Annotated in this window: 53 protein-coding genes and 2 tRNA genes (1 of these 55 running past the window's edge); 34 read left to right on the top strand and 21 right to left on the bottom strand. The window is 61.8% G+C overall.

Annotated elements, in window-relative coordinates; all coding sequences use genetic code 11:
• Together HMPREF3104_RS04280 and HMPREF3104_RS04275 are read left to right on the top strand one after the other, a co-directional pair.
• A protein-coding gene (locus tag HMPREF3104_RS04280; RefSeq protein WP_070494533.1) for a MetQ/NlpA family ABC transporter substrate-binding protein crosses the window boundary here: on the top strand, positions 1 to 455 show its 3' portion. It extends 409 nt beyond the left edge of the window; only the last 455 of its 864 coding nucleotides appear in the window; the start codon falls outside the window, past its left edge; the stop codon is at positions 453 to 455.
• A gap of 148 nt (positions 456 to 603) precedes the next feature.
• Positions 604 to 3447, top strand: coding sequence for an ATP-dependent Clp protease ATP-binding subunit (locus HMPREF3104_RS04275; protein WP_083278925.1), 2844 nt, complete (start codon positions 604 to 606; stop codon positions 3445 to 3447).
• 42 nt (positions 3448 to 3489) lie between these two features.
• Here the strand turns inward: HMPREF3104_RS04275 and HMPREF3104_RS04270 are convergent, their stop codons facing one another.
• Complete coding sequence (locus tag HMPREF3104_RS04270; RefSeq protein ID WP_070494532.1) at positions 3490 to 4965, bottom strand: alpha/beta fold hydrolase; 1476 nt, start codon at positions 4963 to 4965, stop codon at positions 3490 to 3492.
• A 23-nt stretch (positions 4966 to 4988) separates the two neighbouring features.
• Here HMPREF3104_RS04270 and HMPREF3104_RS12265 point away from each other — a divergent pair, with 23 nt between their 5' ends.
• Entirely contained in the window at positions 4989 to 5159 is a 171-nt protein-coding gene (locus HMPREF3104_RS12265; RefSeq protein WP_141738122.1) for a DUF4236 domain-containing protein, read from the top strand.
• Here HMPREF3104_RS12265 and HMPREF3104_RS04265 read toward each other — a convergent pair.
• Positions 5138 to 5983, bottom strand: a complete 846-nt coding sequence (locus tag HMPREF3104_RS04265) for an HhH-GPD family protein (RefSeq protein WP_070494531.1) — start codon at positions 5981 to 5983, stop codon at positions 5138 to 5140. The genes HMPREF3104_RS12265 and HMPREF3104_RS04265 overlap by 22 nt on opposite strands.
• 22 nt (positions 5984 to 6005) lie before the next feature.
• Between HMPREF3104_RS04265 and HMPREF3104_RS04260 the strand changes: the two genes are divergently transcribed.
• Together HMPREF3104_RS04260 and HMPREF3104_RS04255 are read left to right on the top strand one after the other, a co-directional pair.
• The gene (locus HMPREF3104_RS04260) at positions 6006 to 6608 is read left to right on the top strand and encodes a carbonic anhydrase (RefSeq protein WP_052206152.1); all 603 of its coding nucleotides are present in this window, start codon (positions 6006 to 6008) and stop codon (positions 6606 to 6608) included.
• A gap of 9 nt (positions 6609 to 6617) precedes the next feature.
• The gene (locus tag HMPREF3104_RS04255) at positions 6618 to 7334 is read left to right on the top strand and encodes a hypothetical protein (protein ID WP_070494530.1); all 717 of its coding nucleotides are present in this window, start codon (positions 6618 to 6620) and stop codon (positions 7332 to 7334) included.
• A gap of 24 nt (positions 7335 to 7358) precedes the next feature.
• Here HMPREF3104_RS04255 and disA read toward each other — a convergent pair whose 3' ends face one another.
• Genes disA through HMPREF3104_RS04240 form a run of 3 tightly spaced genes read right to left on the bottom strand, consistent with a single transcriptional unit; the run spans position 7359 to position 10326 of the window.
• Entirely contained in the window at positions 7359 to 8396 is a 1038-nt protein-coding gene (gene disA, locus HMPREF3104_RS04250) for a DNA integrity scanning diadenylate cyclase DisA (RefSeq protein ID WP_168156355.1), read from the bottom strand.
• A complete protein-coding gene (gene radA / locus HMPREF3104_RS04245) occupies positions 8393 to 9778 on the bottom strand; it encodes a DNA repair protein RadA (RefSeq protein ID WP_052206157.1) in 1386 nt (461 codons plus the stop codon). The genes disA and radA overlap by 4 nt, the downstream gene beginning before the upstream one ends.
• Positions 9779 to 9804: 26 nt before the next feature.
• A complete protein-coding gene (locus HMPREF3104_RS04240; protein WP_246816350.1) occupies positions 9805 to 10326 on the bottom strand; it encodes a hypothetical protein in 522 nt (173 codons plus the stop codon).
• A gap of 153 nt (positions 10327 to 10479) precedes the next feature.
• Between HMPREF3104_RS04240 and HMPREF3104_RS04235 the strand changes: the two genes are divergently transcribed.
• The 6 genes from HMPREF3104_RS04235 to rlmB all read left to right on the top strand — a co-directional run bounded on the left by HMPREF3104_RS04235 (position 10480) and on the right by rlmB (position 15782).
• Positions 10480 to 11064, top strand: a complete 585-nt coding sequence (locus HMPREF3104_RS04235) for a CarD family transcriptional regulator (protein ID WP_070494527.1) — start codon at positions 10480 to 10482, stop codon at positions 11062 to 11064.
• Entirely contained in the window at positions 11054 to 11749 is a 696-nt protein-coding gene (gene ispD / locus HMPREF3104_RS04230) for a 2-C-methyl-D-erythritol 4-phosphate cytidylyltransferase (RefSeq protein WP_070494526.1), read from the top strand. Before HMPREF3104_RS04235 ends, ispD begins: the two co-directional genes overlap by 11 nt.
• Positions 11750 to 11863: 114 nt before the next feature.
• Positions 11864 to 12970, top strand: coding sequence for an HNH endonuclease signature motif containing protein (locus tag HMPREF3104_RS04225; protein WP_070494525.1), 1107 nt, complete (start codon positions 11864 to 11866; stop codon positions 12968 to 12970).
• An 11-nt stretch (positions 12971 to 12981) separates the two neighbouring features.
• Entirely contained in the window at positions 12982 to 13482 is a 501-nt protein-coding gene (gene ispF / locus HMPREF3104_RS04220; RefSeq protein WP_070494524.1) for a 2-C-methyl-D-erythritol 2,4-cyclodiphosphate synthase, read from the top strand.
• A gap of 5 nt (positions 13483 to 13487) precedes the next feature.
• Entirely contained in the window at positions 13488 to 14840 is a 1353-nt protein-coding gene (gene cysS / locus HMPREF3104_RS04215) for a cysteine--tRNA ligase (RefSeq protein ID WP_070494523.1), read from the top strand.
• Complete coding sequence (gene rlmB, locus HMPREF3104_RS04210) at positions 14841 to 15782, top strand: 23S rRNA (guanosine(2251)-2'-O)-methyltransferase RlmB (protein ID WP_070494522.1); 942 nt, start codon at positions 14841 to 14843, stop codon at positions 15780 to 15782.
• Here the strand turns inward: rlmB and HMPREF3104_RS04205 are convergent.
• Positions 15745 to 16530 carry a CE1 family esterase gene (locus HMPREF3104_RS04205; protein ID WP_083278927.1) on the bottom strand — a complete coding sequence of 262 codons (786 nt, stop codon included), beginning with the start codon at positions 16528 to 16530 and terminating at the stop codon, positions 15745 to 15747. The two genes, rlmB and HMPREF3104_RS04205, sit on opposite strands and share 38 nt — an antisense overlap.
• Positions 16531 to 16552: 22 nt before the next feature.
• On the opposite strand from HMPREF3104_RS04205, the gene HMPREF3104_RS04200 reads away from it, so the two are divergent.
• Positions 16553 to 17560, top strand: coding sequence for a LacI family DNA-binding transcriptional regulator (locus HMPREF3104_RS04200; protein WP_246816349.1), 1008 nt, complete (start codon positions 16553 to 16555; stop codon positions 17558 to 17560).
• Positions 17561 to 17595: 35 nt separating this feature from the next.
• Here HMPREF3104_RS04200 and HMPREF3104_RS04195 read toward each other — a convergent pair whose 3' ends face one another.
• Genes HMPREF3104_RS04195 through HMPREF3104_RS04185 form a run of 3 tightly spaced genes read right to left on the bottom strand, consistent with a single transcriptional unit; the run spans position 17596 to position 19894 of the window.
• Positions 17596 to 18030: an META domain-containing protein gene (locus HMPREF3104_RS04195; protein ID WP_052206176.1), complete on the bottom strand. Its 435-nt coding sequence runs from the start codon at positions 18028 to 18030 to the stop codon at positions 17596 to 17598.
• 2 nt (positions 18031 to 18032) lie between these two features.
• The gene (locus HMPREF3104_RS04190) at positions 18033 to 18440 is read right to left on the bottom strand and encodes a hypothetical protein (RefSeq protein ID WP_052206178.1); all 408 of its coding nucleotides are present in this window, start codon (positions 18438 to 18440) and stop codon (positions 18033 to 18035) included.
• Entirely contained in the window at positions 18440 to 19894 is a 1455-nt protein-coding gene (locus HMPREF3104_RS04185) for a threonine/serine exporter ThrE (RefSeq protein ID WP_101735051.1), read from the bottom strand. Before HMPREF3104_RS04185 ends, HMPREF3104_RS04190 begins: the two co-directional genes overlap by 1 nt.
• A 68-nt stretch (positions 19895 to 19962) precedes the next feature.
• On the opposite strand from HMPREF3104_RS04185, the gene HMPREF3104_RS04180 reads away from it, so the two are divergent.
• From HMPREF3104_RS04180 to HMPREF3104_RS04170, 3 genes are all read left to right on the top strand, one after another.
• A tRNA-Thr gene (locus HMPREF3104_RS04180) sits at positions 19963 to 20038 on the top strand.
• Positions 20039 to 20261: 223 nt separating this feature from the next.
• The gene (locus HMPREF3104_RS04175) at positions 20262 to 20966 is read left to right on the top strand and encodes a response regulator transcription factor (protein WP_070494549.1); all 705 of its coding nucleotides are present in this window, start codon (positions 20262 to 20264) and stop codon (positions 20964 to 20966) included.
• Positions 20967 to 20984: 18 nt separating this feature from the next.
• Positions 20985 to 22370, top strand: coding sequence for a sensor histidine kinase (locus HMPREF3104_RS04170; RefSeq protein WP_070494520.1), 1386 nt, complete (start codon positions 20985 to 20987; stop codon positions 22368 to 22370).
• Between the two features lie 6 nt (positions 22371 to 22376).
• On the opposite strand, the gene HMPREF3104_RS04165 is transcribed toward HMPREF3104_RS04170, so the two are convergent.
• On the bottom strand, positions 22377 to 22787 hold the full coding sequence (locus HMPREF3104_RS04165; protein ID WP_070494519.1) for an HIT family protein: 411 nt from the start codon (positions 22785 to 22787) through the stop codon (positions 22377 to 22379).
• Between the two features lie 31 nt (positions 22788 to 22818).
• Here HMPREF3104_RS04165 and purD point away from each other — a divergent pair, with 31 nt between their 5' ends.
• Both purD and purB read left to right on the top strand, forming a co-directional pair.
• A complete protein-coding gene (gene purD / locus HMPREF3104_RS04160) occupies positions 22819 to 24081 on the top strand; it encodes a phosphoribosylamine--glycine ligase (protein ID WP_070494518.1) in 1263 nt (420 codons plus the stop codon).
• Positions 24078 to 25511 carry an adenylosuccinate lyase gene (purB, locus tag HMPREF3104_RS04155; RefSeq protein ID WP_256388257.1) on the top strand — a complete coding sequence of 478 codons (1434 nt, stop codon included), beginning with the start codon at positions 24078 to 24080 and terminating at the stop codon, positions 25509 to 25511. Before purD ends, purB begins: the two co-directional genes overlap by 4 nt.
• A gap of 19 nt (positions 25512 to 25530) precedes the next feature.
• Here purB and HMPREF3104_RS04150 read toward each other — a convergent pair whose 3' ends face one another.
• A complete protein-coding gene (locus HMPREF3104_RS04150) occupies positions 25531 to 26055 on the bottom strand; it encodes a hypothetical protein (protein WP_141738120.1) in 525 nt (174 codons plus the stop codon).
• 52 nt (positions 26056 to 26107) lie between these two features.
• Between HMPREF3104_RS04150 and HMPREF3104_RS04145 the strand changes: the two genes are divergently transcribed.
• From HMPREF3104_RS04145 to HMPREF3104_RS04135, 3 genes are read left to right on the top strand one after another with little or no spacing between them, the layout of a single operon-like run.
• On the top strand, positions 26108 to 26998 hold the full coding sequence (locus tag HMPREF3104_RS04145) for a phosphoribosylaminoimidazolesuccinocarboxamide synthase (protein ID WP_070494517.1): 891 nt from the start codon (positions 26108 to 26110) through the stop codon (positions 26996 to 26998).
• Positions 26999 to 29122, top strand: coding sequence for a S9 family peptidase (locus HMPREF3104_RS04140; protein WP_070494516.1), 2124 nt, complete (start codon positions 26999 to 27001; stop codon positions 29120 to 29122).
• A gap of 55 nt (positions 29123 to 29177) precedes the next feature.
• Positions 29178 to 29852, top strand: a complete 675-nt coding sequence (locus tag HMPREF3104_RS04135) for a DUF2334 domain-containing protein (protein ID WP_070494515.1) — start codon at positions 29178 to 29180, stop codon at positions 29850 to 29852.
• On the opposite strand, the gene HMPREF3104_RS04130 is transcribed toward HMPREF3104_RS04135, so the two are convergent.
• From HMPREF3104_RS04130 to HMPREF3104_RS04115, 4 genes are all read right to left on the bottom strand, one after another.
• A complete protein-coding gene (locus HMPREF3104_RS04130; RefSeq protein WP_070494514.1) occupies positions 29849 to 30670 on the bottom strand; it encodes a metal ABC transporter permease in 822 nt (273 codons plus the stop codon). The two genes, HMPREF3104_RS04135 and HMPREF3104_RS04130, sit on opposite strands and share 4 nt — an antisense overlap.
• Entirely contained in the window at positions 30667 to 31344 is a 678-nt protein-coding gene (locus HMPREF3104_RS04125; protein WP_070494513.1) for a metal ABC transporter ATP-binding protein, read from the bottom strand. The genes HMPREF3104_RS04130 and HMPREF3104_RS04125 overlap by 4 nt, the downstream gene beginning before the upstream one ends.
• Before the next feature lie 11 nt (positions 31345 to 31355).
• Positions 31356 to 32342, bottom strand: a complete 987-nt coding sequence (locus HMPREF3104_RS04120; RefSeq protein ID WP_070494512.1) for a metal ABC transporter solute-binding protein, Zn/Mn family — start codon at positions 32340 to 32342, stop codon at positions 31356 to 31358.
• Positions 32343 to 32637: 295 nt separating this feature from the next.
• A complete protein-coding gene (locus tag HMPREF3104_RS04115) occupies positions 32638 to 36459 on the bottom strand; it encodes an ExeM/NucH family extracellular endonuclease (RefSeq protein WP_070494511.1) in 3822 nt (1273 codons plus the stop codon).
• A 265-nt stretch (positions 36460 to 36724) separates the two neighbouring features.
• On the opposite strand from HMPREF3104_RS04115, the gene purS reads away from it, so the two are divergent.
• From purS to purL, 3 genes are read left to right on the top strand one after another with little or no spacing between them, the layout of a single operon-like run.
• Complete coding sequence (gene purS / locus HMPREF3104_RS04110; RefSeq protein ID WP_052206204.1) at positions 36725 to 36955, top strand: phosphoribosylformylglycinamidine synthase subunit PurS; 231 nt, start codon at positions 36725 to 36727, stop codon at positions 36953 to 36955.
• Entirely contained in the window at positions 36952 to 37632 is a 681-nt protein-coding gene (purQ, locus tag HMPREF3104_RS04105) for a phosphoribosylformylglycinamidine synthase subunit PurQ (RefSeq protein WP_052206206.1), read from the top strand. Before purS ends, purQ begins: the two co-directional genes overlap by 4 nt.
• 6 nt (positions 37633 to 37638) lie before the next feature.
• Entirely contained in the window at positions 37639 to 39912 is a 2274-nt protein-coding gene (purL, locus tag HMPREF3104_RS04100; RefSeq protein WP_070494510.1) for a phosphoribosylformylglycinamidine synthase subunit PurL, read from the top strand.
• Between the two features lie 9 nt (positions 39913 to 39921).
• Here purL and HMPREF3104_RS04095 read toward each other — a convergent pair whose 3' ends face one another.
• The gene (locus tag HMPREF3104_RS04095; RefSeq protein ID WP_052206209.1) at positions 39922 to 40941 is read right to left on the bottom strand and encodes an acyl-CoA thioesterase; all 1020 of its coding nucleotides are present in this window, start codon (positions 40939 to 40941) and stop codon (positions 39922 to 39924) included.
• Between the two features lie 52 nt (positions 40942 to 40993).
• Here HMPREF3104_RS04095 and HMPREF3104_RS04090 point away from each other — a divergent pair, with 52 nt between their 5' ends.
• From HMPREF3104_RS04090 to purM, 3 genes are read left to right on the top strand one after another with little or no spacing between them, the layout of a single operon-like run.
• Positions 40994 to 41389, top strand: coding sequence for a sterol carrier family protein (locus tag HMPREF3104_RS04090; RefSeq protein ID WP_052206210.1), 396 nt, complete (start codon positions 40994 to 40996; stop codon positions 41387 to 41389).
• A gap of 18 nt (positions 41390 to 41407) precedes the next feature.
• Positions 41408 to 42874, top strand: a complete 1467-nt coding sequence (gene purF / locus HMPREF3104_RS04085; protein WP_236587337.1) for an amidophosphoribosyltransferase — start codon at positions 41408 to 41410, stop codon at positions 42872 to 42874.
• Positions 42875 to 43936 carry a phosphoribosylformylglycinamidine cyclo-ligase gene (gene purM, locus HMPREF3104_RS04080; protein WP_052206214.1) on the top strand — a complete coding sequence of 354 codons (1062 nt, stop codon included), beginning with the start codon at positions 42875 to 42877 and terminating at the stop codon, positions 43934 to 43936.
• Positions 43937 to 44083: 147 nt separating this feature from the next.
• On the opposite strand, the gene HMPREF3104_RS04075 is transcribed toward purM, so the two are convergent.
• Positions 44084 to 44329 (bottom strand): DUF3073 domain-containing protein, encoded by a 246-nt coding sequence (locus tag HMPREF3104_RS04075; RefSeq protein WP_052206216.1) that lies wholly within the window; start codon positions 44327 to 44329, stop codon positions 44084 to 44086.
• A gap of 91 nt (positions 44330 to 44420) precedes the next feature.
• A complete protein-coding gene (locus HMPREF3104_RS04070; protein ID WP_070494508.1) occupies positions 44421 to 45461 on the bottom strand; it encodes a CAF17-like 4Fe-4S cluster assembly/insertion protein YgfZ in 1041 nt (346 codons plus the stop codon).
• A gap of 40 nt (positions 45462 to 45501) precedes the next feature.
• Between HMPREF3104_RS04070 and HMPREF3104_RS04065 the strand changes: the two genes are divergently transcribed.
• Positions 45502 to 46398, top strand: a complete 897-nt coding sequence (locus HMPREF3104_RS04065; RefSeq protein WP_070494507.1) for an aminodeoxychorismate lyase — start codon at positions 45502 to 45504, stop codon at positions 46396 to 46398.
• Between the two features lie 2 nt (positions 46399 to 46400).
• On the opposite strand, the gene HMPREF3104_RS04060 is transcribed toward HMPREF3104_RS04065, so the two are convergent.
• Positions 46401 to 47042: a heme-binding beta-barrel domain-containing protein gene (locus tag HMPREF3104_RS04060; protein WP_052206220.1), complete on the bottom strand. Its 642-nt coding sequence runs from the start codon at positions 47040 to 47042 to the stop codon at positions 46401 to 46403.
• 23 nt (positions 47043 to 47065) lie between these two features.
• On the opposite strand from HMPREF3104_RS04060, the gene mshD reads away from it, so the two are divergent.
• The 5 genes from mshD to pstB all read left to right on the top strand — a co-directional run bounded on the left by mshD (position 47066) and on the right by pstB (position 52237).
• Positions 47066 to 47884, top strand: a complete 819-nt coding sequence (mshD, locus tag HMPREF3104_RS04055) for a mycothiol synthase (RefSeq protein WP_070494506.1) — start codon at positions 47066 to 47068, stop codon at positions 47882 to 47884.
• 189 nt (positions 47885 to 48073) lie between these two features.
• Positions 48074 to 49222 (top strand): phosphate ABC transporter substrate-binding protein PstS, encoded by a 1149-nt coding sequence (pstS, locus tag HMPREF3104_RS04050; RefSeq protein WP_070494505.1) that lies wholly within the window; start codon positions 48074 to 48076, stop codon positions 49220 to 49222.
• Between the two features lie 179 nt (positions 49223 to 49401).
• Complete coding sequence (pstC, locus tag HMPREF3104_RS04045; protein ID WP_070494504.1) at positions 49402 to 50466, top strand: phosphate ABC transporter permease subunit PstC; 1065 nt, start codon at positions 49402 to 49404, stop codon at positions 50464 to 50466.
• 18 nt (positions 50467 to 50484) lie between these two features.
• Positions 50485 to 51426 carry a phosphate ABC transporter permease PstA gene (gene pstA, locus HMPREF3104_RS04040; RefSeq protein ID WP_052206228.1) on the top strand — a complete coding sequence of 314 codons (942 nt, stop codon included), beginning with the start codon at positions 50485 to 50487 and terminating at the stop codon, positions 51424 to 51426.
• Between the two features lie 37 nt (positions 51427 to 51463).
• Positions 51464 to 52237: a phosphate ABC transporter ATP-binding protein PstB gene (pstB, locus tag HMPREF3104_RS04035; RefSeq protein ID WP_052206230.1), complete on the top strand. Its 774-nt coding sequence runs from the start codon at positions 51464 to 51466 to the stop codon at positions 52235 to 52237.
• A 56-nt stretch (positions 52238 to 52293) separates the two neighbouring features.
• Here the strand turns inward: pstB and HMPREF3104_RS04030 are convergent, their stop codons facing one another.
• Both HMPREF3104_RS04030 and dusB read right to left on the bottom strand, forming a co-directional pair.
• The gene (locus tag HMPREF3104_RS04030) at positions 52294 to 52965 is read right to left on the bottom strand and encodes a phosphate signaling complex PhoU family protein (RefSeq protein ID WP_083278922.1); all 672 of its coding nucleotides are present in this window, start codon (positions 52963 to 52965) and stop codon (positions 52294 to 52296) included.
• Positions 52955 to 54094 (bottom strand): tRNA dihydrouridine synthase DusB, encoded by a 1140-nt coding sequence (gene dusB, locus HMPREF3104_RS04025; protein WP_141738119.1) that lies wholly within the window; start codon positions 54092 to 54094, stop codon positions 52955 to 52957. Before dusB ends, HMPREF3104_RS04030 begins: the two co-directional genes overlap by 11 nt.
• A gap of 166 nt (positions 54095 to 54260) precedes the next feature.
• On the opposite strand from dusB, the gene HMPREF3104_RS04020 reads away from it, so the two are divergent.
• Positions 54261 to 55763 carry an acetyl-CoA hydrolase/transferase family protein gene (locus tag HMPREF3104_RS04020; RefSeq protein WP_070494502.1) on the top strand — a complete coding sequence of 501 codons (1503 nt, stop codon included), beginning with the start codon at positions 54261 to 54263 and terminating at the stop codon, positions 55761 to 55763.
• An 86-nt stretch (positions 55764 to 55849) separates the two neighbouring features.
• Positions 55850 to 55922: transfer RNA gene (locus HMPREF3104_RS04015), tRNA-Lys, on the top strand.
• The last annotated feature ends 117 nt before the right edge of the window (positions 55923 to 56039 follow it).

Raw genomic sequence — 56039 nt, 5'->3', positions numbered from 1 at the left:
AGATCCCGGACGGTGCGGACATTGTGGTGCCGTCGAGTCCGTCCAACCTCGCCCGGGGCTTGCTGCTGTTGGAGAAGAACGGGCTGATTACGTTGGATGCGGATTTGGATCCGGAGGCGGTGACGTCGATAAGCCTGCTGTCCATAAAGGACAACCCGCGCAACCTGAACATCGTGCCGGTGGAGGACCTGATGGTGCTGCAGTCGATTCGTGACACCAACGTCTACGGCGTCATCGCAGCGTCCTCACTTGCCTTGGAGTCCGGCTATGACCCGGTGGATGACGCGGTGCTTTCAGAGTCCCCGGAGAACAACCCGTACGTCAACGTGTTTGTGGCCAGCCAGGAGTCCGCGGATGATCCGCGCGTGAAGGCCGTGGCCGAGGCGTTGCAGTCTAAAGAAACTGCTGACTGGATCCGCGAGAAGTACGGCAACGCTGTGCTGCCGGTGAACTAGGAACATGGGTGTTCGCTACGGGCGAACATTGCCATCTACCTGCGTAAATGCCCCACACTGCCCGAAATGCAGGGAAGAAGTGTGGGGCTTAGCCGTTATGGTGTGAGAACGACTATTTAGGGAATCTGTTTTAAGAAGGGGTCGCCACATGTTTGAGCGGTTTACTGATCGCGCTCGTCGCGTCATCGTTCTTGCCCAAGAGGAGGCGCGCGCGCTGAATCACAATTACATGGGCACCGAACACATCCTGCTTGGCCTGATTAAAGAGGGCGAGGGTGTTGCCGCCAAGGCTTTAGAGTCCATGGGCATCAATCTTGATGACGTACGCAATGAAGTCATCGAGATCATCGGCCACGGCACCCAGCCGGTTACTGGCCACATCCCATTTACCCCGCGTGCCAAGAAGGTCCTGGAGCTCTCCCTGCGTGAGGGCCTGCAGATGGGGCACAAGTACATCGGCACCGAGTTCCTGCTGCTGGGCCTGATCCGTGAGGGCGAAGGTGTAGCAGCGCAGGTGCTGATTAAGCTGGGCGCGGACCTGCCGCGTGTGCGCCAGCAGGTTATCCAGCTTTTGAGCGGCTACGAGGGCGGCGAGGCCCAGAACCCGGAGGCCCCGACGTCGGCGCCCGGTTCCCCGGCTGCTGCCGGCCCGGGCCCGCGCGGGCAGGGCGAGCGCTCCAACTCGCTGGTGCTTGACCAGTTTGGCCGCAACCTCACCGCAGCTGCCAAGGAAGGCAAGCTGGACCCGGTGGTGGGCCGTGACAAGGAAATTGAGCGCATCATGCAGGTGCTCTCCCGCCGTACGAAGAACAACCCGGTGCTGATCGGTGAGCCGGGTGTGGGTAAGACCGCCGTTGTGGAGGGCTTGGCGCTCGACATTGCTAACGGCAAGGTCCCGGAGACCCTGCGCGATAAGCAGGTGTACTCCCTGGACCTGGGCTCTTTGGTTGCGGGCTCTCGTTACCGCGGTGACTTTGAGGAGCGCCTGAAGAAGGTGCTCAAGGAGATCAACCAGCGCGGCGACATCATCCTGTTTATTGATGAGATCCACACGCTTGTTGGCGCGGGTGCGGCGGAAGGTGCGATTGACGCGGCGTCGTTACTCAAGCCCAAGCTTGCCCGCGGTGAGCTGCAGACCATCGGTGCCACCACCCTGGATGAGTACCGCAAGCACATTGAGAAGGATGCGGCGCTGGAGCGTCGCTTCCAGCCGGTGCAGGTAGATGAGCCGTCGGTGGAAGACACCATCACCATTTTGAAGGGCCTGCGCGACCGCTACGAGGCGCACCACCGCGTGTCCTACACAGACGATGCGCTCAAGGCTGCGGCGAACCTGGCGGATCGCTACATCAATGACCGCTTCCTGCCGGATAAGGCCGTGGACCTGCTGGATGAGGCAGGTGCGCGCATGCGTATTAAGCGCATGACGGCGCCGGAGGGTCTGCGCGAGGTGGATGACCGCATCGCTGAGGTGCGCCGCGAGAAGGAAGCCGCGATTGACGCACAGGACTTTGAAAAGGCCGCTGGCCTGCGCGACACCGAGCGCAAGCTGGGCGAAGAGCGCGCGGAGAAGGAAAAGAAGTGGCGCTCCGACGACCTGGAGGACATCGCTGAGGTTGGTGAGGACCAGATTGCAGAGGTCCTGGCTAACTGGACCGGCATCCCGGTGTTCAAGCTGACGGAGTCCGAGTCTTCGCGCCTGCTCAACATGGAGGGCGAGCTGCACAAGCGCATCATCGGGCAGGACGAAGCGGTGCGTGCTGTGTCTCGTTCCATCCGCCGTACCCGTGCGGGCCTGAAGGACCCGAAGCGTCCGAGCGGTTCGTTCATCTTCGCCGGCCCGTCCGGTGTGGGTAAGACGGAGCTGTCCAAGGCGCTGGCTGAGTTCCTGTTCGGTGATGAGGATTCGCTGGTGCAGGTGGACATGGGTGAGTTCCATGACCGCTTCACCGCCTCGCGCCTCTTCGGTGCCCCTCCGGGGTACGTGGGTTACGAGGAGGGCGGCCAGCTCACCGAGAAGGTGCGCCGCAAGCCGTTCTCGGTCGTGCTTTTCGACGAAATCGAGAAAGCCCACAAGGAGATCTACAACACGCTGCTCCAGGTGCTGGAAGAAGGCCACGTCACCGACGGCCAAGGCCGCATGGTGGACTTCAAGAACACTGTGCTGATCTTCACCTCCAACCTGGGCACCGGCGACATCTCCAAGGCTGTGGGCTTGGGCTTTACCGGCAGCACGGCCACGGATGCGGATGCGCAGTACGAGCGCATGAAGAACAAGGTGCACGATGAGCTGAAGAAGCACTTCCGCCCCGAGTTCCTCAACCGTATCGATGAGATTGTGGTCTTCCGCCAGCTCACCCAGGAAGAGATTGTGCAGATGGTTGATCTGCTCATCGCCCGAGTGGACAAGAACCTGGCTGCTCAGGACATGGGCATCGAGCTTACGGACGCTGCGAAGAACCTCCTGGCCAAGCGCGGCTTCGACCCGGTGCTGGGTGCTCGTCCTTTGCGACGCACCATCCAACGCGAAGTCGAGGACATCCTGTCCGAGAAGATCCTCTTCGGCGAGATCGGTGCGGGTGAGATCATTACTGTCGACGTCGACGGCGACATCGACGCCGACGAGAAGAGCGCAAAGCTGACGTTCACCCCGCGTCCGCGCCCGCTGCCGGCCGAGACGTTTGACGAGGCCGACATCGAGCTGGAGAGCGAAGTCCGCGAGATCGACCCGTCCCGCGTCGAGCCGGAAAGCCCGGCCTCCGAGTTCCCGGACGAGACTGACCAGGGCGGCGGGTTTGAGGATGAGCCGGCAGGCACCGTCCTAGACAAGGACCTGAACACGGACAACGCTGCTGACTTCGACAACGGTGAGGGCCACGACAACGGCACCGACGCCGACAACGGCACCGAAAACGGTGACTCCGATGGCTACAGTGACGGTGAGGACGGCGAAGACGGCCCGAGCGGCCGCGGCCCGATGGAGCCGGCATAAGCGCCAGCCGGCCCAGCCGGTCTAACCTAACCAGCCGTAGCGCTAGAGCTGCGGCAGCTGCGGCAGCGGCGGGATCATCCCCAGCCACTGCTGCGGCACCATCGCCAACCACTCGCTGGGGATGAGGCCTAGGTTGTAGGCGGCCCAGCCGCCCAACCCGACAATCCCTGCCACCGCTGCGAGCACGCCGAGGGCAACGGCGGTCTGCTCCACAGAGTTCAGCTCATCGGTGAGCTCCACCGGGGTTTCTTCACCAGGGCAGACCTGGGTAAATTTCTTGCCCGCCATGCGATCGTCTAACCAGGTGATCGCATTTTTCGTCTCCAACACAAGTGGTGCGGCGTGTCCGCTGACTGGCACCCTCTTTGCTGGGAAGGAGGACGCGTCACTTGATGCGGTAAACAGCGGCATCGAATCCGTACCCGGCACTAGTACCTTGCGGTACTCAACTGGGGCGCCAACCGTGCAGTAGTCGCTCGCAAGCTGGGTGGCCTGCGGTTCCGGCACCATGTCATCATCCGGGTTGGTCAGCACCATGATAGGCGCGGAGGTGCCCACGCGGCCAAGGACGTTGTGGTCGAGGACGTTGAAGATGCGAGCATCAGTCCGCGCGGCCTCCGCGAGTGTCTTGCCGGTTTTGGTGTAGGCGGAAAACGGCTTGGTTACCACCCGGGGGCCGTCCAGTACGCAGGCGTTGGCCAGCTCTTTGAGCATTTCTCGGCCTTCGTCGGTCAACAGCTCATCGATGGCTTCCTTGAACTCCGGGTAGGTTTCGGAGTAGCTGATCGCGCCGAAGCCGGCGACGGTGGTGATGAGGTCCACGCTGGCGTCTTCAATCACGCGCAGCGGATCCGCCGGGGGAGCGCCCGCGAACGTGCCAACAACGTTGAGCTCCGGGGCGTATTCCCCGACCAATTCGGCTGCTGCAGCTGCCGCACCGCCGCCTTGGGAGTAGCCCCAGAACGCGACTTTTTCGTCGGGTTTGGATACGTGGCGTGCGGCGTCGATAAGCGCATGGCCCTGATCAATCCTGTTCAGATACGTGTGTACCTTCGCCGAGCCGCGATCGCCCAAGCCCATGTAATCCGTGACCACCACGCGGTAGCCTGCCTTGTTCAGCAGGCGCACCACCGGCGCCTCATAGTTCACATTCACCGAGCTGCCCGTGATGGAGGAAAACCCGTCCTTCGGTGCACTCGGAGCACAATGCTTGCCGACGCCCCTCGTACCCGGCGCCAACGCCACCAACCCCTTCGCATTGTCAACATCAAACACGGCGCCACTGACACGCACGGTTTCGCCCAGCTCGTTGACCGAGTCGTACACGATGCGCTCACCGGTGCGGCGCTCACCAACACTGGAGAGCACCCCGGCCGCCGAGGAACCAAACGATGACAATGATGAGAGGGACTCAGCGCTGAGATCCTGTGCATGCGCCGGTGCGGCGGAGACGGCGGGGACGGAAACAAGCGGGACGACAAGCGTGGTCGCGACTAGCGACTTCAGGAAACGAGACATGCACAAAGTGTAAGCTTCTGCGCATGGGTCTTCAGTATCGGAAACGGCACAAGGTTGGCAAGAACGTCTGGATTAACCAGACCGGCACCGGCGCTTCGATGTCTACCAAGGTCGGGCCGGTGACGTTCAACTCCCGCGGCGGCGTGTGGATCAAGCTGCCCGGCGGCATGACCTACCGCGGCAGGTGGAAGTAGCCGCGTTCGTTTTGGACGGCCAAGCCGTCTTCGAGCAGGGAGTACAACGCTCGCGATCGTTGTGCATCGTCGGGCCACACCACGTCGATGTCGGATTGGGGGACGGGGCCAGGGGCGTCGCGAAGCACGCGCATGATCTTGCCGCGGACCTGCCTGTCGGTGCCCGCAAACTTCTGTGAGGGCGCCTTCACAAACGTCTTGGGGTAGCCGCGCTCGCGCCACAAACACTGACTAACTGGGCATGCCTCGCAGACGGGTTTGGTTTTGCAGACCAGCGCGCCGAGTTCGATAAGCCCTTCGGAGAACACGGGCCCTTGCTCGGGCGGCAGCAGCTCGGTGGCGTCGGCGATTTCGGATTTGCGGGGTTTCTGATTTTCCTGCCCAAGCACCACACGCGCGTGGACGCGGCGCACATTGGTGTCCACAACCGCCACGTTCTGCCCGTATGCAAATGCGGCGACAGCGCGCGCGGTGTACTCACCAATTCCGGGAAGAGCCAGCAGCTTATCGACGCCACGCGGAACCACCCCGCCGCATTCATCCACAATGACCTGCGCACACTCCTTGAGGCGAAGTGCACGGCGGGGATACCCCAGAGACCCCCAGGCGCGTAGGACGTCGGCAGTACTGGCGGCGGCAAACGCTTCGGGCGTGGGCCAGCGGTGCATCCAGTCCACCCAGATGGGTGCGACGCGCTCAACTTGGGTTTGGTGGCTCATCACTTCACTGACCAACACGCCCCACGGGGTGGTCGATTCATTGCGCCACGGCAGGTCGCGGGCGTTGTCGGAATACCAGTGGATGATTTCGTCTTGCAGGCTCACAATGAGTGCAACAATAGTGACTATGGAACATTCTTCCCCACGTCAGGTTTGGAACAGCCTTCTGGAAGGCAACGAGCGCTTCGCTACAGATTCGGCGACAACGCCACACAGGGATCCGCGCCGCCGCGCAGAGATCGTCGAAGGGCAAAACCCGGTCGCTGCGATCGTGGCGTGTAGCGACTCCCGTGTGCCGGTCGAGCTGCTGTTTGATGCCGGCTTCGGGGATCTGTTTGTCATCCGCACCGCAGGCGGTTGCGTGGACGCGGCAGTTTCGGCGAGTGTGGAGTACGCCGTAGAGGGCCTTGGCGTACCACTGGTCGTCGCGCTCACGCACGAGTCGTGTGGCGCTATCGGTGCCGCGATCGGTTCGGTGGAGGACCCAGAGCATGCACCGCACGGTTTGACCCGCGTGTTTATGGAAAAGATCGCGCCGTCCGTCCTGGCCGCACGTGCGGCGGGCGAGAACTCCCGCGAGAAGATCGAAGAAACCCACGCGAAGATCACCGCACAGCACCTGGTGGAACGCATCCCATCCATTAACAAAGAGGGGACGGGTGTGGTGGCGGCTCGCTACCTGCTTGACAGCGGCCGCGTCGAGACCGTCTGGGAGCATTTCGCGAACTAGAGTGAGGGCATGACAAACCAGCGCCCGCTCCCAGACGAGATCTATGTGCGCCGCAGGGTCGGTGCGCTTGTCGTTCTTTTGATCCTTGTTGTCCTAGTGGTCTGGGGTTTAAGCGCGGTAGCGAAGTCCGGAAACAACTCCGGCGACGGCTCTGACGCTGCAGTCGCTTCCACGGACGTCACCCCAAGCATCACGCCCGTGACGGAGCCGACGGTGCCCGCCCCGGAAGACGCTGAGTCTCCAACGTCAGCCACGACGGAGGCCACCGCGACGGATGCGGAAAAAGAGGGGGACGTGGAGGCGTCGGCAAGCGAAGAGCCCCTCGCGAAAGGCTCCTGCGAGCTGTCTGACCTGCGCATTACAGCGCTAACAGAGTTCCCGTCGTTCAAGGTGGGAGATTCGCCGAAGATCTTCATGGAAGTGGAAAACCCCACCGACACCGACTGCGTGCTCGACCTTAACGACGGCGACATGCGCTTCGAAGTCTACGACATGGCCACCAACGCCCGCGTGTGGAGCGACACTGACTGCTACGCCTCCATCGTGGTTGGCCAGGAGACCTTCCCGGCCGGCGAGAAGCGCCCGTACCAGGCCGTTTGGTCCGGCACTGCATCCGCGCCGGGCGCATGCACCGACCGTAAGACAGTACCGGCGGGCTCTTACTACCTGCACGCGGTGATCGGCGACAATGCTTCGGACGCCGCACCGTTCAACTTCACGGCGTAACGCGAAACGCTAGCTAATGCGGCGTTAGCTAATGCGGCGCAGGCCCTCGGCGATGTGGCGCGCCCACAGGCCGGAGACGTGGTCGGCGCTGCTGAGCTCCTCGGGCGTGGCGTTGACAATCGTCGGCAGTTCGCCGAAGGCGGAAACGATGTGGTCCATGAGGAACTTCTGCACGCGTGGCACGCGCGAAAGCGCCCGGTAGCCACGCGGCACGACTGATTGCATGAGGTTTTCCTCGGAAGCCGGAAGCCCCAGCTGGCGGGCAAGCGCGGAGGAGTGGAGCAGTTCTGCATCGGGAAGTGCCTCGAGGGCGCGCACGGCGCGGGTGACCTGCTCATCGGTTGGCACCGTGTCGGCGGCGATGTAGTCGCGCACCAACATCTCAATGTCAGTGGCGTTGGAACCTTCAAGCTCGGTCAGCTGCAGGATCAGCTGGCGGGCGTCTGAGCCAAGCTCCACAATGGTCAGATCCAGGTCCATGGCGGCGCGCTCCAACATCATCTGGCGCTGCAGCGTGCCCACCACATCACCCACGGTGGCGTACCCGTTCATCTCTGCAACGAACAGGCGCTGGTTGGCCATGTCTAAGCGTTGGCGGTAGCGCTCAATGGTGGACAGCGCCTGGTTTGCCCGCGCGATCAGTACGGCGGATTCCTCCAGGCGGTGGCGGGTTCCGTCGTGGTACAGCGTCACCGTATTCATGGAGGCGGATACGCTGACCACGGGCACGCCGGTCTGCAACGCCGTGCGTTCGGCGGCGCGGTGGCGGGTGCCTGACTCGACCGTTACGTATTCCGGCGAGGGCACAAGCTGGACGTTCGCGCGCGTGATCCGTGATCCGTCGGCGGACAAGATCACCGCGCCGTCCATTTTGGAAAGCTCGCGGAGCAGGGTGGGGGAGAAAGGGGCGTCGAAGGTCACGCCGCCGTCGCAGATCTTGGTTACTTCCGGGGGATCTCCCAGCACGATGAGGCCGCCGCTGCGGCCGCGTTGGATGCGCTCCAAACCGTCGCGAAGCGGGGTGCCTGGGGAGAGCTTGGCCAAGATTTCACGCAGTGTCACGCAAGCAACCCTATCGCCTCGGCCACCGTGGATACCTGCTGGACGCGCATCCCTTTCACACTCACCTTCTCACCGGCGGGCACGATCGCGCGCGTGTAGCCCAGACGCGCCGCCTCCTGCAGACGACGAGTCAGGTTGGGCACGCGGCGCAGCTCACCGGCAAGGCCAACCTCGCCTACAACCACCGTTTTTTCCGGCAGCGGTTTCTCGTGCAACGAGGACCACGTAGCCAGCGCCACCGCAAGGTCCGTGGCGGTCTCCGTGATGCGCACTCCACCCACGGTGGCCACGTATGCGTCTTTATCGTTGGTGCGCTCCCCGCAGCGCGCCTGCAGCACTGCAAGCACCATGGGCACGCGGTTGCCGTCTAGGCCCGTGACCACGCGGCGTGGTGACTTATTCACCGGATCCACCGTCAATGCCTGCACCTCAGCCAGCATGGGGCGCACTCCATCCATGGCCACGGTTACGGCCGAGCCGTCCGGTGTTTGGCCGCGGTGGCTCAGAAACAGCCCTGATGGGTCCGACACCTCTCGGATGCCGTCTGCGGTCTGCTCGAAACAGCCCACCTCATCGGTTGCGCCGAAACGGTTCTTCAGTCCCCGCAGCATGCGCAGGCTGGATTGCCGGTCGCCTTCAAAATTCAGTACCACATCCACCAGGTGCTCAAGCACGCGCGGGCCGGCCACGTTGCCGTCCTTGGTCACATGTCCCACAAGCAGCACAGGCAGGTTCGTGGTTTTGGCCAGCGTGGTCAGCGCGGCCGTCACAGCGCGCGACTGCGCCACACCGCCAGCAACGCCTTCCACACCGGATGCGTGCATGGTCTGCACCGAATCTACGATCAGCAGGCTGGGTTTGACCTCTTTGACGTGCCCAAACACCGTATCCAGGTTGGATTCAGCGGCCAGAAACAGCGTGTCCTGCAGCGCGCCGGTTCGCCCCGCGCGCCCCCGCACTTGCCCAGCTGACTCCTCCGCCGTGACATAAAGAGCCTTTTTGCCTATCGACGCCCACCTCGACGCCACCTCCAACAACAACGTGGACTTACCCACGCCGGGCTCACCGGCAAGCAGAATGACGGAGCCGGGAACTACCCCGTTTCCAAGCACGCGGTCAAGCTCACCGATGCCGGAAGGCACTGCGTGTGCGGCGTCGGCCGCGACTTTGGTGATTGGGCGTGCCGGAGTGGCAGGGGTTAGTGCCCCTGCGGTCACGCTGACGTTACCCCCGATGCCGCTTTTCGCGGCACTACCTGTGCTGACAAGAGTTTCCTCCTGCAGCGTCCCCCAAGATCCACATTCGGGGCACCTCCCCAACCATTTGGGGGAGGAGTACCCGCATTCAGAGCAGGTGTGGATTACCCGCGCCTTTTTGGCCAAGTGTTTCTACTTTGCCTTTTGCGTGCTTACTTGGAGAAGTCGCGGTCTTCCTGGCCGGACACCAGGTTCGGTGCGGAAACGGTCGCGTCCACCTCAACGGTCGAATTGTCAAAGGTGAAGGAAACCGGGACGTTGCCTGCGAACGCGAAGTCCTTGTTCACAACGGTGTTTGGCACGTACTGGATGCACGGATCATCAGACTGCGGGATGCGGTTGAGGCCTTCAGCGGAGTCAGAGACCAGGCTGCAGTTGTAGGTCACCGGCTTGGATACGCCCAGGTTGACTGGGGTGCCGGCAACGCTTACGGCCTGCAGGGTGTGGTCCTTCATGGAGGTGTCCTGGTTGGTTGCCACAAACTTCAGTGCAGCCTGGCCATCCTCGGTGAGGATCAGGGTGACATCCTGGACGGACACTGCGCCGTCTTCGGTGAATGCGGTGGCGCCATCAACAGCAGCGACCTGGTCGGCGGTCTGGGTGATCTGACCTGCAGAGCAGCCAGCCAGGACCATAGCGCAAGCGATTGCAGCAACCGGCTTCAAGGACTTCACGGGGAGTGCCTCCATAATCTTTCTGGATATTCTTTCGCGCAAGACAATAACCAACGCAATGACAATGGGATTAACTCTAGTCTCCGCTGCCAGTTATTTCTAACTTTCCCAGTGGTAGTCTTGTGGGGCAATTGAGCCACTAAGGAGTGACGTATGGAGTTCAAGGTCGGGGAAGTTGTGGTGTACCCGCACCATGGTGCCGCAAAGATCGCAGATATTGAACAGCGTGAGATCGGTGGGGAAACCCTCGACTACCTGGTGTTGCAGATCCTTCAGTCCGACCTTGAGGTCCGTGTGCCGATCAAGAACACTGAGCTTGTCGGCGTGCGTGACGTGGTCAATGAAGAGGGCCTGCAGCGCGTTTTTTCGGTGTTGCGTGAAACCGACGTTGAGGAGGCTGGCAACTGGTCTCGCCGTTATAAGGCTAACCAGGAGCGTTTGGCGTCGGGTGACATTAACAAGGTTGCGGAGGTTGTGCGTGACCTGTGGCGCCGTGACCAGGGCAAGGGTTTGTCTGCTGGTGAGAAGCGCATGTTGGGCAAGGCTCGCCAGATTTTGGTGGGTGAGCTTGCGCTGGCTGAGCCGGTGGATGAGAAGAAGGTCGAGGAGATGGAGTCCGGCATTGCCAAGATCATCGAGGAGCAGGTGAAGGCCGGCATCAGCGAGGATCCGAATGCTGTGGATGATGAGGATCTGGATCTGGATGATCTGAGCTTCGACGATGAGGATGAGGACTAAGCCCTCAGTTATCGCCATTGTGGCGGCGGCGGGCCAGGGCACTCGTTTGGGCGCTGCGTTGCCGAAGGCGTATGTGGAGCTTCGCGGCCGCAGTTTGCTTGAGCGCTCTGTGAGTGCGATGGCGCAATCGGGGGTAGTGGATGCTGTGTACGTTGTGGTGTCTCCGGAGATGGAGTCGCTTGCCGCGCGCTTGCTGCAGGGCCACGATGTGACGTTTGTCCACGGTGGTGCCGAGCGTGCGAACTCCGTGTGGAATGCGTTGCAGAGCATCCCGCTTGACGACGCTACGGTGCTCATCCACGACGCCGCCCGCGCACTGACACCGCCAGCGATGATCGCGCGTGTCGCCGCTGCAGTTGAACATGGTGTGCAAGCCGTGATCCCGGTTGTGCCGGTGGCGGACACTATCAAGGTGGTGGACAACGGGTTCGTGGAATCCACGCCCGATCGTGCTCGCCTGCGCGCGGTGCAAACGCCGCAGGGATTTGACTTGCGCACCTTGCGCGAGGCGAACAAGGCCTACTTTGCGGGTGCGCAGGATTTTGTGGCTACTGATGATGCCTCGTTGATGGAGTGGTTCGGCATCCCCGTAGCCACCGTTGAGGGCGACCCGCTGGCCTTCAAGATCACCACTCCGGTCGACTTTATGCTGGCACAGCGCATTACCGATGAGGCGGAATCATAAAGCCCCATCCTTATTTAGACTGCCTCAAACCCTGTTCGGTTCCATAAATTTGAGAACTGTGGGAAATCTCAAAAACCCTTGTAGAAGGGCACTTTTGGTCAATATCTTTGGGGCATGAACTTTGAAAATGTGATCGAGGCCCTTTCGGGGGGCGCAATAGAAATGTTGGAAGGGTTTGACCGCGAAGCCGCGTTGGATGCCGGGATGTCGCAGACAACTGCGAATAACTGGAAGCTCGTGCATGACGCGTATTACGGTCCGACGACGTCGCCGTCGAAGCAACGACAGGCGCGGGAGAAGGCTCGTGTGCAGGGGGTGAGCCTGGACAAGCTCATCCACATTGAGAAGAAGCTCAGGCAGATTAAGAACAACCGGACGCGCAACAAGCTGCGGCTGACTATGCTCTCCGTGCGCGGTACGTACAAGGCGCTGCTCGCGCTGGTCAGGAAGATTCTGCCCAGCGCGGACAAGGCGCCGGAGAAGAAGATGACTATTTCGGCGTCGCGTCATGGTCGGCGTCGGGTGATGTTCTGGGCAGATGAGCGTGATGTCGCCGACTTGGAGCACGCGTTGTTGCAGAAGGTGGACCCAGATTTGCCTCTTGCGGAGCAATTACTTGAGCATTTCCTTGCGCTTATACGCAGCGGCGGGGGAGTGCCGCATGCTGTTCCGCGGCCGCAGTTGCTCATCCCGTTGCCAGAGTGGGTGCGCATTATCCGTGGCGAGGGCGATGACGTTGTGCTCGGGCTTACTGATGGCACCACCATGACCGGCGCCGACTTCCTCACCGCCCACACCGCCAACCGGGACAACGAATTGGAGGCGGTGGCCTTCCACCCGACGGAAGGCGCGGTGAACCAGTACCGTCTGGAGCGGTTCGCCAACGCGAAGCAGCGCGACATGGCGCGGGCCACGCAGCCGATCTGCACCAGTCCGGACTGCCGCCGTGGCGCGGACCAGTGCGAGATCCACCACATTGAAGCGTGGAAGAACGGCGGCGAGACCAATGTGAGCAACCTGGCGCCCCTGTGCCGGTATCACAATCGTGTCAATGACGATGACGTGCATGTGGTTCGCCGTGGCCACATTGAGATGCGCGGCGGGGCACCGGTGTGGGTCTCTCCGCGCGGGTTCGCACGGGCGAACACGCTGCACCCCTTCGGCGGGATGCGCTCCCTGTTCAACCATGACCCGGCGAAGGTGGTCGTCCACGCCAACTAGGATCGGGGGTCATGGAATCTTCCCCGACCCCGAACCCGCTTTCCGCCTTCCGCGTTGGTACTGCTTTTGATGCCCACCAGATCCAGCCGGGCAAGGACTGCTGGATCGCCGGCATTCTTCACCCTGATCAGGACGGCTGTGAGGGCCATTCTGATGGCGATGTAGTCAGCCACGCCATCGTGGACGCGGTGCTTTCGGCCGCAGGCTTGGGCGACCTTGGCTCGTTTGTTGGCGTCGGTCGTCCGGAGTATGACGGTGTGCGCGGTGTGCAGTTGTTGCAGGAGCTCAAGTTGCTTTGCGACGCCAAAGGCGTCACCATCATCAACGCCTCCGCCCAACTGATCGCGCAGACCCCCAAGATGTCGGCGGTGCGCGAGGAGTGCCAGCAGGTGATGAGTGAGGCGTTGGGTGCGCCGGTGTCGGTGTCCGCGACCACTACGGACCACATGGGTTTTACTGGCTCCGGTGAGGGGCGCGCTGCGATTGCGACGGCGCTGGTCAAAGTAGGGTAAGAAACGTGCAACAAAAGATTTTTGACACTGCCACCAAAACGCTTCGAGATTTTGAGCCGCTCAAGCCCGGCCACGTCTCCATGTACGTGTGCGGAGCCACCCCGCAATCGGCCCCCCATATTGGGCATTTGCGCTCTAGTGTGGCGTTTGACATCGTGCGCCGCTGGTTTTTGGCCAACGGCTATGACGTGGCGTTTGTCCGCAACGTTACCGATATTGATGACAAGATTTTGAACAAAGCCGCCGAAAACAACCGGCCCTGGTGGGAGTGGGTGTCCACCTATGAGCGCGAGTTCACCCGCGCCTATAACGCGCTTGGCGTGATGCCGCCGAGTACGGAGCCGCGCGCCACCGGGCATGTGACGCAGATGGTCGATTACATGCAGCGCTTGATTGACAAGGGCTTTGCCTATGCCTCCAAGGGCTCGGTCTATTTCGACGTCAACGCCTGGGTCGAGGCTGGCGGGGACTACGGTTCGGTTTCCGGTAATAGGGTGGAGGATTTGAGGGGTGAGGGGGGCGTCGATAAGCAAAATGCCCTGGACTTCGCCCTGTGGAAAGCAGCCAAGCCGGGCGAGCCGCACTGGCCAACCCCCTGGGGCGACGGGCGGCCCGGCTGGCACTTGGAGTGCTCGGCGATGTCCACCTGGTACCTGGGTCCGGAGTTTGACATCCACGGCGGCGGGCTTGACCTGCAGTTCCCGCACCACGAGAACGAGCAGGCCCAGTCGCACGCGGCGGGCGATGGCTTTGCCAACTTCTGGATGCACAACCACTGGGTGACCATGGCAGGCGAGAAAATGTCCAAGTCTTTGGGCAACGTGCTCTCCCTGGACGCCATGCCGGTGCGCCCGGTGGAGCTGCGCTACTACCTGGGCTCCGCGCACTACCGCAGTGTGCTGGAGTATTCGCCGGAGGCGCTCCAGGAGGCGGCCGCGGGCTACAAGCGCATTGAGGAGTTTGTGAAGCGAGCAGGCTACCCTGAGCCGACAACCTGGACCGATGCGTTTGAAGCCGCGATGTGCGATGATTTCGCGGTGCCGCGCGCGCTGGCGGAGATCCACAACACCGTGCGCGAAGGCAACAAAGCAAAAGACGTTGAGGCGGTCACCGCCGCGGCGGCGCAGGTGCGTGCGATGGCGGCAGTGCTGGGCATCGACCCAGGCCAGTGGCGTGAAGACGCTGCGGGTGACAGCACCAAGGCACTCGACGTGCTGGTGGGCGCAGAGCTTGAGCGACGTGCAACGGCGCGCGCGAATAAGGACTGGGCCGAGGCGGACGCAGTGCGTGACAGGCTGGCAGCGGCCGGCATCGAGGTCACGGACACCCCCGAGGGACCGAAATGGGAGATGAAGTAAATGGCGAAACCGTACGGCCGCCCCGATAAGCAGAAGAAAAACAAGAAGGGCGCAACAAAAGGCTCTGGCGGGCAGATCCGCCGCGGGCTGCGCGGCAAAGGTGCCACGCCCAAGGCGGAGGACCGCGTGTACCACGCGGCGCACAAGCGGAAGTTGGAGCAGCAGCGTCGGAATCAGGGTCGTCACGAAAAGGAGCAGGCTGACCTGGTGGTTGGCCGCAACCCGGTGGTGGAGTGCCTGCACGCCAAGGTGCCTGCAGAGGCCCTCTACGTGGCGTTTGGCACCGGCCACGATGACCGTCTGAGCGAAGCTGTGACCTTGGCAAACTCCCGTGGCATCCCGGTGCATGAGGTGCCGCGCCAGCAGCTGGATGACATGACCGGCAACGGCATGCACCAGGGCGTGGGCTTGAAGATTCAGCCGTACAAGTACGCGGACGTCTTTGACCTGATCGCTAGCGTGAAGGAGCGTGGCGAGACCGGCATGTTCGTCGTGCTCGACAACATCACGGACCCGCGCAACCTGGGTGCTGTGATTCGTTCCACGGCGGCGTTTGGTGGCCACGGTGTGGTGATCCCGGAGCGTCGCTCCGCGCAGGTCACGGGTGTTGCGTGGCGTACCTCCGCCGGTACTGCGGCGCGCCTTCCGGTGGCTCGTGAGACCAACCTGACGCGCACCATCAAGCAGTTCAAGGACAACGGCTACATGGTCGTGGGCCTTGACGCAGGCGGGGAGCACACCCTGGATACGTTCGACGGCGGCACGGACCCCGTGGTCATCGTGGTTGGCAGCGAGGGCAAGGGCATCTCGCGCCTGGTGCGTGAGAATTGTGACGTGATCATGTCTGTGCCGATGGCGCCGTGGGTGGAATCCCTCAACGCCTCCGTTGCCGCCGGCGTGGTGCTCAGTGAGTTTGCCCGGCAGCGTCGAGGAAACGCGTAAGCAGCTGCGCCCCGGTCACCTTGTCGGTCCCCGGTCCCAACCGAGGGTCTAGTTGCTTATCGACGGGCACGAGATGCCCCACCCCCGCCACCGACACCAACCTCACCGGCTGGGCGCCCGGGGCGTTCCAGGTGTCTTCCGTGTACCCGTCATGCTGTGTGTGGGTGTGCTGCGTTTCGGCACCGTTGTAGCGCGCCAGGCGCCTTGCGGAATCCATGGCGGACATTGTCTCCCCGCGATTCGCGTTGCCAATGCCAGACATACCGCCCTGGTAAGGCACGAGCGGGTCCTCGGTGCCCTGGACAATCAGCAGCGGGGTGGGGGTGAAGGGGGCGGAGAGTTCGATGACGTTGGCGTCGATAGGCAAAGAAGCCCCAAATAACGCTGCTGCCTCGAAGGTGATTGGTGACTCCCACAGAAGCCTGAGCACCATCTGCCCACCGTTGGAAAAACCGCAGGCGATAACCCGGTCGAAGCGGCCAGCCAGCGCGGTGAGAAAACCCACGTCATCGATGTTGTCGCGGCGGGCACGCTCCTGAAACTCGACCCGAAGATCGTTGAAATGATGGTGGTAGCCATCCGGGTACACCACCGTCGGGCCGAGGCCCTCGAACTGGTGGTTAGTAGAGTTACGCACCACCGACGCCGACTGGCGCGAACCGTGCAAAAACATGATCGCCGTGCCCGGGTCGCCGTCGATTTGAATCCAAGTGCGCTCAAGCCCGCCGTAGTCCATGGAATGCCGCATGGCACGCGATACTATCGGCTGCATGCCGTCTCTTGCTTCACTGGCCGCAGAACTAGGCGTTTCACGCACCACAGTGTCCAACGCCTTCAACAACCCAGACCAGCTTTCAGAGGCGCTGCGCGAACGAATCCTGGCTGCCGCGAAAGCCCAAGGCTACGCAGGCCCCGACCCCATGGCGCGTTCCTTGCGCACGCAAAAGACCGGGGCCGTTGGGGTGGTGCTGACGGAAGAGCTCAGCTTCGCCTTCGAAGACCGCGCGTCTGTGGATTTCCTCGCCGGGTTGTCTTCCATCAAGAACTACTCGCTGACCCTGATCCCCGCGTGTGCGAGCGTGCACGATGCGATTGTGGACGGCATCGTGGTCTACTCCGTTCCCGAACACGACCCCCAGCTGCAGGAAGCCATCGCCCGCGGCCTGCCACTTGTTGTGTGTGACCAGCCGAAACAGGTCGACGCCCCGTTTGTTGGCATTGATGACTACACGGCGATCCAGTCCGCAGCCCATGCGCTGAAGGCTGCCGGGCACACGCGCGTGGGCATTTTGGCTAAGCGCATGTTCTCCACTCCGTTCAACGGGGAGGTTGCTGACGTTACTCTGGCAGACCTGGAGGTACAGCGCGCCCGCGTCGAAGGTGCGCGCGCCGTGCTGGGCAACGTCCCCGTGGTCACCCGCCACCTCAACGACATTGACTCCGCCGCCGATGGTGCCCGCGAACTGCTCGCCCGCCACCCGGACCTCACCGCCGTGTTGTGCACCACGGATTCCATGGCACTCGGCGTCCTCGCTGCCTACGGTGACCGCGTGCCCCATGATCTCTCAGTCACCGGGTTCGATGGCATTGAGGCAGCAGAGCTTCGCAGCTTATCGACGGTACGTCAACCCAACCACCTCAAAGGCACCACCACCGCCACCCTTCTCAGCGATCTCCTCGCAGGAGGTTCGCCGAGTTCTACTGGGAGCTCTACCCGCGTGCTTCTGGACACCGAATTCGTCCCCGGCGCCACCATCGCACCCCCACGCACGGACTGACCCAACGTGAGAGACCTAGCGTGAAAGACCCAGAGTTAGAGCTTGCGCAGGGTGATGATGGGGGCGTCCACAACGTCCGGGTCGACTTTCACTAGGGAGAGGCGGGAGTTGGGGTGGACGTTGACGTCGAAAAGCAAACCAGGCTCCAAAAGGGAAGCGAGCTGCTCGTGTGTGTAGAGGCGGCCGCCGATGCAGTCGACGTCGGTGCGTGGCCGCATGTCGATGCTATCGATGGTCAACTGCTCATCTTCCAGCGTGACCTGGGCGGTGACGAGAGCGCAGGGGGTGGTGCCGTGCACTGTGTTGCCGGACAGGGAGAAGTTGGCGGAGCCGTGGGCGTCCGGCGGCAGGTCACCCGGGACCGAAGGATCGGTGTAGACCGCAGTGACCTGCCAGATGTCCTCCTTGGCGCCGCATGCGCTCAGCGTGAGCGCCGCGGCAGCCGCAAGGGCGTAAAGCGCACGCGCCATGACTACTCAGTAGTCGTCGTCTTCTTTGCAGCCTTCTTGGCTGCCTTCTTCACCGTCTTCTTGGTGGTTTTCTTGGTCGCCTTCTTAGCGGCCTTCTTCGCAGTCTTCTTGGTGGTCTTCTTCGTCGTCTTCTTGGCGGACTTCTTCGCGGCCTTCTTTGCAGCCTTCTTCGTGGTCTTCTTGGCAGGTTTTGCTGCCTCGGCCTCGGCCGCTTCCGCTTCAAGCTGCTCTGCGTAGCGCTTGTACACAAAACCCTTCGGCTCCACGCCAAGCATGGACATGAGGGTCACGCCGTCGAAGAAGTCCTCCGCGTAGGTGGCCACGATCCGACGTGCGCCTGCTGCGGTCTGCTCCTCCATCTCAAGAACAGCATCGGGTGCGGGCCGCGAGTCCGTGATCTTCGGTGGCACTAGGGATTCCTCCTTGGACGTTTACGAGATACTCCGGCCATGCTACCGAAGGTCATCCGCCCAACGCGCTTCAGTGCACGATATGGCAGATAAGTTTGCGGTGCGCGCAGCCTGCGGGCGATCCATTCGCCGAAGACAACGCCGCCGGCCAGAGCCATGCAGGTGGCGATTGCCATGAAGATGTTAGTCAGGCCGACAACCATTTGCTCGTTCATCACCGCGTACATGCCGCGGTAGATGCCCGAGCCCGGCAAGAATGGGGTCACACCGGCAACGGCGGTGATCACCGGGCTAATCAGGTAGCGGCGAGCAATCAGACCGCCGGCTAAGCCGATGACGATGGCGCAGGCAGTGGTTGCAATGAAACGCCCAGTGCCTAGCGGCAGCAGGAACAGGTAGTACATCGCGGAACCTGCGCCCGCGGTGAGGAATGACAAAAATACCGCGGGTTTTTCGGCGAAGCAGGTCACGGCAAACGCGCCGGCTGCCGTGGCGCCGCCGAGGATGCGCCACACCACGGAATCCAAAGAGGGCTTGCCCAGCATCGTCTCAATCGGCGGCAGGCTCACGCCCACCAGATTTGAAAAGTAGAGCCCCATGGCCACGCCGGCGACAATGCCCCCGGTGAAAAGGACTGTTTGGAAGAAGCGGGCGGAGGCGGTGACGGGGGAGCCCGTTATGCCGTCGAGAAGCGACTGCACCAGCGTCAAACCAGCAAGCAACACCACGATGCCCGAGGCGATGACCTGGCTGGGCACGATGGTGTGACCGATGTGTGCCGAGAAGTCATAAAACACCGCCGCGGGGATGGTGGCTAGGAAGCCGCCGATGACGCAATGGAAGAAGTATGGCAGCGAGTTTCTGGACAGGATTTTGTTGAATCCCATGATCAGAAACGCGGTGATGCCGCCGATCAGTGACATCAGCCAGTCGCCGCCAAGCAGGATGGCAACGGCGGCGCCCATGACAAACCAGCCAGCGAGGAAGCGGGTGTTGCGGTATGGGATGGGCGAGTGATCAATGTCGTCCAAGATCTTCTCGGCCATCTCGGGCCGCGTCGCGCCGGCACGGATGGAGCGGATTAGCCGGTCAGCTTCCTGCAGCTTGTGGTAGTTCTCACTCATCATGGTCACCACACGGAAGACGGTGACCGGGGTTCGCTTCTCCTTACCGACGATCACCGTATTCATCGTGATCGTATTCACCGTAATATCCACGTGGCAGTAGTGAAGGCCATACGAGGAGGTCACGGTACGGATCTGGGCAATCGCGTCCGAGGACGTCGTGCCGTTCGCAATCAGAATCTCCCCGATGCGGGCCGCGATAGTCATCACAGCAGCGACCTGCGTCGGATCCGTCAGGACGACAGGTGCCAGCACACTCGGCGGCGGAGAAGTTCGTGCAGCGTCAATTGTGGCCACGCGTTGCCGCGAGCCGCGCAGCATGTCCCACATTGATTTCACCCGTCAAACCCTAGCCGATGTAACAATTTCCGGTTTCGTTCTGTAGGCTGTCTCCCATTGCTGGAGTGGCGCAATCGGTAGCGCAACGGTCTTGTAAACCGTAGGTTGCGAGTTCAAGTCTCGTCTCCAGCTCCATTTCTTTTTTGGGGCGGGTGTGTTTGGGGTGGGGTCGTTGGGGGTGCTGGGGGTTGAGCACTCCAACTGAACATCGCGGAACTTCCTGTTGCGCATGCAGTAAACGTTCAGGAAACGTACAGTCTGTGGGTGTTAGATATCTGTGAGATACGCGTTTGAGCAGTTACCCAAACAAAACCCAAACGCGAACCCAAGCAGAAACAAAGAGGAGATGACCCCACACATGGCTGAGAATCCGGCTGTAAAGGTGCTTGTTGTTGATGATGAGCCGAACATTGTTGAGCTTTTGACTGTGTCCCTGAAGTTTCAGGGCTTTGAGGTTGAGAGTGTGACGTCAGGTCAGGAGGCGCTTGAGCTGGCGCGTTCCTTTAAGCCGGATGCGTACATCCTGGACGTGATGATGCCGGGGATGGATGGCTTCGAGCTCTTGACCACGCTGCGCGCTGAGGGGTTGGATGCGCCGGTGCTATTCCTCACCGCGAAGGACGCCGTGGAGGATCGTATCCACGGCCTGACCATTGGTGCGGATGACTATGTGACCAAGCCGTTCTCCTTGGAGGAGGTTATTACTCGCCTGCGTGTGATTTTGCGTCGCGGAAACGTGATGGAGGCTGAGAAGGGTGACGGCACCCTGCGTTATGCGGACCTGACGCTCAACGATGAGACGCATGAGGTGACCAAGGCGGGCAAGATCGTGGACCTTTCCCCGACTGAATTCAACTTGCTGCGCTACCTCATGCTGAATGCGGAGGTTGTGGTGTCCAAGGCGAAGATTTTGGACAACGTGTGGCACTACGACTTCGGTGGCGATGGCAATGTGGTGGAGTCGTATATTTCGTACTTGCGTCGCAAAGTAGACCAAGGCGAACAGCAGCTGATTCACACCGTGCGTGGTGTGGGCTACGTGCTGCGCACCCCGCGCCAGTAACACGCCACGACGCAGTCAATGATTCTCTCCAAGTCTTACGGCCAGAACACCCCGCTTCAGAAGCAGCTGGTGACGGTGGTTGTGGCCGTGTCCTTGCTGGCGATGCTGCTCAGCTTTGTCACGGTCTACCTGCTGATGCGTTCGCTGCTGTACCAACGTGCGGACGATCAACTTGAAGACGGTTTGGATACCTGGGTCGGCCAAACCGCATGGCTGCCGTCCTATGGTGCGCCGAGCGATTTCCACCAGGGGATGCTGTTTCCTGGCTACACGCATTTGTGGGAGCCGGCCTACAGTGCAACGCCACCGGACTACACGCAGCTGCGCAGCTTCAACAAGGGACAGACCATTGGCTCCCAAGACGGCGCAGACTTCAACCGGCAATGGCGTGCCATGAAACGCCAGGAGCCGGACGGCACTGTGAAGTTCGTGGCCAAGAAGTTGGACCAGGAGCGCAGAACGCTGACAGCGCTTGCAATTGCTGAGACCGCGATTGGTGCGTTGGCCATGTTGGGCATTGTCTATGTGGCTCGCAGCCAGGTGGATCGGGCGCTGAAGCCGTTGCGGGTGGTCGAATCCACCGCACTGGCGATTGCAGCAGGCGAGCAGTCACGCCGCGTCCCCCGCTGGTCCCGTGAGACTGAGGTTGGCAAGCTCTCTTACGCCATGAACACCATGGTGTCGCAGCTGCAGGAATCCGTGAAGGAAGCAGAAGCGAAAGAGGAACAGATGCGCCGCTTCGTCGGTGATGCGTCGCATGAACTGCGTACTCCGCTGACCAGCGTGCGCGGGTTCGCAGAGCTGTACAACAAGGGTATGGCGCCGGACGCGGACATGGTGATCCGCAAGATCGACGAGGAATCCGCCCGCATGCAGCTGCTGGTGGAAGACCTGTTGGCGCTCACCCGCGCAGAGGGAGCGCGCCTGAATAAGCGTGAGGTAGACATGCTGGAGCTGACCGCCTCGGTGGCAAGCTCGCTGGGCGCGGCGTTTCCGGATCGTGTGCTGCGTATCAACCACGATTGCAGCCGCCCGCCTGTGGTCAACGGCGACCCGGACCGTCTCTACCAGGTGTTGACCAACCTGATCACCAACGCGTTCAAGCACGCCGGCCCAGACGCGGAAGTCACCGTGACGCTCAGGGAGTACCTGGACCGGGTGTCTATAGATATTGCAGACAACGGCATCGGCATGGATCCGAAGGATGCGGCGCACATCTTTGACCGCTTCTACCGTGCGGACACCTCGCGCACGCGCGGCACCGGCGGCGGCTCAGGTCTGGGCCTTGCCATTACCAAGTCACTGATAGAGCAGCACGACGGCACGATCAGCGTGAAAACCGCGCCGGGCGAGGGTTCAACATTTACTATTTCGCTGCCAATGCCAGCTGCTAAGCCGGCCTAAGACTGCCTAAGCCTGCTTAGCAATTGCCTGCCTCAGTGCTTCGGCAACCTCGTCCATCTTGGAGGGGTCCGTGGCGTCTGCGGCCATGACGTTAGCCAGGTTGTAGCCGCTCATGTCATTGGCAGGGAAGACGTGGATGTGGGTATGCGGAACCTCAAAGCCGGCAATCAGGTAGCCGGCGCGCTCACTGCCGCATACTTCGAGGACGGCTTGGCCGACTTTCTGCGCGACGTCGTTAAGGTGAGCCCAAACCTCCGGGGAGAGGTCGGTCCACTTATCCACCTCTTCAACCGGCACGACCAGCGTGTGGCCGTACGCAATCGGCTCGATGGTGAGGAAGGCGACGACGGTCTCGTCGCGGTAAACAAAGCGGCCGGGAATCTCGCCGGCAATGATCTTGCTGAATACGGTGCTCATGCTTGCCCAAGCTACCTGTAAATTTGTCTGTATGCGCATCCTTGTCATCGGTTCGGGCGGCCGTGAACACGCCCTGCTTGCAGGTTTAGCCAAAGACAGTTCCGTTGAACTTACTGTCGCGCCGGGCAACGCCGGGATGGCGTCTTTAGCCACGGTTCGTGACGTTGACGTGAAAAACCCAGAGGACATCGTGGCGTTGGCGAAAGAGATCAACGCTGAATTGGTAGTTATCGGTCCAGAGATCCCGCTGGTTGCCGGGGCGGTAGACGCTCTGGTGGCGGCGGGAATTCCTGCCTTTGGGCCGACGAAACAGGCGGCTCAGCTTGAGGGGTCGAAGGCGTTTGCAAAGGACGTCATGGCGGCGGCTGGTGTGCGTACTGCGCAGGCGCGTCGTGTGACGGTGGAGGATGAGATTGATGCCGCGCTTGATGCGTTTGGCGCGCCTTACGTGGTTAAGGACGATGGTCTTGCTGGTGGCAAGGGCGTTGTGGTGACGCATGATCGCGAGGAGGCGAAGGCCCACGCGCAGGCGGTGATTGGCGCGGGCAACCCGGTGCTGATGGAGTCTTTCTTGGACGGCCCGGAGGTCAGTCTGTTCTGCCTGGTGGATGGTGAGACGGTTGTGCCGCTTCTGCCTGCGCAGGATCATAAGCGTGCTTATGACAACGATGAAGGCCCGAATACCGGTGGCATGGGCGCGTACTGCCCGCTGCCGTGGCTGCCGGAAGGCGGGGTGGAGCGCATCGTTGATGAGGTTGCTAAGCCGGTTGCGGCCGAGATGGTCAAGCGCGGCATCCCGTATAGCGGCCTGCTTTATGTGGGTGCTGCGTGGGGTGCTGAAGGCCCGTCGGTGGTGGAGTTCAATGCTCGTTTCGGTGATCCGGAGACCCAGCCGGTGCTCAGCTTGCTGGAGACCCCGCTGTTGGAGCCGCTTTGGGCAGTTGCTTGTGGACGTCTGCGTGAACTCCCACCCCTGCAATGGAAGCCCGGCTACGCCGCGACTGTGGTGTTGGCGGCGCAGGGCTACCCGGCGCAGCCGAAAACTGGCGGCGTGATCACTGGCGAGGGCCTGGATGATCCGACCCGCGTGCTGCACGCAGGTACCGGCAGAGATACTGACGGCCAGCTGGTGGCCTCGGGTGGTCGTGTGCTCAACGCCCTAGGCCAGGGCGAGACGCTTGAGGCCGCTGTTGCCAACGCCTACGAGGTTATTGACGCGATCAACCTGGATGGTGCGCATTACCGTCGTGACATTGCTCGTCCCGCTATTGATGGAAGGATCACCCTAAAGTGAGTGCCGTGAAACCGAATAACGCCAATGTTTTGAGTAACCGCTACGCCTCGCCGGAAATGGCGACGCTGTGGGCGCCTGAGCACAAGATCATTCTGGAGCGTCAGCTGTGGATTGCTGTGTTGCGTGCGCAGGAGGCTTTGGGCGTGGAAGTCGCCAAGGGGGCGATCGAGGCGTATGAGCGCGTGATTGATCAGGTGGATCTGGATTCCATTGCGGCTCGTGAGAAGATCACCCGCCATGATGTGAAGGCGCGTATTGAGGAGTTCAATGCGCTGGCCGGTTTCGAGGAGATCCACAAGGGGATGACCTCGCGCGATCTGACGGAGAACGTGGAGCAGCTGCAGCTGTACCGCTCACTGGAGCTGACGCGTGATAAGGCGGTGGCGCTGCTGAAGGCAGTGGGCAACCGTGCGGGTGAGTACAAGTCGTTGGTTATGGCTGGCCGTTCCCATAACGTGGCGGCGCAAGCCACGACGCTGGGCAAGCGCTTCGCGTCCGCGGCTGATGAGATTCTGGTGGCCATTGAGCGCATTGAGGAGCTTCTGGGCCGCTACGCCCTGCGTGGCATTAAGGGCCCGATGGGTACCGCCCAGGACATGCTGGATCTTTTGGGTGGGGATGAGGCGAAGCTGGCCCAGCTTGAGCAGGGCATTGCTGAGGGTTTGGGCTTTGAGCGTGTCTTTGATTCGGTGGGCCAGGTCTACCCGCGTTCCTTGGACTTTGACGTGGTCTCTGCGCTGGTGCAGTTGGGCGCTGGACCGTCGAGCCTGGCCACCACGATCCGCCTGATGGCCGGCAATGAGACGGTAACCGAGGGCTTCAAGGAAGGCCAGGTTGGTTCTTCCGCGATGCCGCACAAGATGAACGCCCGTTCCTGCGAGCGTGTTGGTGGTTTCCAGGTGATCCTGCGCGGATACCTCACCATGGTGGCTGACTTGGCTGGCCAGCAGTGGAATGAGGGCGACGTGTTCTGTTCCGTGGTGCGCCGCGTGGCGCTGCCGGATGCCTTCTTTGCCATCGACGGCCAGTTGGAGACCATGCTCACCGTGCTGGATGAGTTCGGTGCATTCCCGGCGATGATTGGCCGCGAGCTGGACCGCTACCTGCCGTTCCTAGCAACCACCCGCATCCTGATGGCCAGTGTCCGCGCGGGCGTTGGCCGTGAGACGGCCCACGAGGTCATCAAGGAAAACGCGGTTGCCATGGCGCTGGATATGCGTGAGCGTGGCGCGGAGCAGAACCTGGTGGAGCGCCTTGCCAAGGACGAGCGTCTGCCGCTGACTCAGGAGGACCTGGAGGCGGCGCTGGCGGACCGCCACGCATTCATCGGCGCGGCGGAGTCCCAGGTGGATCGCGTGTTGGCGCGTATCCAGCAGGTTGTGGACGCCCACCCGGAGGCCGCCCAGTACCGCCCAGGCGACATCCTGTAGCCGCAAGCTACTCCGGCAGTTACTCCCAGGTCACCGTCTGCGTCGCCGTGCGCAGGCGGACTCCGGTCGCTGGAATGCCGTATAGGCCGTCCCAGCTGGCCACGTAGAACTCAAACGGGGTGCCCACCTCTAGCTCGCCGGTGTAGCCGTGGGGTGGGGTTTGGGGGCCGCAGATGGAGGCGTCGTCAAGATAGTTCGCCTCTAGGTCACCAGCCACGGCGCTAAATTCCGGCACTGCCACCGTGACGTCCACTGGGTAGTCGCCGATTTCCTGAGGCGTCATGGTCACCGCAAAGCACAACACCTCGGGGAAGGTGGGGGTTGCGGCTTTGAGCTTTGGCTTTGCGACGTCCACGTTCCACACCACCGGCACCCCATAGCGCACATCACGCGTGACCACCTCGGCGCTTTTGCCGAAGGAGCGAGTTTGGGTTTCTGCCTCCGTCTCCCCGATGGATTCGGCATATGGGGGAGGGGGTGTGCAGGAGGTTAGCGTGAGCGTCGATAAGCAAAAGGCTCCAACCGCCCACCTGCGCAATCTCATGAGCGGGAGCCTACCACCGTGAAAACCTGCCCAAGGGCATACACTGTGACGCATGCCCGCAGATCTTTCTGATTACAAGCATATTTCTGGCGGTAAAGTACGCGAGATCTATGAAGTAGATGACCAAACGCTGCTGATGGTGGCGTCTGACCGCATTTCAGCCTTTGACTTTTCGCTGGAGCCAGCGATCCCGGACAAGGGACGCATCCTTACAGCCACGTCGATGTTCTTCTTTGACCTGCTTGAAGGCGTGCCGAACCACCTGGTTGGCGGCGTGGAGGACTCCCGCATCCCGGAGAGTGTTCTGGGGCGTGCGATGGTGGTGAAGAAGCTGGACATGGTGCCCTTCGAGTGCGTGGCCCGCGGCTTTCTCACCGGCTCCGGCAAGAAGGAATACGACGCCCGCGGCAAGGTGTGCGGCGTTGCCCTGCCGGAGGGCCTAGTTGAGGCCTCAAAGCTGCCGGAGCCGATTTTCACCCCCGCAACCAAGGCGGAGCAGGGCGACCACGACGAGAACGTTACCTTCGAGTACATGGCCAACAAGCTGGGAGCGGAGCTTGCAGAGAAGCTTCGTGATCTGACGCTGCAGGTCTACACCACCGCCGCCGAGCACGCGGCGGAGCACGGCATCATCCTGGCGGACACCAAGCTGGAATTCGGCCTAGACGCGGACGGCACGATTGTCTTGGCCGATGAGGTGCTGACCCCGGATTCCTCGCGCTACTGGCCCGCTGATTCCTACGAGGTGGGTAAGGTGCAGCCGAGCTTTGACAAGCAGTATGTGCGCAACTGGCTGACCGGCCCGAAGGCGGACTGGGACCCGGCTAGTGGCGTGCAGCCGCCGGAGCTGCCGGGCTCTGTGGTGGAGGCAACCCGGGATCGCTACATTGAGGCCTATGAGCGCCTCAGTGGGAAGCGTTTCGCGGATTGGCCGGGGGCGTAAATGGCTGACTCCCAGGCACGGCTCCAACCACCACATGCTGCGAAGCAGCCGTACACGCGCACCTTCCACGGCCGCGAGTTTGTAGATAACTACGAGTGGCTGCGTGAGAAGGAAAACCCGGAAGTCATCGCGCATCTGGAGGCGGAAAACGCCTACACGGAGGCGATGACCGCGAACTTGGCTCCGCTGACTGAGAAGGTCTACGAGGAGATCAAGTCGCGGGTGAAGGAAACGGATATGTCCGTGCCGCGTCGTCAAGGAAACTGGTGGTACTACGGACGTACGGTGGAGGGCAAAAGCTACGGCATTTCCTGCCGGGTGCCGGTTGAGGGTGATCCGTGGACCCCGCCCGAGGTCACCGATGACATGCCAGGCGAGCAGGTGCTGCTGGACAGCAACGAGCTTGCGGAAGGCCACGAGTTTTTCGCGCTTGGCGCGTCCTCGGTGTCTACCAGCGGCAGGTTTTTGGCCTACTCCGTGGACACGGAGGGTGATGAGCGTTTCACGCTGCGCATCAAAAACCTTGACACGGGCGAGCTTTTAGAAGACCAGCTGGAGAACGTCTTTTACGGCGCGACCTGGGCAGGCGAGGACTACCTGTTCTACATCCGCATGGATGACGCGTGGCGTCCGTACCAGGTGTGGCGCCACCATGTGGGCAGTACCGAAGATGACGTGCTGGTCTACCAGGAAGACGATGAACGCTTTGCCGTTGGCGTGGGTGCGGATCGCGCGGAGCGCTACCTGTTTATCGCGGCGTCGTCCTCGTTGACCACGGAGTACCGTGCGGTGCCGATTGCAGATCCGACTAGCACCCCGCAGGTGTTGTGGCCGCGCGAGTCCGGTGTTGAGTACAGCGTGAATTTCGCCGAAATCGCTGGCCAGGAGCACTGGGTGGTCACCCACAACGCGCACGGCCCGAATTTCTGCGTGGCCCTGGTTCCTACAGGGGAGCTTCCCAAGCTTGTCGACGCCCACGTGATCACCCCACACCGCGACACCATCCGCATCGAAGGCGTGGACACCTACCGCGATTTCGCGTTTATGGAGTACCGCCGCGGCGGCATCTCACGCCTGGCGATAGCTCCGCTGGGGGAGAGCTTCGGCGAGTTCAAGGAGCTGGAGTTCAGTGAGGAGCTCTACACCGTGGGGCTGTCTGGCAACCCGGAGTGGGACGCACCCGTGGTGCGCGTGATCTACACCTCGTACACCCAGCCTTCGCAGCTTCTGGACTACGAGGTGGCCACCGGCAAGTTCACCCTGCTCAAAGAGCAGGAGGTTGAGGGCGGCTACAACGCGGATGACTATGAGGCGTTTCGCGTGTGGGCGCAGGCTCCGGATGGGGCGCAGGTGCCGGTGTCGGTGGTGCGTCGTAAAGCCGCAAGCTCTGATGCCGCACCGCTGTTGCTGTACGGGTATGGCTCCTACGAAGCCTCCATGGACCCAGGGTTCTCCATTGCGCGGCTGAGCCTGTTGGACCGCGGGATGATCTGGGCGTGCGCGCACGTGCGCGGCGGCGGCGAGATGGGCCGACAGTGGTACGACAACGGCAAGATGCTGCACAAGACCAACACGTTCACAGACTTCATTGCGTGTGCGGACAAGATGGTTGAGCTGGGCTTAACCACGCACGAGCAGATGGTTGCTGAGGGCGGTTCCGCAGGCGGCCTGCTCATGGGTGCGGTGGCCAACCTGGCCCCGGAGAAATTCGCAGGCATCCAGGCGATCGTGCCGTTCGTGGACCCGCTGACGTCCATTCTGAAGCCCGAGCTGCCGCTGACGGTTGGGGAGTGGGAAGAGTGGGGCGACCCGTACCACGACCCTGAGGTGTACGACTACATGGCGACGTACGCTCCCTATGAGAACATCCGGGATGTTCAGTACCCGCCGATTCTTGCGGTGACCAGTCTGAATGACACCCGCGTGCTGTACGTCGAGCCCGCCAAGTGGGTAGCGAAACTGCGCGAAGTCGGCCGCGGCGGGCCGTTCCTGCTGAAAACGGAGATGTCCGCCGGCCACGGTGGTGTGTCCGGGCGCTACGCAAAGTGGAAGCAAACCGCGTTCGAGTATGCGTGGACGCTAGTGACCGCGGGTGCGGTGGATACGGGTGATCTGGCTAGCTGATCTGGCTAGCTGACATAGCGAGCGCAAGTGTGAAACCTGTGCGAGACTAGTGCCTATGTCTGGCCGTCTGCTTGTTTCCGTCTCTTCGATTTTTAGCGAAACACTCGACGGCGTCCGCACCCTCGTCGATGCTCTCGACCGTGCGGACATCCCCGTCTCCCTGCTGATCGCCCCGCATATCGACGCAAAATGGCACCTCGCCAGAGACACCACCACCCGCACCTGGCTCGAAGAGCAAGTGGGCACCCGCGCGGTGTTGCTCAACGGGTTCGATCAGGCGGTGCAGGGTAGGCGCGCGGAGTTTGCCACGTTGCCGGAGCATGAGGCGCGGTTGCGTCTCAAAGGAGCGACGCGGCAGATGGAATCCCTGGGCTTTGCGTTTGACATGTTCGCGCCCCCGCGCTGGCAGATGTCTGAGGGCACTCTGGCCGTGCTGCCGGATTTCGGCTTCGGCTTGGCGGCTTCTACCGCCGGGATCCACCAGCTGCGCACCGGCGAGTTCACGCAGTGCCGCAACCTGTCCGTAGGTGAAGGCTTTGGCGCGGCGAAGTGGTGGCGACGCAACATCATGAAAGCCGCCGTGCGCGGCGCGGAGCGCGGCAACACGATCAGGCTTTCGGTTTCGGGTCGTGAGCTAGGGGAGAAGAAAGTCTGCCGCGACTTCGTGGCTGCCGCTCGCGCGGCCGTGAGCGCAGGTAGCGTGCCTGCGGACTACCGCGCGTACCTTTAGCGCGCTCTGATTCGCGAGTCCTTCATTCGCGCAATAACCCGGCACACCAAGTAAATGCCGAACGAGATGAACGCCACGAACACACTCACCGGCACGCCCGGGGCGAGCGAAAGGACCATGCCGCCAACCGCAGCAGCCTCCGCAAACAGGATGGACAGCCACACCGCACGCACTGGGTTGGCAGTGACTTGAGCGGCGGCCGCGCCGGGTGTGATCAGCAGTGACATAACCAGCAGCGCACCGACAATCTGCACCGACTGCGCGGAAGCGATACCCACCAGCACCGCGAACATCAACGCCATGGTGCGCACGCGTACGCCGGAAGCAGCGGCCATCTCTGGGTCGGCGGATGCGAACAACAAAGGCCGCCACAGTGCAGCCACCGCGATGATGACCAGCGCCGTGGTTGCCGCCAGCAGCCACAAGTCCTGTCCCGTGACACCGACGATCTGGCCCGTAAGCAGGGCAAGTGCCCGGTTAGCGTTGCCGGGGTAGAGATGAATAAACAGCACAGATAAGCCCATGCCGAAACTCATGACCACACCCACGGCTGAGTCTTGCTGGCCCTTCAAACCCAGCGCTGCCAGGACGAGGGCCGCGACGATCGCCCCCACAATCGCACCCGCCCCCACGTTGATGCCAACCAGCAGTGCGGCAGAGGCACCCATCAGTGCCAGCTCACTGGTTGCGTGCACCGAAAACGACATCTGGCGAAGCACAATCAGCGGCGCCATTACTCCTGAGAGCAACCCCAGCAGCGCACACGCGATCAGTGTCGCCTGGACAAAGTCCAGTTGCAGTAGCTCTAGCGTGGTCACAGGACCACCAGCTTTCCGCCGACTTCAGCAACGTCGACGTGGGTGCCGTAGAGCTCGCTAAGCACGGAGGAGCGCATGACCTCGCCAACCTCACCAATCACATGCCCCTCAGGCCCGAGATATAAGACGCGATCCACTACGCCCAACACCGGGTTAATCGAGTGGGTCACGCACACCACGGCAGCGCCCGATGCGACAAACCTGTCTACGGCTTCCCGCTGTTTGGAGGGGTCGAGGGAGAGCAGGGGTTCGTCGGCAAGCAAAAGCTCCGGATCCTGCGCAAACGCCTGTGCCTGACGGATCAGCTGCTGCTGGCCGCCCGAAAGGGTGCCCACACGCTGATCCGCGAACGAGGCGGCGCCGACACGGTCAAGCAGCACATCAACCCGCGCGCGGTCAGCACGGCCGCGGTGATTCACCGCAAGCGAAACCAAATCACGCCCACGCATAGGCAAATCACGGGGAAACATCCGCTGCTGCGGAATCAACCCCACCCGGCCATTGGTCTCTACCGAGCCATGGGTGAGCTTGCGCGTGCCCAAAATCGTGCCCAACAGCGTGGATTTGCCCACGCCATTAGGCCCGAGCACGGCGAGGAACTCACCGCGGTCGAGCTCAAAATCCAGGCCGTGCCACAACGGGTCGACGGCAGCGTCAGTGAAGCGAAGGATCACGGAAAAGCAGCCTAATTGTTAAAGCGCGGAAGCTCCGTGTCAGGGCGGGGCTCAGCAGCATCCACAATCGCCTCAATCTCATCAACAACCTGCTCAAAGTAATCCAGGAAGTTCATGCCCTCCGGCGGGGTCTCGCGTATCTCAACAATCGGCAGATTGTTGTCCTTCGCAGCCTGCGCCAGGCGATCCGTAGCGCTGTTGGTGCTCTGCGGATTCACCACGAGGAAGTCGAGAAAGCCACTCTCAATCAGCGCAAGCGTCTCCGCGACGGCGGAAGCAGACGGCTCTACCTCATTCAGCGTTGCCAAAAGGTAGGACTCCGGGGTGATGTCGTGCAGCTCAGTGCCCCAGATCAGCGGCGCGGCAATCGGCTCGGTCATGGCCAGGTGGACGTGCTTGAAGGAATTCAGACGCTGCTGAATGGCATCCATGCGAGCCACCACGTCATCCGCGGAGCCGCCGGTACGGTCAGCTACCTGCGTTGCCACGTCCTTGACTTTGCTGGTGGCGAACCACACGTGCTCCAGCTCGTCCATGGACTCAGGGATGGTATCGATCCAGCCGTGCTCGTGGTCGTGGCCCTCGTGGTCGTGGCCTTCGTGATCATGATCGTGACCGTGATCGTGCTCATGATCATGGTCGTGCTCGTCGTGCGCGTGCGGCGGCACCGCGAAGATCACGCGATCTTGCTCGGCTACGCGGTAGATCGCCTGGTCGTAGTGGCCGCCGTTGGCAACCACAAGGTTCGCAGCCTTGACGCGCGCGAGGTCCTTCGCGGCGGGCTCGAAGTGGTGGGGGTCGATGGAGGCGTCGCTGATAATGGCCTCAACATCGTCGCCCGTCACCGCAGCCGCGACATCGGCCCAGACATTGGTGGTGGCAATGATGTCTGCCGCGTTATCACTTTGGCTTTCAGAGGAGCAGCTGCTTACCGACGCCCCAACCAACGCCACCGCCGCCACAACCGCCAAACCGGGAATCATTTTCGTTTTGTGCATGCGAGCGATTAAACCACTACTGAAAACGGGTTTCAATTGAAGGGTAGTTTTGCGGGCACTTGAGACGGTGTGCGGGATGGGGTGTGTTCACGGCCTGACGGATAGGTGCACCTTTTTGGGCTGCGGCAACACGTTGCCAAACCGGTGATATCTGCCACAGCTGGCCGGCAATTGCCGGGTTCAGGTGTTTCGGACTGCCGCGAGCTGCTCCAGGCTGGCCCTGCTCTTGGCAGACAAAAATGTCGTCTAGCAGCCACATGGAGCGCTAGACGACAAATGTAATTACTGGGAGGGATTACTTGGAGGACCCGCTGTCGGTGGAGCAAGCCGCAGCGATCGTAGCGATTGCCGCAACCGCAGCCGCGGTTACCGCCACACCGCCAGCGATCTGTAGGTCTTGCTTGCTGATCGGAAGCGGATCGATCGTGCTGCTGATCTGCTCCTTAACCGGTGCCAGCGCCGGGATATCCATGGCGGCCGCCAGTCCTAGCGGGATCAAAGCCAACAGCGGCAGGGATACACCAAGCGCAGCCGGCAAGCAGCGCTTATTGCTATCTTCGCTCGGCGTCGTCGGGGTGAGGCCGTCCTTACCGTCGGCGCCTTTGACCTTGCCCAGGTTTTGGATCGTGCCGTCGGTGTAGGTCAGGATCAGCTCACCGTTTTCGTTGACTTCTGCGTTGGTTACGCCGCGGCCGTCTTTGCCGTCCTTGCCGTCAGCGCCGTCTTGACCGTCAGCGCCGTTGGCGCCGTCTTCACCATCCTGGCCGTTGGCGCCGTCCTTACCTGGCTGGCCCGGCTGGCCAGGTTCGCCGTCCTCGCCGTCCTTGGCGTCCTGGGTAACCTTGCCCAGATTTTCGGAGGTGCCGTCGGTGTAGGAGACGACCAAGTCGCCCTCGTCGTTGATCTCGAAGGATGTGACGCCGCGGCCGTCCTTGCCGTCTACGCCGTTCTGGCCTGCGGCGCCGGTGTCGCCCTTCTTGCCCTTCTCGCCCTTATCGCCCTTCTCGCCCTTCTCGCCCTTCTCGCCCTTCGGGCCCTGCTCGCCGTCCTTGCCGTCGACACCGTCTTTGCCGTTGGTGCCGTCTTTCCCGTCCTGGCCGTCAACGCCATTCTTGCCATCTTGACCGTCTACGCCGTCTTTGCCATTAGCGCCGTCTTGGCCTGCGGCGCCGGTGTCGCCCTTGTCGCCCTGGTCGCCCTTGTCACCCTTCTCGCCCTGGTCGCCCTTCTCGCCCTGGTCGCCCTGGTCGCCCTTCGGGCCCTGCTCGCCGGTGACGTTGCCAAGGTTCTCGGTCTCGCCGTTGTCGTAGGTGACGACGAGGTTGCCGTCCTGAATCTCGGCCTTAACGATGTAGCGCGCCTTCGGCTTGACGTTCACCACAACATCAACGGTCTCAGAGCTGCCGTCTGGGTAGGTCACCGTGATCACGCCAGTCTGGTTGTCGCCAGCGGTGTTGGTGTCCACCGGCGTGGTCCACTTGAAGGTCGTTCCCTCGGGAAGTTGGTCGGTGTTGGTGATGGCGGTTGGGGCGTCGGTAAGCGAATCGCCCTGTGCAACCGTGATTTCCTGGACCTGGGGCTCGTGCTTGTCGGCGTCGGACTCGGACGAAGAAGCTGCCTCGCCGAAGCCGACCTTCACCGGGTCATGGTCGGAGGAGCGGAATGGGTTGCCGTAGCCGTACAGTGGGTCGTCGCCGTCGCCGAAGAAATCCTGGACGTTGTAGAGGCGGCGGGAGTACTCGAACGAGTTCGACTCATCGCCGTTAATGTTCCACACCGCAGAGTCCTTGATCAGCTTCTGCGCTGCCTCGTTAGCAAGGATGTGGTCAAGGGAACCCAGCTGGCCGCTGAATTGGTAGGACGCCTGGTCGAAGTCGCGCTCGGACTCCACGATGCTGAAGCCGCCCTGTTCGAAGAGACCGATGGCGTCTTCCTTGGAGTATGCGTTGAAGTCGCCAACCAGGAACGTCGGAAGCGTAGCCCACTGGGACTGCTCGTTGAGCTTGCGAAGCAGCGCCTCGGACTGCTGTGCGCGCAGGCGTGCGTTGTTGCCCTGGCCATCACCGGTGTCTTCGTCGCCCTTGGCAACGGAGCCCTTGGATTTGAAGTGGTTGACCACGGCCACGAAGTTGTCGTCCTCATCGTTGCCGATGGTGTTGAACTCCTGGGCGAGTGGCTGGCGGGCGGTGCGGGTGAACGCGGAGTCGTCGAAAATGATCGACTCCCCAACCGGCTCCACCTTCGCCGGCTGGTAGATGAACGCGACGCGGATCACGTCCTCATCGGTGCCGAGCTTCTGCGGGGACTTCACCAGATCCCACTTGTTCGGCTGCTTCTCATTCAGCGCGTCCACAAGGTTCTGCAGCGCCTCGTCGCGCTTCGACTTATTGCCGGTCACGCTGTAGGTGTTTTCGATCTCAGAGAGGCCAAGCACGTCAGTGTCCAGCTTGTTAATTGCGGAAACAATTTTCGCCTGCTGATCCTGGAACGCCTTCTGGGAGAACGCGCCGCGGACCTTGCAACGGTTCGTCGCGATCGGAGTGCCGTAAATGTCGTTGTAGGCCTTGCAGCCCTTCTCGTCTTCACCCAGGCTGCTGAAGTAGTTCAGCACGTTGAAGAAGCCGATGGAGTAGTCACCCTCAACAGTGTCCGGCACGTCGTAGGAGGTCTTGCGGGAATCCTCCCACGTGATCGGCAGCTCCTCTGCCGCATTTTTGCCGGTGATCGGCTGCAGCGGCTGGAATCGCCACTTGTCAAAGGAGTAATCCACAACAACGTCAGTTTGGAACTGCACCTGGTCGCCCGTGCGGATGGATTTGATGCCGTTGTCAGACGTCAAGATGTACGGCAGGGGGGTGTTCTTGTCGGTGCGGAAGTAGTCGCGGGTTCGGCCGTCGTCAAGCGTGACAAGCTCCAGATCCTGCTGCTGCTGCAAGGTGGTTGCGGGCGCACCCGGCGCAACCACATCCGTCGGGGTGCGGTGGGCGCGCTCGCCCGGGGCAAGGCCAAGGTCACCGGTGGAGTTGAGGGTGTAGTTGTTGGTCACCGTGTAGGCGCCGGTCGGGCGGACCAGCATGCCTTCGTAGGGCTCGCGGGCATCGTCGCCGGCCGGCAGGGTGTCGATCTCGGTTGCCTTCGGCGCCTCAAGCGCCTCGCTGAGCTTTTCAATCGCGGAGAGCGTGAGCTGGGTCTGCTTGTAGTACTCGCTGACCTTGCCGGTCACGCGTATCGACGCCCCACGCTCCGGAAAACTCTGCCCACCACCCACATAGACGAAAATGCCGTCAGACGCATCGCCCGGATTCTTCGCAGCACCGCCGCTACCTGCGGTTTGGAGGAAGAAGCCGTTCTTGCCGCCCTCGTCATACACAGCCGTGACGACGCCCTCCGTAGTCACCGTCTGCCCCTCCAGCGGGGAAGCGGCGCCGGTACCCTGGATCTCTGCGATCGGAGTGATCGCGCCGGGTTGCGGCTGCGGAGTGCTCGGGTTCTCCGGGTTTTCGGGCTGCGGGTTTTCGGGCTGCGGGGCTGCTTCATTGTCCGAGTTCTGCGGGGTCGGCTCAGCCACGATGAAGTCCGTCGCGTTGTTGTCTGTGTCCACGCCTACCTGCGCGCGCTGGACGGACTCGGAGTTGCTCGTGCTTGCGGCAGAGGTGCCCTCTGGCTTGCTCGCACCGCCCCAACCGACTCGGTCAACTTCGCCGCTCGGGCTGGTTAGGACGGCAATTGCACCCTTGGCGCCGAAGTTGAACTCTGCAACCTGGTCAGGTGTAGGCAGGCCTGCACCCTTATCCGGAGTGCCCTGTCCCTGAATAAGGAAAAAGCCACCGGCGGGGACAATGCCCTTCAAGGAGACTTGTGCGCCCCTGTTGCCTTTGGCGGACTGCTGGTCCAGCTTCCAACCGGTCAGATCGATGTCCTGGTCGGTCGGGTTGTACAGCTCAACAAAGTCGTGGCTGTACTTCGAGCCGGAGTTACCGCCGCCGCCGTAGACCTCATTGATGACAACGTTGGAGCCGTCTGGAGCTGCAAGAGCAGTTGGCGTGACGACGGATACGGTACCTGCTGCCAGCGCAATCGCGAATGCTGCGCTCAGGCTTCTGCGTGGAAAAGACATGGAGACCTCTTCGGGAAACTGAACAAATGGTGTGCAATAGCAAGATCAAACTAGCGGCGGCACTCAGTTTCCGCTTGGTGAGATGACAGGCTTTTCCAAGAATTCAGGGGTTGTTCACTTTGGCGCCACGTTCATTTTGCGTAGCAGGGTTTTTGCGCTGGTCAACGTACGTTCGAAGGCGTGTGGCCTCGTCGGATATACTGGTGCGCGTCCTTGTAAGAAAGGCGTTTAAGGCGTCCAACCTCCCTCAACACGAAGGATTCTCATGGCACGAGTCGTCGTCAATGTCATGCCCAAGACTGAAATTCTGGACCCGCAGGGCCAAGCAGTGCTGCGTGCACTGGGCCGCATCGGGGTGGAGGGCGTCGCTGACGTCCGCCAGGGCAAGCGGTTCGAAATCGAGGTAGATGATTCCGTAACCGATGAACAGCTTCGCCACATGGCTGAAACCCTGTTGACTAACACTGTGATCGAGGACTTCGAGGTTGTGCGATGAGCGCAACTATCGGAGTCATTACTTTTCCAGGCACGCTGGATGACGTAGATGCGCTGCGTGCCGTCCGCCTTGCCGGCGCTACGCCGAAGCAGTTGTGGCACGCGGATGATTCCCTCGACGGCATCGACGCGGTGGTCGTCCCTGGCGGCTTCTCCTACGGTGACTACCTGCGCACCGGCGCGATTGCTGCGCAGGCGCCGATGATGCAGGCAGTGATCGACGCTGCGAAGCGCGGCATGCCGGTGCTGGGTATTTGCAACGGTTTCCAGATCCTCACCGAGGCTGGCCTGCTGCCGGGCGCGTTGACCCGCAACCAGGGCCTGAACTTCCACTGCGTTGACACCTACCTTGAGGTAGCGAACGCGGATACCGCTTGGACCAGCAAGTTTGAGCAGGGGGACAAGATCCTCGTTCCTGCAAAGCATGGTGAGGGCCGCTTCCAGGCGCAGCCGGAAACCATTGAGGCGCTAGAGAAGGAAGGCCGCGTGGTCTTCCGCTACACCGATAACTTCAACGGCTCGATCAACGCGATCGCGGGCGTGACCAATGAGACCGGCCGCGTCGTCGGCCTCATGCCGCACCCGGAGCACGCCATCGAAGCCTTGACCGGCCCCTCCACTGATGGGCTGGGACTGTTCCATTCCGCCATCGACGCGATTTCGAAGATTGGAGCGTAAGACGCTGTGACTGTGGTGAACGATACCGTCGATAATGCAAAAGCAACCCCGGAAATTGAGCAGCCATACGCTGAGCTGGGGTTGAAGGACGATGAATACCAGAAGATCAAGGAGATCCTGGGCCGCAGGCCGACGGATGCGGAGCTGACCGTTTATTCCGTGATGTGGTCTGAGCACTGCTCGTACAAGTCCTCCAAGGTGCACCTACGCTACTTCGGCGAGACCATGACGGAGGAGATGGCCTCCAAGATCCTTGCCGGCATTGGTGAAAACGCTGGTGTGGTGGACATCGGTGGCGGTGACGCGGTGACCTTCCGTGTGGAAAGCCACAACCACCCCTCCTTTGTGGAGCCGTATCAGGGTGCCGCAACCGGCATCGGTGGCATTGTGCGCGACATCATGGCGATGGGTGCACGCCCGATTGCCGTGATGGATCAGCTGCGCTTCGGCGCGATTGACGCAGATGACACGAAGCGTGTGCTGCCGGGCGTGGTGCACGGCATCGGCGGCTATGGCAATTGCCTGGGCCTGCCCAATATTGGTGGCGAGACCGTGTTTGACCCGGCCTACGCAGGCAACCCGCTGGTCAACGCACTGTGCGTGGGCACGTTGAAGGTGGAGGACCTCCACCTGGCATTCGCTTCCGGCACTGGCAACAAGGTGATCCTGTTCGGCTCCCGCACCGGCCTTGACGGCATTGGTGGCGTGTCCGTGCTGGGCTCCGCCACCTTTGAGGAAGGCGAGGAGCGCAAGCTGCCGGCCGTCCAGGTGGGCGACCCGTTTGCAGAGAAGGTGCTCATTGAGTGCTGCCTGGAGCTCTACCAGGCTGGCGTTGTCGTGGGCATCCAGGACCTGGGTGGCGGCGGCCTGTCGTGCGCTACCTCCGAGCTTGCGGCTGCCGGTGACGGCGGCATGCGCGTGGACCTGGACGCAGTGCCGTTGCGCGCAGAGAACATGACCGCGGCAGAGATCCTCGCCTCCGAGTCCCAGGAACGCATGTGTGCTGTTGTGGCGCCGGAGAACGTGGACCGCTTCATGGAGATCTGTGCGAAGTGGGAGGTTGGCGCAGCCGTCATCGGTGAGGTGACGGATGAGACTGACCGCCTGGCTGTCTACCACCAGGGTGAGCTGGTGATGGACGCGCCGCCGTCGACGATTGATGCGGGCCCGGTCTATGAGCGTCCGTACGCACGCCCCGAGTGGCTGGATGGTGTCCAGGCTAAGACCGAGGTAACCAAGTCTGATGACCTGGTGGGCGCTTGGAAGCAGATGGTTGCATCGCCTGCGCTGTGCTCGCGTGACTTCATCACGCAGCAGTATGACCGCTACGTGCGCGGCAACACCGTGCAGGCGAAGCACGCCAACGCTGGTGTGCTGCGTATCAACGAGGAGTCCGGCCGCGGCGTGGCTATCTCCGCTGATGCTTCCGGCCGCTACACCTACCTGGATCCGAACATGGGCGCGCGCCTGGCGCTGGCGGAGGCGTACCGCAACGTTGCTGTCACCGGCGCAACCCCGGTTGCCGTGACCAACTGCCTGAACTTCGGCTCCCCGGAGAACCCGGACGTGATGTGGCAGTTCGCTGAGGCAGTGCATGGTCTTGCCGACGGCGCACGTGAACTCTCCGTACCTGTCTCCGGCGGCAACGTGTCCTTCTACAATCAGACGGGCGACACCCCGATTCTGCCCACCCCAGTAGTTGGCGTGCTCGGCGTGATCGAGGACGTGGAAAACTCCATCCCGCACGCCCTGCCAGCCGGTGCGGAAGAGCACGTGCTGGTTCTTCTGGGCGAGACCTTTGAAGAGTTCGGCGGCTCTGTCTGGCAGGACATCTCCGGCCAGGGCCTGGCAGGCCTGCCGCCGCAGGTTGACCTTGCTAATGAGGCCCGCCTGGCGGAATTCTTCGGCGGCGTTGAAGGTGTTTCCGCAGCCCACGACCTGTCCGAGGGTGGCCTGTCCCAGGCGGTCTTCGAGCTGCTGCTCGCCTCCGGCTTGGGCGCAGACCTCAACCTGGAAGCCGTGCATGAGGACGCGTTCACCGCGCTGTTCTCTGAGTCCGCGTCCCGCGTGCTCATCGCCGTGTCCCGCGACCGCGTTGATGCAGCGCTTGAGCGCGCCGCCGCTGTTGGGGTGCCGGCTGTGGTGGTTGGTGAGACGTCGGCAAGCGGCAAGCTCTCCTTCGGCAACCAGGAAGTCGCCGTGGACGAGCTGGCGCAGGCTTGGGCCGCGACGCTGCCGCAGCACTTCGGCCACAGTGTGGCACCGAACGCTGCGGTCTAAACCCGCAGGCTAGTCCACGCGCTGGGTAGCCTTTGGCATTTCCACCAAAGGCACCGGCTCGTACTGGCCGCGCAGATCCTTCAGAGCCTGCGTGTGCTCCCACAGCCGCCTGTCTTCCGCCGTCACCGGAGTGAACTGGCGGGCAGGCAGCGGGGTGCCGTCAATGTCCGTAGCCAGGTAGGTTACGGTCGCATGGATGGCATCTTTAAGGTTCTCGCGCCCGCCACGTGGGTCGCCGGAACGCACGTGGATTGAGGTGTGCAGCGAGCGATTATCCGTACGCGTCAGGCGTGCCTCAACCTCAATCAAATCCCCAATGTGAATCGGATGGTAGAAGCGAATGCCGCCCGCATACACGGCGACGGTGCGCTCACCCGACCACTCCATGGTGCACGCCATACCGGCTTCATCGATCCACTCCATGGCGGTGCCACCGTGCACGTTGCCGCCCCAGTTCACATCTGTTGGCTTTGCCAGGAAGCGGTGCACAACCCGCGGTGCGGTGGAATCGTCCGTGTAGGTTTGCTCGCCCATCTCTGCCTCGATGGCCTTGCGCAGGTCAATGCGGCTCAGCGCGGCTTGCTCTACGCGGCGCTCCTCATCGGTAGACGGCACAAATGTAGGAACCGGGGTGGGCTTGCCGGTCTCGGTGTCCTTAGCCACGAAGATGACCAGGCAGTCGCATGCGCGCGTGAAGATTCCCTGGCGAGGGTCCGCCGACAGCACCTCGTTAACAATGTGCATGGAAGAGCGCCCGGTCATGGCCACGCGTGAGCGGACCTCCACAATGTGGCCCGAGGGGATCGGGCGGGTGAAATGGATGTGCCCAACGTATGCGGTTACGCAGTAGGTGGATGACCACTGTGCGGCGCACGCGTAGGCGGCCTTATCAATCCACTCCAAGACGCGTCCGCCGTTGACGCCTTGGGCGCCGGCGTGCAGCACGTCGGTCGGTGCGGCCATAAAGCGCAGCGTGATGGAGGGGGACTTTTCAGTGGGTACGGGTGCTTCGGACTTGCTTCCAGACATAGCAACACAATAGCCATCGTCGCGTGTTGTGCTGGCATGGCACTATGCAGTTATGGCGAGCAAACAGGTTGATCCGGCGGAAATGACGCAGGCTGTGGCGGCGGTGGCTGCGTGGCTTGAGGGGGAGGGGGTAAAGCCGACGCGTGCGCAGCTTGCGGCGGCGTGTCGCACGACGGCTCGCACGCTTGCGCAGGAGTTGCCGGGGCATGCGGTTGAGCTGCGCATTCCGCCGTTTGTGGCGGTGCAGTGTGTCGAGGGTCCTCGGCACACGCGCGGTACGCCGCCGAATGTTGTGGAGATGGATCCGGAGACCTGGTTGCGGCTTGCAACAGGGCTTTTGCTTTTCGACGCCGCGTTATCTTCCCCCCACGTCACCTCCTCCGGCGCGCGTGCGGGTGAGGTTGCGAGGGGGCTTCCGGTCGTTTCACTTTCGGCAGTTCGGCGCTAGTCGGATACCATAGGGGTCGTGCAAGGTGAAGCCAGGGAAGAGTGCGGCGTCTTTGGGGTATGGGCGCCGAAAGAAGACGTATCTAAACTGACGTATTTCGGGTTGTTTGCGCTGCAGCACCGTGGTCAGGAAGGCGCCGGCATTGCTGTTGGCGATAAGGAAAACATCGTGGTGTTTAAGGACACCGGCTTGGTCAGCCAAGTTTTCGATGAAACCGTCCTGGGCGCGCTGCAGGGTGATGTGGCGATTGGCCACACCCGTTATTCCACCGCGGGTGGGAATAGTTGGGATAACGTGCAGCCGATGTTCCGGACGTCGCCAAACGGCACTGATGTGGCGTTGGCGCACAACGGCAACTTGGTCAACTACGCGGAGCTGCAGGCGGAAGCCATTGAGAAGAAGCTGGTGCCTGCCGATGGCGTGCAGGGCCAGGGCTCTTCCTCTGACACTGCGGTGGTCTCTGCGTTGTTGGCGGCTCTGATTCGTGAGGAGCACACGCTTCTCGACGCATGCGAGCAACTCCTCCCACGCATCCACGGCGCCTTCTGCTTCATGATTACGGACGGGCACACGCTCTACGCCGCACGTGATCCGCATGGTGTGCGGCCGCTTTCGTTGGGACGTCTTGAAGAAGGCTGGGTGGTTGCCTCTGAGACGTGTGCTTTGGACATTGTGGGCGCCGCCTTTGTCCGTGAGATCGAGCCAGGCGAGTTGATCTGGATTGATGAGACGGGTGTGCATTCCAAGCGCTACGCCGAGACCACGCGCGCGCACTGCGTGTTTGAGTACGTCTACGTGGCCCGCCCGGATTCGGTGATTGAGGGCCAGACGGTCAACAACTCCCGCATTGAAATCGGCCGCAGGCTGGCGCGCGTCAATCCAGTCGAGGGTGATCTGGTGATGCCGGTGCCGGAATCCGGCACCCCGGCTGCGATTGGCTACGCCGAAGAATCTGGCATCCCGTTCAAGCAGGGGTTGATGAAGAACGCCTACGTGGGCCGCACCTTCATCCAGCCTTCCGACACCCTGCGTCAGCTGGGCCTGCGCCTGAAGCTCAACCCGGTACGCCAGGTCATTGAAGGCAAGAAGCTGATCGTGGTGGATGACTCCATTGTGCGCGGCAACACGCAGCGCAAGCTGATCCGCATGCTGCGTGAGGCAGGTGCTGCGGAGGTGCACGTGCGTATCGCCTCGCCGCCGGTGAAGTGGCCGTGCTTCTACGGTATTGACTTCGCCAGCCCCGGTGAGCTAATTGCAAACCATGGCCGCGGTGGCTCGGATGAGGAGATCGCGGAATCTATCCGCACCATGATTGGTGCAGACTCCCTGGCGTTTGTGCCGATTGACGATATTGTTGCGGCGTCCCACCAGGATGCCGAGAACCTTTGTGCCGCGTGTTTCACCGGCCATTACCCACTAGGGTTGCCGGAGGGCAACCCGAACGCGGACCTTGTCCGCCGCATGAAGAAAGGCGCCGAAGCGTAAATGAGTAACCCCGAGATTTCCTACGAGGCCGCAGGCGTATCCATCGAAGCCGGCGACAAGGCCGTTGAACTGTTCGCGCCGCACGCCAAGCGCGCCACCCGCCCGGAGGTCCGCGGCGGACTCGGCGGCTTTGCCGGTCTGTTTGCCTTGGGCAAGTACAAGGAGCCGTTGCTGGCCGCAGGCTCTGATGGTGTGGGCACGAAGCTGGCCGTTGCCCAGGCGATGGACAAGCACGACACCATTGGCATTGACCTGGTAGCCATGTGCGTGGATGACCTGGTCGTCTGCGGCGCAGAGCCGCTGTTCCTGCAGGACTACATCGCAATTGGCAAGGTTGTGCCGGAGAAGGTAGCCGAGATCGTCGGCGGCATTGCAGAGGGCTGCGTCCAGGCAGGCTGCGCCCTTCTCGGTGGCGAGACCGCAGAGCACCCCGGCGTAATGAACCCGGATGACTACGACGTCTCCGCAACCGCAGTTGGCGTCGTCGAGGCCGATGAGCTGCTCGGCCCCCACTTGGTGCGCGAAGGCGACATCATCATCGGCATGGCATCCTCCGGACTACACTCCAACGGCTACTCCCTTGCCCGCCACGTGCTTCTGGAGCGCGCCGGGCTGCCGCTTGACGGCCACATCGAGGAACTTGGCCGCACGCTCGGTGAGGAGCTGCTTGAACCCACCCGCATCTACGCTCTTGACTGCCTTGAGCTGGCCGCCGAGTGCGAAGTGCGTACCTTCTGCCACGTCACCGGCGGTGGCCTGGTGGGCAACATGGAGCGCATCATCCCAGAAGGCCTGGTTGCAGAAATGCGCCGCGCCACCTGGACCCCGGGCCAGATCTTCCGCACCATCCGCTCTGTCGGCCAGGTGCCGGATGCGGAGATGGAGAAGACTTTCAACATGGGTGTGGGCATGGTTGCCGTTGTGTCGCCTAGCGACCGCGACCGTGCACTAGCCATTTTGGCCGCACGCCACATTGATAGCTGGGTGCTTGGTGAGGTCCGCGCCGCCACCAACGACGACGAACCCCGCGCCCTGCTCACCGGCGAGCACCCGCAGTACTAGCTGCGCCGAAAAACGGCACGCGAAAAGAGCGCACCCCGCGTATTGGCTCGGGGTTGCGCTCTTTTCGTTGCAAACAGGTGCAGCTGGCTGCGGTTAGGCTGCGGCTGTTAGGCTGCGGCAGCGAGCTGCAGTGAGAAGGTGGGGGAGTTAGCGAGCAACGCGGCGCTGGCCGCGGTTGTCCTCATCCTCATCCTCATCGTCCCAGTTGCCGTAGTCGGCATAGTCGGCGTAGTCGCCGTACTGGTCGTCCACCTCATCGTCGTCCTCGGCCCAGCCTCCTGGGACCTGCGCTGCAAGCTCACGTTGCAGGGAATCGAGGTCCATTTCCGGAGAGTTGTACTTGAGCTGGCGAGCTACCTTGGTCTGCTTTGCTTTGGCGCGTCCGCGGCCCATGGCGTGACCCCCTTGAGGTGCTATTTATCTAATCGTATTTGTCCTGCCAGACATAATAGCGGGTGCCACCAAAAAATTCCCCTCCGCCCATCTACCTGCGCGGATTCACGCCGCTGCGGAGTTTGTCAATGGCGGCACGTCCTGCGCGCTCACCTTCTTCGGCGGGCAGGGAGTCTGGGTCAACGTTGGCCGCCACGCCGGAAATATCGAGGGGGACGGCGGGGTCTGTAAGCGCAGAGCGTTTCACCAGCGCCAGCGCGATGGGGCCGTAGTCGGCGTCTTGGACCACGGTGCCCAACTGGCCAACCTTGCGGCCGCCAAGCGTGATCTCGGCACCAGGGGCGGGCAGTTCGGGGGCGGAGCCGTCGAGCTGCAGCATCACCAATAGGCGTGGTGAACGGCCGAGGTTTTCCACACGCGCCACGGTTTCCTGACCCCGGTAGCAGCCTTTGTGCAGGTGGACGGCGCCGAGGTGATCGCCACGCCCGATGAGGGTGGGCGCTTCGTGGGGGATGGAGCGCTCATCAAGATCCACACCCAGCTCCGGCTCGACCGCGCGAACGCGGGCCGCGGTGTACGCCATCAAACCTGCAACGCGACCGCCGTTGGCCTGCCACGCGTCCAGGGTGGGGGTGACGGTGGTGGGGGATAACAGGGCGTCGTGAAGCAGAAAGCTCCCGAAACGGCGGGTGCGGGTGGCAACGGCGCCGTCGAGCGGCCGGCCGAAGGTGGAGACCAGTACGAGGTCGGTTTCCTCGATGGTCACGTCGGACCAAAAGACCATGCGTTGCAAAAATTCAAGGAACGACGCCTTTTGCTGCGGCAACATGTCCAGGTAGAACGTTGAGCCGTCAAACATCACGCCAACGTGGTGCAGGATGTGGCCCTGGGCGTTCAAATCAAGCGCAAAGGCGCCGAAACCGGCGGCAACATCGTCGAGCTTCTGGGAGAGAAGGTTGTTCAAAAACGACGCGGCATCAGGGCCGGAAACGGCGATGACGTCGTGATACGAGCGGTCAATCAGCGTCGGCGTGTCAGCCAACGCACGCTGTTCAGCTAAAGGATCCCCGAAGTGGAGCGCAACGTGCGTCTCCGGATCAGCAACGGCACCAGGAAGATCAATAGAGAACATTCGAGTCACGGCCCCGATCATAAGGGCATAATGGGTAGATATGTCACTCCTAGCGCCAGAACCCGTCATCTACCTGGTAGAGCCCTACGGCGGATCCATCCGCAGACAGAACCCGAACACGCCGCACGTGTTTTGGGACGACGCAGCCGTCACGCGCGGAGACGGTGTATTTGAAACCATCCTGATCCGGAACGGCAAACCGAGAAACGTGGAGCGTCACCTGGAGCGGTTTGCACGTTCGGCGGAAGCGTTGGAACTGCCGGTGCCGGATAAGGAGCACTGGCTGAAAGCCACCGAAGAGGCGGTGGCGGATTACGTTCGGGAGCGCGGCGGCAACCCGAAGGAAGTCAAGGAAGCCAAATGCACCTGGACGCTTAGCCGCGGCCGGGAGACCACAGGTGTGGCCACCGCCTGGCTGACCGTGCGCGATATCGACCCTGATGTGCGCAAACAGCGCGACAACGGCGTGAAGGTAGTGACCACCCCGCGCGGGTTTGTGGCGGATCCGGAAGTGCCGTGGATGGTGGGGGAGGCGAAAACGCTGAACTACGCCGCGAACATGGCGGCGCTGCGCTGGGCGCGCGAGCAGGGCGCTGATGACGTGATTTACGTGGAGCGCGAGACCGGCCGTGTGCTGGAAGGCGCCACAAGTACCGTCATCATGCTGAAGAAAGGCGGACGCATGCGCACCCCGGCGCCAGGGCCGGGGGTGATGGCCGGCACGACGCAGGCGGCGCTCTTCGCGCTCGCTGAAAAGGAAGGCTTCAAGTGCAAAGCCAAAGACATCTATATCAACGAGCTGTTGAAGGCGGAGTCGGTGTGGCTCGTGTCGTCGACACGCACGTGCGCACGCGTGACCCACATTGATGGCATGAAGCTTGCCACCCCCGAAAATGAAGCGGAGATCAAAGCGCTGATCTCCGCCGCAGCACGCTAGCGCTAGCCGGCGATGCGCTTGAGCTCTGCCGACATGTACGGCACCAGCTCGCCGTCGACCACGCGCTCGTCCACCCAGCCGAGGTTGTTGTTGGGCATCAGGCCGTAGAGGCGGCGTCCCGGGCCGTGGTGTGCAGGGCCGGTTTCGGTGGCGATGGTGGATGCAGATTCCAGCTGCCACGCGCGCTCATTGCGCATGCTGCCGTAGAGGATCTCCACCAGGCCGCGCGGGTTGGCCAGTACAACCTCAATTTCGTCCTTTTCGGAGATGCGCCAAAAACCGAGTTCACGCTGCTCCGGGCCGGTTGACTCCCCGTTTTCATCCAGGCGCCACATGCGGGAGTCAAAGCGCAGGTAGTTGCCACCGTCGTGGGAGAAGATCAGCTGCTGGCCAAAGGCGTATTCTTCGCCCTGCTCGTTGATTTGGCCGCTGCCGTGCCAGACGCCGACGAGGGGGAGGAGGGCCAACAGGCCGTCGTGAAGCGAGGGGCCCTGGCGCAGGTTCGCGGTGTCGTCTTCCAGCGGGAACTCTTCGAAGCCGAGGCCCGGGATGTTGCGGTGCGCGGTTGCTTTGGATTGTTCGGCGGCGAGGTTGACGGCGTCGCTGCCGTTGAGCTTGTCGTTTTGGTTCTCATTTTCAGTCATGCACTCAAGGGTAGCCTGGCACCATGACTGACTACTTAGAGCTTGTGCAAGCTGCGGAAAACCACGACGGTGTGGCCCCGTTGTCGGAGGCGTTCCTGCGCGGCCTGGATGGCGATTATGCACGCTTCACGGTGGATGGCGGCTTGGCCCTTGCAGCCCCGGACGGCAGTGTTGAGCTTGTCGTGCACCCTGATTGCCGCAGGCAGGGTAAGGCGAAGGAGCTTTTCAGGCTTATCGACGCCAACGTCAACCACCCCAAACTGTGGGCCCACGGCAACCTGCCCGCGGCCCAAGCCACAGCGGAGTCTTTAGGCCTGCGGCCGGTGCGCGAGCTGCTGGTGATGTCCATCGGTGCCGATCAGGTTAGCCGCGGCCCGGTTGAGCTTCCGGAAGGCTTTGCAGCGTTGACGTACGCGCAGGCCGTTGAGCGTTTCGGGCGCGAGAGCGTGGAGCAGGCGTGGCTGGATGTAAACAATGACGCTTTTGATTGGCATCCCGAGCAGGGCGGTTGGGATCTGGCGCGTTTGCGCAGCGCAATGGACACCGACTGGTTTGATCCGGCAGGCGTGTGGCTGCTGTACAAGGGGGAGCAGCTGGCAGGCTTTCATTGGACGAAACGCCACCCCGGAAACGTCGGCGAGGTGTATGTCATTGGCCTGTCTTCAGCCCATCGGGGGGAGGGGTTGGGGGTACCGCTTTTGCAGTTGGGGTTGGAGTCCCTCTTGGAGGGTGGATCTACGCAGGTCATCCTCTATGTTGAGGCCGATAATGAGCCTGCTGTGAAGCGATATTCTCAGGCTGGTTTCACAATTGCTGAATCACATGTGATGTACCAGAAATAGGCCGATACGCTGCGGATATGTTTGCGAGGAGCGCGTGTTCACTGATTGTTCACTTGGCACGCAACCCTCGGTTAACCATGAGGTTCTACGTTTAGCAGCTGTGAGTAATCGGAGGCGCTGTGTGCCGAAGGCGTACAGCCCGCGCCGATTCTCTTTGAACGAGCTACCAATGACCTGAAAGGTTATCCCGTGATCCGCAACATCAAGCGCACCGCCGCAATCGCTGGCGTCGTTGCAGTTTCCTCTGTCTCCCTCGCTGCTTGCAACAGCTCCGACGACACCGACACCGCTGCTACCGAGACCGCTGCTGAGTCTTCGGCTGCCGAGACCCAGGCTGAGGGCTCTGAGACCGCAGCTGCTGGCGACTACGTACTGTCCGGCGAGACCGGTGCACTGGTTGCTGAGGGCGCTTCCTCCCAGCAGAAGGCAATGGACTACTTCGGCGAGATCTACGCCAAGGAAGTTCCGGGCGCCAACCTGGCATACAACCCGTCCGGCTCCGGTGCTGGCCAGAAGAACTTCATTGCAAACCAGGTGAAGTTCGCTGGCTCTGACTCCCCGCTGAAGGACGAGCAGGTTGAGGAAGCTGCCGCACGCTGCGGTGGCAACGAGGCGTGGCACCTGCCGTTCGTTATCGGCCCGGTTGCAATTGCCTACAACATCGACGGTGTTGATGAGCTGAACCTGACCATTGACAACATTGTTGACATCTTCCAGGGCACCATCACCAACTGGAACGACCCGGCTCTGGCTGAGTCCAACCCGGACGCAACCCTGCCGGATCTGCCGATCCAGGTGTTCTTCCGCTCTGACGAGTCCGGCACCTCCGACAACTTCCAGAAGTTCCTGGCTGCCGCTTCTGATGGCAAGTGGACCGGCGAGGGCAAGGCCTTCCCGCAGGAAGTTGGCACCGGCGCTAACGGCTCCACCGGTGTGGCACAGGAGGTTAACGCAACCAACGGTGCAATCACCTACGTTGAGGCTGGCTTCGCTGACAACAAGGCAAACATCGACTTCGGCCACGGCCCGGTTGAGCTGAACAAGGACACCGTTGGCAACGCTCTGGCCAACATGGATTTCAAGACCGAAGGCCACAACATGGTGGTTGACGCGGATAAGCTCTTCGCTTCCGATGCGGCTGACTCCTACCCGCTGATCCTGACCACCTACGAGATCGTCTGCTCCGCTGGCTACGACGAGGCAACCTCCAACCAGATCAAGGACTTCCTGAACCTGGCACTGGACCACCAGGACGATGAGCTGGAGGCTGAGGGCTTCATCCCGGTCACCGGTGCTCACGCTGAGCGTCTGCGCGAGGCTGTCAACGCAATCCAGTAAGACGAGTCAAAGCGTGCAGTCTTTGACCGTCTGCTCACCGCGCTAGTAGCGCGGATGGCGAGTGCGCCCCCCACGACATTCGTCGATTGGGGGGCGTACCTATGCAGGAAGTTTCTACTCGGCGCGGCAACCGCGCCCCATAGGCTTTTGTTCTCATCCAACTAAAGGAACTGCGAATTATGGCTGACAATGACCTGTCACCAAACACTGATCCGGTAGTGCAGCGCTCCACCGCAACTCCCGTTATGCAGGGCGATGACCAGCAGGACGCGAATGCATCTGCTATCACAACGTCCGGCCGTGGCGCTGGCGCGAAGCGTCCCGGTGACCGAGTGTTTGAATTTCTCTCCACGATCTCCGCAACCCTGATCACGGTGTTGGTGGCAGCGGTTGGTCTCTTCCTGCTTCGCCAGGCAATTCCACCACTGTCCCGTAATGAAGGCGGTGTGCTTGGGTTCTTCACTTACGGCGGACCGTGGAGCACCTCCGACTTGGAGAACATGCAGTTCGGTATCCCGAACCTGTTCTTCTCCACGCTGACCATTTCGCTGATCGCGCTGATTCTTGCGATGCCGATCGCGCTTGGTATTGCACTGTTCTTGTCCAACTATGCGCCGAAGTCCCTGGTGCGCCCGCTGGGCACGCTGGTGGACATGCTTGCCGCTGTTCCTTCGATCGTGTTCGGTCTGTGGGGTGCGCAGGTGCTTGGCCCGAAGCTGGGCAAGTTTTACGACTGGATCAACAGCTGGGGTGGAGAGTTCTTCCTGTTTGCCACCTACCAAAACTCCCCGCCGTTCTCCACGGCGCGCAACGTGCTTACCGGTGGCATTGTGCTGGCGATCATGATTCTGCCAATCATCGCGGCAACCGCCCGCGAGGTGTTCGTGCAGACCCCTCCAGGCCAGATCGAGTCCGCCCTGGCGCTGGGCGCTACCCGCTGGGAAGTGATCCGTATGACAGTCATCCCGTTCGGCTGGTCCGGCTTCATCGCCGGTGCCATGCTGGGCCTGGGCCGTGCACTGGGTGAGACCATGGCGCTGTACATGGTGGTCGCACCTGCGAACGACTACCGCGGTTCGCTCTTTGACGGCGGCACTACCTTTGCTACCGCAATTGCAAACGCCGCAGCGGAGTTCAACAACCCGATCAGTGCTGGCGCCTATATCGCCGCTGGTTTGGTGCTGTTCATCCTCACATTCATTGTCAACTCGATCGCTCGCGCGATTGTGAACAAGAGCAAGTAGGCAGGAGGAGCAAACACAATGTCTACCGCTATCTCAAGCCAGAATCCCAGCGCAGGCGCGCCGAGCACGTCGGCCAACGCAACGCCGTTCACCCACATCTCCAGCGGGCGTAAGACCACGAACTCCATCATGGGTGGCGTCATGTGGTTCTGCATGATCCTGGCGCTGATTCCGCTGCTGTGGGTGCTGTTCACCGTGCTTATTAACGGCTGGAAGGTCGTTGTTGACCCAGCCTGGTGGACCCAGGACATGGTCGGTGTCCGCGCTTCCAAGGAAGGCGGCGGCGCAGCCCACGCAATTGCCGGTACGCTGCTGCAAACCTTCGTTGCTTCCGTGTTCTCCATCCCGGTGGGTGTGTTCACCGCGATCTACCTGGTGGAGTACTCCAACGGCAACAGGCTGGGCAAGTTGACCACCTTCATGGTGGATATTCTCTCCGGCGTGCCGTCTATTGTTGCGGCGCTGTTCATCTACGCGCTGTGGATCACCATCCTGGGCCAGCAGCGTTCGGGCTTCGCCGTGTCCTTGTCGCTGATCCTGCTCATGATCCCGGTTGTTGTTCGCAACACTGAGGAGATGCTGCGCGTGGTTCCGATGGATCTGCGTGAGGCTTCCTACGCGCTGGGCGTGCCGAAGTGGAAGACCATCGCACGCATTGTCCTGCCAACCGCGCTGTCCGGCATTGTCACCGGCATCATGCTGGCAATTGCACGCGTCATGGGCGAGTCCGCCCCGGTGCTGATCCTTGTGGGTTCCAACCCGGCGATGAACCTGACCCACATGTTCAACCAGCCGCAGTCCTCGCTGCCGCTGTTCATGCTTGACATGTGGAAGACCGGCGCCACCGGTCCGGCGAATGAACGCCTGTGGGGTGCGGCGCTGACCCTGGTGATCATCGTTGTTGCACTGAACCTGCTCGCCCGCTTCATCGCAGCCAAGTACTCGGTGAAGAAGAAGTAACCCGCCGTAACACCTTCGAATTACAGGAGAAATACTGATGTCCAAGCTTTCGTTGAAAGACGTCAACATTTACTACGGCGACTTCCACGCCGTGCAGAACGTGAACATGGAGATTCCGGCCCAGGCCGTGACCGCGTTCATCGGCCCGTCGGGCTGCGGTAAGTCCACCGTGCTGCGCACCATCAACCGCATGCACGAGGTCATCCCCGGTGCCTCGGTGAAGGGCGAGATCCTTTTGGACGGCCACAATATCTACGGCAAGGGCGTCGACCCAGTGTCCGTGCGCAACACCATCGGCATGGTGTTCCAGAAGGCCAACCCGTTTCCCACCATGTCCATCCGTGACAACGTGGTTGCCGGCCTGACCCTGTCTGGTGAGAAGAACAAGAAGAAGCTCGACGAGGTTGCCGAGCAGTCCCTGCGTGGCGCGAACCTGTGGGACGAGGTCAAGGACCGCCTGGACAAGCCGGGTGGCGGCCTTTCCGGTGGTCAGCAGCAGCGTCTGTGCATCGCTCGCGCGATTGCGGTCCGCCCGGAGGTCCTGCTTATGGACGAGCCGTGCTCCGCCCTCGACCCCATCTCCACCCTGGCCGTTGAGGATCTGATCCACGAGCTGAAGGAAGACTTCACCATCGTGATCGTGACCCACAACATGCAGCAGGCTGCGCGTGTGTCTGACAAGACGGCGTTCTTCTCCCTGGAGGCAACCGGCCGACCGGGCCACCTGGTGGAGTTCAACGACACCACCAAGATCTTCGAGAACCCGGACCAGAAGGAAACCGAAGACTACATCGCCGGTCGCTTCGGCTAAATGCTCCAGCGAAACCATTTCGTAGCTAGGGTTCGTAGCTAGGGTTTTACCCCTAGCTACCGCTCGGCGGTCGCGATGAACGTCAGTTGGCGGGCGATGCTGACACAGTGGTCAGCAAAACGCTCGTAGAAGCGAGAAATCAGCGCGGTATCAACAGCGTGGCAGTTTGTGTACTGCCACGCTTCGCTTTTTGCGGCGTCGGTGAGTTCGGCGGAGATGGTGTCGATGACATCGTCAGCGTCGTCAAGCGAAAGCTCCTGTGTGCCATCCGTAATCATGGCGCAGACCCGCTCGGCCATGGTGTCGGCGGCCTTGGCCATATTCATCACCAGCGGCACTATTTCTGCGGGCAGTGTGGGGGAGGGGTGGTACTGGCGCGCGATTTTGGACACAGATTTGGCCAGCGAACTCATGCGCATCAGATCCTGGCCAACATGGATGTACGCAAGCACCTGGCGCAGCTCCGTAGCCACCGGGGTTTCACGCGCAAGGAGCTGCAACGCGCGGTCTTCACACCTGCGGTGGATATCCCCCAGCGCATCGGACTCCGTCATCGCGCCTTCGGCAGCCTCAAGATCCTGATCCGCCAAGGCCTGCGAGGCGTGGCGCATGCTCTCCCGAGCAAGCTTGGCCATCGCGACCATGTCCTCGGTGTAGTTGCGCAGTTCATCGCGGTACACCAAGCGCAGCGGCACCGGGTCACGCCCGAAGCCTGTGCTATCCACCATTGTTTTCTATCTCCGCTCCTTCCGGAACTGTCTCATCTTCCGGATCATCCAACCACCCCTCAGGCAACGAGACCTTGGAGGGCGAGCCCTGGCGGCCGCGCGCATCATCAGCATTGTCGGCTAGCTCTGTGGAATCAGCAATCGTGTCCAACAACGCCTGAAGCTGTGTCAGCGACGTGACTTGTGCAAGCTGCTTACGAAACTCTCCGCCCACCGGGAAACCGCGCAGGTACCAGCCGGTGTGCTTGCGAATGTCACGACACGCGTGGTCCTCACCATCGTGCTGGGCAAGCAGTTCTGCGTGGCGGTAAATAATGCGTGCTACTTGTCCCAGCGTGGGCTCTGGTGGCACGTCCTCGCCGCGCAGCTGGGCGCCAAGCTGTGCAAACAGCCAGGGGCGGCCAAGGCAGCCGCGGCCGACCTCAACGCCATGGCAGCCGGTTTGTGCCATCATGCGCGCCGCGTCCTCGGCGGCGAAAATGTCGCCGTTGCCAATCACCGGCACGTCGGTGCCGTCCATATGCTCCACCAGGCGCGCAATCTCATCCCACTGTGCGTTGCCGGAGTAGCGTTGGGCCGCGGTGCGTGCGTGCAGCGCAACAGCCGCAGCGCCCTCCTCGGCGGCGATACGGCCGGCATCGAGGTGCGTGTGGTGGTCATCATCAATCCCGATGCGGAACTTCACCGTCACCGGGATATCGGTGCCTTCGGTTGCGGCCACCGCTGCGCGCACGATGTTGCCGTACAGCCTGCGCTTGTATGGGATTGCCGACCCACCGCCACGCCGAGTCACCTTGGGCACCGGGCAGCCGAAGTTCATGTCAATGTGGTCTGCAATATCTTCGTCCACAATCATCCGCACCGCTTCGTACGTGTATTTCGGGTCCACGGTGTATAGCTGCATGGAGCGAGGGCGCTCCACGTCGGCGAAGGTGGTCATGTGCATCGTCTTTTCGTTGCGTTCCACCATTGCGCGCGCGGTGATCATCTCGCAGACGTAGAGTCCGGATGCTGTGCCGGTGAGCTCCTGCTCAATTTCGCGGCACAACACGCGAAACGGCATGTTTGTCACCCCCGCCATCGGAGCAAGGATGACGGGGGAGTTTGTCTCAATTTCCCCTATACGCATAGCTGCCCATTTTCCCATGACTCACACTTTCGGGGGTAGGACTTTTTGCTTTTCGACGTTCGTCCGGTGCGTTATAGGTCACAATAGGGACGCACTGTAACTAATCGGTTATTTCCGGCACCGCGCCGGGGTGAGTAACCGGTACTTATGAAGAGAGAGGGATCACATGAGCGATCGCATCGCCTATGCAAAACTGCGTGACAAGGTCATGACTGCCGAAGAGGCAGTTCAGTTTGTCAACCACGGCGACAAGGTTGGTACCTCCGGCTTTACCGGCGCTGGCTACCCCAAGGCCATGCCGGCAGCAATCGCAGAGAAGGCCAAGGCAGCGCACGCCAAGGGCCAGGACTTCTCCATTGACCTGTACACGGGCGCTTCCACGGCACCGGAGTGCGACGGCGTGCTGGCTGAGGCAAACGCGCTGCGCTACCGCATGCCGTACCAGTCTGACCCGCAGATGCGTAACAAGATCAACGCGGGCGAGATGAAGTTCCAGGACATCCACCTGTCCCACTCCGGCATGATGGTGGAGCAGGGCTTCTTCGGTGAGGTTGACCTGGCAATTGTTGAGGCCGTCCGCATTACTGAAGAGGGCAACATTGTCCCGTCTTCCTCCGTGGGTAACTCCGTTGAGTTCCTCAACGCCGCCAAGAAGATCATCATTGAGGTCAACTCCTGGCAGTCCGAGGAACTTGAGGGCATGCACGACATCTGGACCGTGCCGGCGCTGCCGAACCGTATTCCGATCCCGATTGTGAAGGCTGGTGACCGTATCGGTACCACCTACATTGAGATTGATCCGGAGAAGGTTGTTGCCGTCATTGAGACCAATGACCCGGACCGCAACGCCCCGTTCAAGGCGCCGGATGAGGTTTCCGAGCAAATCGCTGGCAACTTCCTCGACTTCCTGGAGAACGAGGTGAAGGCTGGCCGCCTTACTTACGACGGCTACGTGATGCAGTCCGGCGTAGGCAACGTCCCGAACGCCGTGATGGCGGGCCTGATGGACTCCAAGTTTGAGAACATCCAGGCATACACCGAGGTCATCCAGGACGGCATGGTTGACCTGATTGACGCAGGCAAGATGACCGTTGCCTCCGCAACGTCGTTCTCCCTGTCGCCGGAATACGCAGAGAAGATGAACAATGAGGCGTCGCGCTACCGCGAGTCCATCATCCTGCGCCCGCAGTCCATCTCCAACCACCCGGAGGTCATCCGCCGCACGGGCCTGATCGCGTCTAACGGCATGATCGAGGCGGACATCTACGGCAACGCCAACTCCACCCACATCAACGGCTCCCGTCTGATGAACGCGCTGGGCGGCTCCGGTGACTTCACCCGTAACGCCTACATCTCCTCGTTCATCTCCCCGTCTGTGGCTAAGGACGGCGCGATTTCTGCAATCGTGCCGATGGTCTCCCACGTTGACCACACGGAGCACGACGCAATGGTGTTCATCACCGAGTACGGTGTGGCCGACCTGCGTGGCCTGGCACCGCGTGACCGCGTGGCAAAGATGATCTCGATTGCGCACCCGACCTACCGTCCGCTGCTGGAGGAGTACGTCGAGCTGGCATCCAAGTGCAAGTACCAGGCAACGCCGCACGACCTGCGCCACGCTTTCGACTTCCACACCCGCATTGAAGAGACGGGCACGATGCTGAAGTAGGACTGCGTTCCTGACTCGCATCATCCGCGGGTAGTCCGCGCCCCGATTACCGGCATGCGTCGGCGGGGCGCTAGGATATCCGCGTCGGGCCTTTAGCTCAGCTGGTAGAGCTACGGACTTTTAATCCGCAGGTCGCGGGTTCGAGCCCCGCAGGGCCCACCGTGATGCCCCGGTTAACGCCGGGGCATTTTGCGTACCTGGGGGTTTGTGGGCTTAAGGGACATTTCGTGTGGATTTGCGGCTTAAGGGACATTTCGTGTGGATTTGCGGCGTGTC

Origin of the sequence: Corynebacterium sp. HMSC30G07 (assembly GCF_001806945.1) — a bacterium.
In the GTDB taxonomy this organism is placed as follows: Bacteria; Actinomycetota; Actinomycetes; order Mycobacteriales; family Mycobacteriaceae; genus Corynebacterium; species Corynebacterium riegelii.
The sequence above is the reverse complement of the archived record's forward strand: the minus strand, read 5'-3'. Positions and strand labels throughout refer to the sequence as shown.

Coding starts and splice junctions, on each gene's coding strand:
- HMPREF3104_RS04070 (WP_070494508.1), bottom strand. CDS start 45,461: ATGTTCTCTATTGATCTTCCTGGTGCCGTTGCTGATCCGGAGACGCAC.
- HMPREF3104_RS04170 (WP_070494520.1), top strand. CDS start 20,985: ATGATTCTCTCCAAGTCTTACGGCCAGAACACCCCGCTTCAGAAGCAG.
- HMPREF3104_RS04145 (WP_070494517.1), top strand. CDS start 26,108: ATGCCCGCAGATCTTTCTGATTACAAGCATATTTCTGGCGGTAAAGTA.
- mshD (WP_070494506.1), top strand. CDS start 47,066: ATGACTGACTACTTAGAGCTTGTGCAAGCTGCGGAAAACCACGACGGT.
- HMPREF3104_RS04115 (WP_070494511.1), bottom strand. CDS start 36,459: ATGTCTTTTCCACGCAGAAGCCTGAGCGCAGCATTCGCGATTGCGCTG.
- HMPREF3104_RS04260 (WP_052206152.1), top strand. CDS start 6,006: ATGGAACATTCTTCCCCACGTCAGGTTTGGAACAGCCTTCTGGAAGGC.
- HMPREF3104_RS04060 (WP_052206220.1), bottom strand. CDS start 47,042: ATGACTGAAAATGAGAACCAAAACGACAAGCTCAACGGCAGCGACGCC.
- HMPREF3104_RS04095 (WP_052206209.1), bottom strand. CDS start 40,941: ATGTCTGGAAGCAAGTCCGAAGCACCCGTACCCACTGAAAAGTCCCCC.
- pstB (WP_052206230.1), top strand. CDS start 51,464: ATGTCCAAGCTTTCGTTGAAAGACGTCAACATTTACTACGGCGACTTC.
- purS (WP_052206204.1), top strand. CDS start 36,725: ATGGCACGAGTCGTCGTCAATGTCATGCCCAAGACTGAAATTCTGGAC.
- HMPREF3104_RS04140 (WP_070494516.1), top strand. CDS start 26,999: ATGGCTGACTCCCAGGCACGGCTCCAACCACCACATGCTGCGAAGCAG.
- HMPREF3104_RS04120 (WP_070494512.1), bottom strand. CDS start 32,342: ATGCACAAAACGAAAATGATTCCCGGTTTGGCGGTTGTGGCGGCGGTG.
- HMPREF3104_RS04205 (WP_083278927.1), bottom strand. CDS start 16,530: ATGCGGCATTCCATGGACTACGGCGGGCTTGAGCGCACTTGGATTCAA.
- HMPREF3104_RS04090 (WP_052206210.1), top strand. CDS start 40,994: ATGGCGAGCAAACAGGTTGATCCGGCGGAAATGACGCAGGCTGTGGCG.
- HMPREF3104_RS04195 (WP_052206176.1), bottom strand. CDS start 18,030: ATGGCGCGTGCGCTTTACGCCCTTGCGGCTGCCGCGGCGCTCACGCTG.
- HMPREF3104_RS04150 (WP_141738120.1), bottom strand. CDS start 26,055: ATGAGATTGCGCAGGTGGGCGGTTGGAGCCTTTTGCTTATCGACGCTC.
- dusB (WP_141738119.1), bottom strand. CDS start 54,094: ATGCGTATAGGGGAAATTGAGACAAACTCCCCCGTCATCCTTGCTCCG.
- HMPREF3104_RS04255 (WP_070494530.1), top strand. CDS start 6,618: ATGACAAACCAGCGCCCGCTCCCAGACGAGATCTATGTGCGCCGCAGG.
- purQ (WP_052206206.1), top strand. CDS start 36,952: ATGAGCGCAACTATCGGAGTCATTACTTTTCCAGGCACGCTGGATGAC.
- HMPREF3104_RS04270 (WP_070494532.1), bottom strand. CDS start 4,965: ATGTCTCGTTTCCTGAAGTCGCTAGTCGCGACCACGCTTGTCGTCCCG.
- HMPREF3104_RS04275 (WP_083278925.1), top strand. CDS start 604: ATGTTTGAGCGGTTTACTGATCGCGCTCGTCGCGTCATCGTTCTTGCC.
- rlmB (WP_070494522.1), top strand. CDS start 14,841: ATGGCGAAACCGTACGGCCGCCCCGATAAGCAGAAGAAAAACAAGAAG.
- HMPREF3104_RS04185 (WP_101735051.1), bottom strand. CDS start 19,894: ATGTGGGACATGCTGCGCGGCTCGCGGCAACGCGTGGCCACAATTGAC.
- pstA (WP_052206228.1), top strand. CDS start 50,485: ATGTCTACCGCTATCTCAAGCCAGAATCCCAGCGCAGGCGCGCCGAGC.
- HMPREF3104_RS04235 (WP_070494527.1), top strand. CDS start 10,480: ATGGAGTTCAAGGTCGGGGAAGTTGTGGTGTACCCGCACCATGGTGCC.
- HMPREF3104_RS04225 (WP_070494525.1), top strand. CDS start 11,864: ATGAACTTTGAAAATGTGATCGAGGCCCTTTCGGGGGGCGCAATAGAA.
- HMPREF3104_RS04020 (WP_070494502.1), top strand. CDS start 54,261: ATGAGCGATCGCATCGCCTATGCAAAACTGCGTGACAAGGTCATGACT.
- purM (WP_052206214.1), top strand. CDS start 42,875: ATGAGTAACCCCGAGATTTCCTACGAGGCCGCAGGCGTATCCATCGAA.
- ispD (WP_070494526.1), top strand. CDS start 11,054: ATGAGGACTAAGCCCTCAGTTATCGCCATTGTGGCGGCGGCGGGCCAG.
- HMPREF3104_RS12265 (WP_141738122.1), top strand. CDS start 4,989: ATGGGTCTTCAGTATCGGAAACGGCACAAGGTTGGCAAGAACGTCTGG.
- HMPREF3104_RS04075 (WP_052206216.1), bottom strand. CDS start 44,329: ATGGGCCGCGGACGCGCCAAAGCAAAGCAGACCAAGGTAGCTCGCCAG.
- HMPREF3104_RS04030 (WP_083278922.1), bottom strand. CDS start 52,965: ATGGTGGATAGCACAGGCTTCGGGCGTGACCCGGTGCCGCTGCGCTTG.
- pstC (WP_070494504.1), top strand. CDS start 49,402: ATGGCTGACAATGACCTGTCACCAAACACTGATCCGGTAGTGCAGCGC.
- HMPREF3104_RS04065 (WP_070494507.1), top strand. CDS start 45,502: ATGTCACTCCTAGCGCCAGAACCCGTCATCTACCTGGTAGAGCCCTAC.
- HMPREF3104_RS04135 (WP_070494515.1), top strand. CDS start 29,178: ATGTCTGGCCGTCTGCTTGTTTCCGTCTCTTCGATTTTTAGCGAAACA.
- purD (WP_070494518.1), top strand. CDS start 22,819: ATGCGCATCCTTGTCATCGGTTCGGGCGGCCGTGAACACGCCCTGCTT.
- HMPREF3104_RS04175 (WP_070494549.1), top strand. CDS start 20,262: ATGGCTGAGAATCCGGCTGTAAAGGTGCTTGTTGTTGATGATGAGCCG.
- HMPREF3104_RS04200 (WP_246816349.1), top strand. CDS start 16,553: ATGCCGTCTCTTGCTTCACTGGCCGCAGAACTAGGCGTTTCACGCACC.
- ispF (WP_070494524.1), top strand. CDS start 12,982: ATGGAATCTTCCCCGACCCCGAACCCGCTTTCCGCCTTCCGCGTTGGT.
- HMPREF3104_RS04165 (WP_070494519.1), bottom strand. CDS start 22,787: ATGAGCACCGTATTCAGCAAGATCATTGCCGGCGAGATTCCCGGCCGC.